The 40,912-nt window shown below is 40.8% G+C and carries 36 protein-coding genes and 2 pseudogenes; 15 read left to right on the top strand and 23 right to left on the bottom strand.

All coding sequences use genetic code 11. The annotated features are described in order from the left end of the window. Positions 1 to 1,113: AMP-binding protein (locus tag ACKTT2_RS12760; protein WP_407887305.1), on the top strand; the 1,113-nt coding region annotated here is incomplete at its 5' end. Between the two features lie 529 nt (positions 1,114 to 1,642). Here ACKTT2_RS12760 and ACKTT2_RS12755 read toward each other — a convergent pair. From ACKTT2_RS12755 to ACKTT2_RS12735, 5 genes are all read right to left on the bottom strand, one after another. After that, the gene (locus ACKTT2_RS12755) at positions 1,643 to 1,942 is read right to left on the bottom strand and encodes a DUF4359 domain-containing protein (protein WP_407887303.1); all 300 of its coding nucleotides are present in this window, start codon (positions 1,940 to 1,942) and stop codon (positions 1,643 to 1,645) included. Positions 1,943 to 2,007: 65 nt separating this feature from the next. Next, positions 2,008 to 3,243 (bottom strand): hypothetical protein, encoded by a 1,236-nt coding sequence (locus ACKTT2_RS12750; RefSeq protein ID WP_407887301.1) that lies wholly within the window; start codon positions 3,241 to 3,243, stop codon positions 2,008 to 2,010. Continuing rightward, the gene (locus tag ACKTT2_RS12745; RefSeq protein WP_407887299.1) at positions 3,240 to 3,965 is read right to left on the bottom strand and encodes a hypothetical protein; all 726 of its coding nucleotides are present in this window, start codon (positions 3,963 to 3,965) and stop codon (positions 3,240 to 3,242) included. The genes ACKTT2_RS12750 and ACKTT2_RS12745 overlap by 4 nt, the downstream gene beginning before the upstream one ends. A gap of 216 nt (positions 3,966 to 4,181) precedes the next feature. Beyond that, entirely contained in the window at positions 4,182 to 4,487 is a 306-nt protein-coding gene (locus ACKTT2_RS12740) for a hypothetical protein (RefSeq protein WP_407887297.1), read from the bottom strand. A 516-nt stretch (positions 4,488 to 5,003) separates the two neighbouring features. Further along, positions 5,004 to 5,204 carry a hypothetical protein gene (locus tag ACKTT2_RS12735; RefSeq protein WP_407887295.1) on the bottom strand — a complete coding sequence of 67 codons (201 nt, stop codon included), beginning with the start codon at positions 5,202 to 5,204 and terminating at the stop codon, positions 5,004 to 5,006. 624 nt (positions 5,205 to 5,828) lie between these two features. On the opposite strand from ACKTT2_RS12735, the gene ACKTT2_RS12730 reads away from it, so the two are divergent. Both ACKTT2_RS12730 and ACKTT2_RS12725 read left to right on the top strand, forming a co-directional pair. Beyond that, on the top strand, positions 5,829 to 6,872 hold the full coding sequence (locus tag ACKTT2_RS12730; protein ID WP_407887293.1) for a substrate-binding periplasmic protein: 1,044 nt from the start codon (positions 5,829 to 5,831) through the stop codon (positions 6,870 to 6,872). A 383-nt stretch (positions 6,873 to 7,255) separates the two neighbouring features. Next, the gene (locus tag ACKTT2_RS12725; RefSeq protein WP_407887291.1) at positions 7,256 to 8,011 is read left to right on the top strand and encodes an iron-containing redox enzyme family protein; all 756 of its coding nucleotides are present in this window, start codon (positions 7,256 to 7,258) and stop codon (positions 8,009 to 8,011) included. A gap of 128 nt (positions 8,012 to 8,139) precedes the next feature. On the opposite strand, the gene ACKTT2_RS12720 is transcribed toward ACKTT2_RS12725, so the two are convergent. Continuing rightward, positions 8,140 to 8,322 (bottom strand): hypothetical protein, encoded by a 183-nt coding sequence (locus ACKTT2_RS12720; RefSeq protein ID WP_407887289.1) that lies wholly within the window; start codon positions 8,320 to 8,322, stop codon positions 8,140 to 8,142. A gap of 594 nt (positions 8,323 to 8,916) precedes the next feature. Between ACKTT2_RS12720 and ACKTT2_RS12715 the strand changes: the two genes are divergently transcribed. From ACKTT2_RS12715 to ACKTT2_RS12695, 5 genes and pseudogenes are all read left to right on the top strand, one after another. Continuing rightward, positions 8,917 to 9,780, top strand: a complete 864-nt coding sequence (locus ACKTT2_RS12715) for a substrate-binding periplasmic protein (RefSeq protein ID WP_407887287.1) — start codon at positions 8,917 to 8,919, stop codon at positions 9,778 to 9,780. 7 nt (positions 9,781 to 9,787) lie between these two features. Then, a complete protein-coding gene (locus ACKTT2_RS12710) occupies positions 9,788 to 10,462 on the top strand; it encodes an amino acid ABC transporter permease (RefSeq protein WP_407887284.1) in 675 nt (224 codons plus the stop codon). 106 nt (positions 10,463 to 10,568) lie between these two features. Then, on the top strand, positions 10,569 to 11,246 hold the full coding sequence (locus tag ACKTT2_RS12705) for an ATP-binding cassette domain-containing protein (RefSeq protein WP_407887282.1): 678 nt from the start codon (positions 10,569 to 10,571) through the stop codon (positions 11,244 to 11,246). A gap of 305 nt (positions 11,247 to 11,551) precedes the next feature. After that, positions 11,552 to 11,932: pseudogene (locus ACKTT2_RS12700) on the top strand (Uma2 family endonuclease); the annotation flags it as partial. 59 nt (positions 11,933 to 11,991) lie between these two features. Then, positions 11,992 to 12,693 (top strand): tetratricopeptide repeat protein, encoded by a 702-nt coding sequence (locus ACKTT2_RS12695; RefSeq protein ID WP_407887280.1) that lies wholly within the window; start codon positions 11,992 to 11,994, stop codon positions 12,691 to 12,693. Between the two features lie 83 nt (positions 12,694 to 12,776). Here the strand turns inward: ACKTT2_RS12695 and ACKTT2_RS12690 are convergent, their stop codons facing one another. The 6 genes from ACKTT2_RS12690 to ACKTT2_RS12665 all read right to left on the bottom strand — a co-directional run bounded on the left by ACKTT2_RS12690 (position 12,777) and on the right by ACKTT2_RS12665 (position 19,551). Then, positions 12,777 to 13,355, bottom strand: coding sequence for a Uma2 family endonuclease (locus ACKTT2_RS12690; protein ID WP_407887278.1), 579 nt, complete (start codon positions 13,353 to 13,355; stop codon positions 12,777 to 12,779). A gap of 71 nt (positions 13,356 to 13,426) precedes the next feature. Next, the gene (locus ACKTT2_RS12685; RefSeq protein ID WP_407887276.1) at positions 13,427 to 15,031 is read right to left on the bottom strand and encodes a DHA2 family efflux MFS transporter permease subunit; all 1,605 of its coding nucleotides are present in this window, start codon (positions 15,029 to 15,031) and stop codon (positions 13,427 to 13,429) included. Positions 15,032 to 15,064: 33 nt separating this feature from the next. After that, positions 15,065 to 16,342, bottom strand: a complete 1,278-nt coding sequence (locus tag ACKTT2_RS12680) for an MFS transporter (RefSeq protein WP_407887273.1) — start codon at positions 16,340 to 16,342, stop codon at positions 15,065 to 15,067. Between the two features lie 141 nt (positions 16,343 to 16,483). Continuing rightward, entirely contained in the window at positions 16,484 to 17,980 is a 1,497-nt protein-coding gene (locus ACKTT2_RS12675; protein ID WP_407887271.1) for an HlyD family secretion protein, read from the bottom strand. A 132-nt stretch (positions 17,981 to 18,112) separates the two neighbouring features. Next, positions 18,113 to 18,580 carry a MarR family winged helix-turn-helix transcriptional regulator gene (locus tag ACKTT2_RS12670; RefSeq protein WP_407887269.1) on the bottom strand — a complete coding sequence of 156 codons (468 nt, stop codon included), beginning with the start codon at positions 18,578 to 18,580 and terminating at the stop codon, positions 18,113 to 18,115. Between the two features lie 56 nt (positions 18,581 to 18,636). Continuing rightward, positions 18,637 to 19,551, bottom strand: coding sequence for a glycosyltransferase family 2 protein (locus ACKTT2_RS12665; RefSeq protein WP_407887267.1), 915 nt, complete (start codon positions 19,549 to 19,551; stop codon positions 18,637 to 18,639). A gap of 127 nt (positions 19,552 to 19,678) precedes the next feature. On the opposite strand from ACKTT2_RS12665, the gene ACKTT2_RS12660 reads away from it, so the two are divergent. The 4 genes from ACKTT2_RS12660 (at position 19,679) to ACKTT2_RS12645 (ending at position 26,737) form a co-directional block, all read left to right on the top strand. Continuing rightward, positions 19,679 to 21,430: a hypothetical protein gene (locus ACKTT2_RS12660; protein WP_407887265.1), complete on the top strand. Its 1,752-nt coding sequence runs from the start codon at positions 19,679 to 19,681 to the stop codon at positions 21,428 to 21,430. A 492-nt stretch (positions 21,431 to 21,922) separates the two neighbouring features. After that, on the top strand, positions 21,923 to 23,053 hold the full coding sequence (locus ACKTT2_RS12655) for a TPM domain-containing protein (RefSeq protein WP_407887263.1): 1,131 nt from the start codon (positions 21,923 to 21,925) through the stop codon (positions 23,051 to 23,053). 85 nt (positions 23,054 to 23,138) lie between these two features. Further along, on the top strand, positions 23,139 to 25,628 hold the full coding sequence (locus tag ACKTT2_RS12650; RefSeq protein ID WP_407887260.1) for a PAS domain-containing protein: 2,490 nt from the start codon (positions 23,139 to 23,141) through the stop codon (positions 25,626 to 25,628). 293 nt (positions 25,629 to 25,921) lie between these two features. Then, complete coding sequence (locus ACKTT2_RS12645; RefSeq protein WP_407887258.1) at positions 25,922 to 26,737, top strand: SDR family NAD(P)-dependent oxidoreductase; 816 nt, start codon at positions 25,922 to 25,924, stop codon at positions 26,735 to 26,737. Between the two features lie 562 nt (positions 26,738 to 27,299). Here the strand turns inward: ACKTT2_RS12645 and ACKTT2_RS12640 are convergent. From ACKTT2_RS12640 to ACKTT2_RS12630, 3 genes are all read right to left on the bottom strand, one after another. Then, positions 27,300 to 28,085: a TspO-related membrane protein gene (locus ACKTT2_RS12640; RefSeq protein WP_407887256.1), complete on the bottom strand. Its 786-nt coding sequence runs from the start codon at positions 28,083 to 28,085 to the stop codon at positions 27,300 to 27,302. A gap of 109 nt (positions 28,086 to 28,194) precedes the next feature. Further along, positions 28,195 to 28,746 (bottom strand): hypothetical protein, encoded by a 552-nt coding sequence (locus tag ACKTT2_RS12635; protein ID WP_407887254.1) that lies wholly within the window; start codon positions 28,744 to 28,746, stop codon positions 28,195 to 28,197. After that, positions 28,743 to 30,455, bottom strand: coding sequence for an ArnT family glycosyltransferase (locus ACKTT2_RS12630; RefSeq protein ID WP_407887252.1), 1,713 nt, complete (start codon positions 30,453 to 30,455; stop codon positions 28,743 to 28,745). Before ACKTT2_RS12630 ends, ACKTT2_RS12635 begins: the two co-directional genes overlap by 4 nt. 86 nt (positions 30,456 to 30,541) lie before the next feature. Here ACKTT2_RS12630 and ACKTT2_RS12625 point away from each other — a divergent pair, with 86 nt between their 5' ends. The 3 genes from ACKTT2_RS12625 to ACKTT2_RS12615 all read left to right on the top strand — a co-directional run bounded on the left by ACKTT2_RS12625 (position 30,542) and on the right by ACKTT2_RS12615 (position 33,096). Next, on the top strand, positions 30,542 to 31,186 hold the full coding sequence (locus ACKTT2_RS12625) for a methyltransferase domain-containing protein (protein ID WP_407887250.1): 645 nt from the start codon (positions 30,542 to 30,544) through the stop codon (positions 31,184 to 31,186). Positions 31,187 to 31,473: 287 nt separating this feature from the next. After that, a complete protein-coding gene (locus ACKTT2_RS12620; RefSeq protein WP_407887249.1) occupies positions 31,474 to 31,986 on the top strand; it encodes a hypothetical protein in 513 nt (170 codons plus the stop codon). Between the two features lie 222 nt (positions 31,987 to 32,208). Continuing rightward, positions 32,209 to 33,096, top strand: a complete 888-nt coding sequence (locus ACKTT2_RS12615) for a hypothetical protein (protein ID WP_407887247.1) — start codon at positions 32,209 to 32,211, stop codon at positions 33,094 to 33,096. A gap of 122 nt (positions 33,097 to 33,218) precedes the next feature. Here ACKTT2_RS12615 and ACKTT2_RS12610 read toward each other — a convergent pair whose 3' ends face one another. From ACKTT2_RS12610 to ACKTT2_RS12575, 8 genes and pseudogenes are all read right to left on the bottom strand, one after another. Beyond that, a complete protein-coding gene (locus ACKTT2_RS12610; RefSeq protein ID WP_407887245.1) occupies positions 33,219 to 33,956 on the bottom strand; it encodes a hypothetical protein in 738 nt (245 codons plus the stop codon). 303 nt (positions 33,957 to 34,259) lie between these two features. Next, positions 34,260 to 34,427, bottom strand: a pseudogene (locus tag ACKTT2_RS12605) (DUF4079 domain-containing protein); the annotation flags it as partial. A 458-nt stretch (positions 34,428 to 34,885) separates the two neighbouring features. Continuing rightward, positions 34,886 to 36,514, bottom strand: a complete 1,629-nt coding sequence (locus ACKTT2_RS12600; protein WP_407887243.1) for an ATP-binding response regulator — start codon at positions 36,512 to 36,514, stop codon at positions 34,886 to 34,888. Between the two features lie 49 nt (positions 36,515 to 36,563). Beyond that, entirely contained in the window at positions 36,564 to 37,166 is a 603-nt protein-coding gene (locus tag ACKTT2_RS12595) for a chemotaxis protein CheX (protein WP_407887241.1), read from the bottom strand. Positions 37,167 to 37,173: 7 nt separating this feature from the next. Continuing rightward, positions 37,174 to 37,539: a response regulator gene (locus ACKTT2_RS12590; protein WP_407887239.1), complete on the bottom strand. Its 366-nt coding sequence runs from the start codon at positions 37,537 to 37,539 to the stop codon at positions 37,174 to 37,176. 38 nt (positions 37,540 to 37,577) lie between these two features. Next, entirely contained in the window at positions 37,578 to 38,423 is an 846-nt protein-coding gene (locus ACKTT2_RS12585) for a CheR family methyltransferase (RefSeq protein ID WP_407887237.1), read from the bottom strand. Between the two features lie 11 nt (positions 38,424 to 38,434). After that, a complete protein-coding gene (locus tag ACKTT2_RS12580; protein WP_407887235.1) occupies positions 38,435 to 39,508 on the bottom strand; it encodes a protein-glutamate methylesterase/protein-glutamine glutaminase in 1,074 nt (357 codons plus the stop codon). A gap of 7 nt (positions 39,509 to 39,515) precedes the next feature. Next, positions 39,516 to 40,820 carry a methyl-accepting chemotaxis protein gene (locus tag ACKTT2_RS12575; RefSeq protein WP_407887233.1) on the bottom strand — a complete coding sequence of 435 codons (1,305 nt, stop codon included), beginning with the start codon at positions 40,818 to 40,820 and terminating at the stop codon, positions 39,516 to 39,518. Between the last annotated feature and the right edge of the window lie 92 nt (positions 40,821 to 40,912).

Raw genomic sequence — 40,912 nt, 5'->3', positions numbered from 1 at the left:
TATAACTTATACACCCACATGACCACAAAATGGATTTTTGACTTGCAAGATACGGATGTATATTGGTGTACTGCAGATGTAGGTTGGATTACAGGACACAGTTACATTGTCTACGGTCCTTTGTCTAACGGCGCAACATCACTCATGTATGAAGGTGCTCCTCGTGCTTCCAATCCGGGCTGTACTTGGGACGTTATTGAAAAGTATGGGGTGAATATCTTTTATACCGCACCTACTGCTATTCGTGCCTTTATCAAAATGGGCGAACAGCTCCCATTAGCAAGAAATCTTTCTTCTCTGCGCTTATTGGGAACTGTAGGCGAACCAATTAACCCAGAAGCTTGGATGTGGTATCACAAAGTGATTGGTGGGGAACGCTGTCCGATTGTCGATACCTGGTGGCAAACGGAAACGGGTGGTGTTATGATTACTCCGTTACCTGGTGCTATTCCCACAAAACCTGGTTCTGCAACTCGTCCTTTCCCCGGAATCTTAGCTGATGTTGTGGATTTGGATGGCAAACCTGTGGGTGATAATGAAGGCGGTTACTTGATTGTCCGGCATCCTTGGCCCGGTATGATGCGAACAGTCTATGGCGATCCAGATCGTTTTCGCCGCACTTACTGGGAACACGTTCGCCCTCAAGATGGGCAATCTGTCTACTTTGCTGGCGATGGTGCAAGACGCGATGAAGATGGATATTTCTGGGTGATGGGACGTGTTGATGATGTGATTAATGTAGCAGGTCACCGTCTCGGTACGATGGAAATTGAATCGGCTCTTGTTTCCCATCCTGCAGTTGCTGAAGCGGCTGTCGTGGGTAAGCCGGATGAAGTTAAAGGAGAAGAGATTGTTGCTTTTGTGACTCTAGAAGGAGCAAGTACAGCAACAGACGATTTGAGCAAGGAACTCAAGCAACACGTTGTTCGGGAAATTGGTGCGATCGCACGTCCGGGAGAAATTCGCTTTACCGATGCTCTGCCTAAAACTCGTTCTGGTAAGATTATGCGGCGATTGCTGCGGAATCTGGCTGCAGGACAGGAAGTTTCTGGGGATACTTCTACTTTGGAGGATAGGGGTGTATTGGATAAGTTGCGGGGGGAAGGTGCTTAGGGATTTTGAACCGCACCCTCGACGCAGATGAACGCGGATAAAGAGCTGTTCAAGTCAGTAAACTACAATATTTTGTTGTGGAATGGACTAATGGACTGTCCTCTTGAGCTTATGTTTTACCCCACCCTAACCCAGACCTTATACCATTTCACCAAATGATTGCTACACACGATCCCCCCTAGCCCCCCTTAAAAAGGGGGGAAAAATCCTTAAAATCCCCTTTTTTAAGGGGGGAAAAATCCTTAAAGTCCCCCTTTTTAAGGGGGGAAAAATCCTTAAAGTCCCCCTTTTTAAGGTAGGAAAAATCCTTAAAGTCCCCCTTTTTAAGGGGGGAAAAATCCTTAAAGTCCCCCTTTTTAAGGTGGGAAAAATCCTTAAAGTCCCCCTTTTTAAGGTGGGAAAATCCTTAAAGTCCCCCTTTTTAAGGGGGCTTTAGGGGGATCTCTAAAGATGTGTGTACACTGTGGTCTTTCTAAAGGAGGACGCCTACCTCAATCATGTGGTCTAATCATCTGAAACTGCTGTCACTTTAGAAAAAATAGCCGTATATGCCAATATTGCGACTCTTTAAATCGAAGAAGTTTGTTTCATAAAAGCTGAAAAAGATGAAATTCTGACGGTAAATGTAGCCTTTGAGCATAGGTTTGCTAATGCTACGTGGTAAGGTTTTAATGGTATGGCAAGCAGCAAGCTGTTGTTGCGAGCAGGTTGTATTTTGAAATTTCCACACAATATACTTTGCATAAGCGTCTTCAGTAGGATTAGTAACAACCATTAAAGTTACAATCAATCCTGTAGCAATTGCACTATTTCTGATTCCTTTTAACATTGTTTTTCTCCAAGCAATTTAGTTTTTCTATGAACTTTTTTCTTGAGCGCATCAGTACAGTCATCTCAAGAACCTGCTTTTAAACAGTTCCGATCGCTTTTCCAGTTTAAGTAAGCTGCTTGAGATGTCTGTTGAGCATTGAGAATTTCTTCTTCACAATGGTTAATTTTTTGGCTGTATTTCTGACGAATCATCTCAATTTCTCTTATCAGCACAGCTTCTAGCTTGCGAGTTTGTTGCTCAACCCATTTTGTTTGTTCCCAGGTGTATTCTTCTCTTGATAGTCCAGTTTGTTTTGGGAATAAGTTAGGTAGTTGGGTTATTGCCTCATGATGTTGATTTTGTAGTTCTTCAAGAATTTGAAGTCGTTCTTGTTCAAACTGCTGCTTTCTTTTTCGGTAATAGCATATATCAAATTCCGCTCTCGCCATACCCAAGTTCTTAATTTGACCTGTGGAATCACCTTGCAGTACAAATTGAAGACAGCGATCGAGGCAATAAATTTCCTTAACTTCTTCCTCTGATAAACTTTCTGATTGAAAGACATAAGGTTGATATTTTTTGATTAGCTCTAAATGCCGTTCTGGAAGTTCAAATGTTTCGCTTTGAAATGCAGCACCTATCCAGAGAATGGCGATCGGGATACTAGCTGCAATGCCTTCAATCAAAAGTCCTCCTGGTAATCCTAACTGAGCGACGATCCAGAAAGCTACAACGTACTCTGCAAGAGTTAATCCTCCCGCTAAAGTACTGTCTACAGGAAAATGCTTGGTGAAGTTTCCAGATTCTATAGTTTGAAGCAAGCTGAATTCCGAACGAATAAATTTGTCCTCTAGTTCATTCGATGGCGGATTTTCTTGTATGTAACGTTCTAGCGCTTGTCTTGTTTCTAAAGTGCTTTGCCGTTGTCGCAATCGTGTAATGGTTTTAGTGCCTCGATCCTCAACTAAGTAACCTGCGATCGCTGCAGCAAATAGAGCTGATGGCAAACTAATTTTCCCTAAACGAGCAGTCAGTACTTGCGTTCCGGCGCTGAAAGTGATTGCACTAAAGATCGTGGCAATGACTTTGACAACTAATTTTGTTGTAGGTGATGTTGGTCGTTGAGCAATTTGAGCTAGATCCGCAATCCGTAAACTGGCAAATTCTGACTGTCCCTGCTTTTCGATCAGTTGTTTTATACTTGCTAAGTCTTTCACAGGCAATTTTTCAAGTTGTTCTTGGTGCAGGTTCTTCCAGTTCTTTGTATGCTTCTCAAGCTTGTATTTAGTGAGTCCAGAGAATGAATCGTTTAGTTTCATAGTTTCCGTCCCGTTTCAAATGCCCACTCAACACACGTCATAACGCTATTTGCCGGACAAATTCTTTGATTTGGTAGTCCTTTGAGAACAACTTCCAAATTGTTTTGCAGTTGTCCCATAGGTCCTGCGATCGCAATAACACTTTTGTCTCTAGTTATGGACTCAACGAGGCTTTTGATGTACTGAAAATCATTAGGATTCGGCTGATGTTTACCAGGCTCGGTTGCTTGTAGTGTAATAGTCACAACAAAAGGCTGACGACTACCTAATGCACGTTTATTGGCAATGATGGTCTGAATTTTTGCTAGTGCCAAAATGAGTGACGTTCCTGGTTCTTGACCGATACTGGTAGGTAAAATTTCATCTTTTTGACATTGACTTAACAAGGACAAACTATTGGATAATGTTGTTTCAGAAGTCTTTTCTGGTTGGTTTGCAAAAGGCAGAGCGATCGCAGTATCACCCGATTGATAAAATTGAGTACTAATTTGACAATGCTGCTTGCGCTGTAAACTCAAAACCTTAGCAGAGGTAGAAACATCATCTCCACGAATATGAGTGATATTTCGAGGAGTTATTGACGTTGCAAGTGTCATGCTAAGAATAGCAAGACCGACAGAACTAGATACCAATACAATAGGGGATTGCCATACAGGCTTGTTAGACGCTCCTCTAAAGGTGGAATTTTTTTCAGTAGAAGAACGTGGTTTCAATTGACTCATGGTGTTTAGTTGTTGTAATGCGAGTTTAGGTTGCACCAAAAAAATGTGGAAAAATCAAAAGGCTAGTGAAGTAGAGTGTCCACTTGCACTAGCCTTGGTAGAAGTCACGACTATCCTAGCTAGAAGGATTTTTCGATATGGTATTTAGTTGTGGTCTGACCCCAGAACCCAGTTTTTTTTTACCGTGTAGTGTTTCTTGATAAGAACTGAGTGAGTCTAATTGGTATTGTTTTGATTTCCTCCTGATTTTAAAAACTCAATCAAATCTTGCATTTGCTCCTTGCTAAGAACATAACGTTGGCTGGGAACGCCTTCGTGAATGAGTGCATACTTTTTTGTGCTACCGTTATTTCTAACAGTCTCGATAACAAGGCTGGAACGACTAAACCCCGTACCTTGAATAGTTTTCTCAAAAAACTCAGCTAGGTTGGACAAGAAGGCTTGACGTTGATCTGGATTGTTTTGCTGACTAGGGCTGGGTTTCATGCCAATCTTTATAATGTCCTTATCGTAATGATTCATAGATCATTGTTATTGCTAATAAGGACAGCAAAATAGCCCCTACACGGACAATCAAACCTCCTAGGAACGGTAGCAGTGGGTACATAAGGTGAATTGCACCAAAAGTTATTGACACCGCAAAGACGATTCCAAAACCTACTAGTGCTAGAAAAAAATATTTGAGCGACTTAGAAACCACTCTGTATAGAAGATGAGGCTCATTTTCTATCACAATCTTACACCTACAATAATTCAATTGGGTTCTCTCTAACTCCTCACGACCCAAAACCTGGGTCTTTCACCACAATTTCAAATTGTATTTCTCAATACTCAGCTAGAACACTGTGTGGATGCTGGTTGACAACTATCCATCACTCTATTTAGTTGTCTCAATAATTCAGGTAATATTTTCCTTGTTATACTAATTCTTTGCGAACTGGCACAGAATCTTGAAGTCTAAAATCCTTGCACGGAAAGGGTTTTGCATCTATTTGCCTATGCATCTTCACATGAAGTATGACAAAGATTTTTCCAGCGTCAGATACCGAAAATACGCGATCGCGATACGGCTTTAGCCATTAAGCTTCGCCGATCGCGAAGCGCAAGCTGTACCCAGCTTATCGCAATTTTCCAGAGTATCCTACTTTTGAAATCGATCCGCAAGCAGATTGTTAAAGTCTCAGTTCTTGCTTTCAGATAAACTTGTCTTTTAAAGACAGCTTCTAGCGATCGCTGCAACTTTGCACTACCTACAAAAGGCTATTTAGTTTAAACAAACCGATCGACAAGATACCCATCGGACATCTTTACCCGAATTGTTACTAAGCATTTGCCTGCTGTTGCTTTGTATGCTGTCTTTCTTGGACAGTCTATACTTTTTTCTATTAATGAGTATATTATCCATTTCTGCATCAACTGTCAAGCTTTTAACGTCAGTCACGATTGGCAGATTTTTGATTGTGAAGTTAGCTATAAGATGGAGGAATATCAGTTTTTAACGTAATTTGGTTTATTTTAGCTAATTATAGGAGAATTGGAGAATCCTTCTCTCGGTAAACTTATTATGACGAATTATAAACTTAATCTACTTTTCTTGAGATTTTGGTTAACAGTACAAAGTATGTTGATAGTATAATACTGTCATTTTATGTTTGTCATGACAAGCGTGAAAGATGTCATGACAACTATACTCTTGATATACTGACTTCTGATACAAAAAAACTGAGTCATCTAGTCGTTAGTACAAATGCACTTATGCTCTAGGGAAAGCAAAGTTATTTCTGGGTAGGCACTCCTACCTTTTGCGATCGCTTACAGGTGAAGATCTGAAAAATTCTATAAATGAGGAGGTGAGCGATTTTTGTGACAAGTTCAACTCGCAATCCATCTAAAAGCACTCCATCTAAGTCTGAGTTCGTTCAAGTTGTTGAGAAATACTTACAGGAAGTGGGATGGACTAACCAAGAATTGATGAATGAAATTCAGATAGGAGAAACGCAATTCTATCGGTGGGCACGGGGCGAAAGTGTTCCGAGAAAAGCTATAGTTAATCGTATAGCAGTCTCTTTAGCACGTCGGCTGGATCGAACTCGCCAAAAGTTACCTCACGATCCCTTTCCAGCCTCTGATGAAATTGATGGAATTGTGAACGAGCTTCTAGAAGCTGCAGGATATAGAGCAGCTGTCAAAGGTAAAGGAGCAGATTGTAGCTGGCATGAAATAGCCAAGAACCGCTCATGGACATTAGGATATACTGAAGTTCCAACATTATCGCAGATTCCAGATAAACCGGGTTCTTCCCCAACTGGTTTAGCTATTCAATATGCAGAGCAAATTGGTCGATTATTGGGAGTCAATACAATTTGGGAATATTTGACTTGGCAGGAAATGCCTTTGGCAATCCGAGAACGAAGAGTTCATGGTATTGCGCCTTTCTTTCTTGCACTACCAGAGCGCTTTTTTGACTATCGTTTCTCAGAAGCTTGTACTGAGGAATCTTACAGTCTTTCTGCTGTCATTGTTTCCCAACAGGGCAATAACTTTGCCGTGCTTGAAGACTTGCCTAATAAACGTGTTGAGTTGGTTCATGTAAGAGGTGAGATAGGAAGTTGGGCAGCCGCCGTGCTTAGTGATTCCTATCAACATCAGGAATTCGAGGACAGAAAGAAAGCTATTAGTCATTTATTAGCAACCGCAGGAAGAGCGAACGACGTTATTCCTATATTTTTGTCTGATAGTTTGACATGTCAGTGCATCTCTAAAGAGAACAACTTACAGGTCATCAAGATTGAAAGACTGAAAAATGTTAAGACGGCTCCAGCTTTTGCTTTTCATCCAGATGAAGAGAAATTGACCACAGCCATTAATTCTGCTATAGGAATTCTTCCAAAAATTCATATTAAATGACACAGTAATATGGCGATCTACTTTGTCAAAGAATTACAAAGATACTCCTATATCCGGAGTATCTTTGAAAGCAAAAATAGGTGTAGACAAATCTTGATGGTAAAGAAATTATATAGAACATTCGATCGTAAGGAGGGTAATACGCAGTATATGAGGCTTTTGTGCAACATAGCGGTATCTATAGTACTATAAAGATTTCATAGAGCATCCATCGCAAGATGATTTATGAAATCTTTATTTTATTTGCTGTAATGCTGCACAAATACTTATAGATTTTACATATAAAATGTTTATTAATGCCTCTAAAATGTTTGTACAGTAGACCTAACTTTCTTTCTATAAACAGTTAGTCTACTGTACAAATATTGAACGGTGGCATTTAAATGAACAGTAAAGTTTTAGAAAAAAGTAAATCATCTAGTTTAGTAGAGTCAATCATCACTCAAGAGGAAAACATCTTAAGGGAATTAGAAGTAGAGCATTGTCTATACAAATTGATAATACAAAAAGAAGGCTTAAAACAATTTGCAGAAGCTTTCTACTTCGTGCGATATAACTTTTGCCGTTTGAACTTTATATTAGGAGAAAGATGTGGTGTTGATGATTTTTTGTGGAGAGGTCTAGTAAGGAATTTAATAGAAGAATTGGGTGGTCAAAAAGGTATAAGTCATAATCAATTATATAGAGATTTTTTATCCTGTGTAGGTATTAATTCAGAAAAGTTTTTACAAGACTCTATATTCTCGTATCAATTCAATGCTTCATGGGAGAAATTTTGTAGAGATGCACCTCTTTTGGAAGCGATCGCCGCGATTTCAGTCTATGAAGTTCTTGACAAACCAGATTATGCACTCTTGCTGCGTGTTCTTGAAAAAGCTGGTGTTGCCAAACAAGGTCTTCACTTTTTTCAAGTTCATGCCAATGCAGAACATTTCGAGATGTTTGAGGATGTCATTTCTTGGATAAGCAAACAGGAAAGAGGTGAGGAAATTATTAATAATGGTAGAAATTTTGTCTTTCGTACACAACGGATGATGTGGGCGGGGCTACTAAACACGTTGGAAGAGATTTCCGAGAAGCAAGGGTTTTCATATACAGGTAGTAACAGTGATGTGATTATTGTCCAAACAGATAAATAGACAACAGTTGGTAGGGGTGCAAGGTTTTGCACCCTTACAAAGGGTATAGTTCATTTAGATGAAAACTCCTGTAATTGACATCCTTACTGATTCCAGAAAGTGTTGTCTTGTCGAGCATAATCTTTACCTTATGGTATTATTTCAATCAATTGCGCGGTCATTGCTAACTTATGGATAACAGAAAGCTGACCTTGGATTTTAACTTGTAGACCAGAACTCAAAAGACTAGCGTCTGCTATTTGTCCCCACCGAGTCACCTTTGTTTCTGAAAGAAGTCCAACAGCATAACAGCCATTTTGGGTTTCCACCATCAATTGTAGAGGTCAACTTTCCATCACCCGGATAATCTTGCCTTCGATAAGAATAGTTTCGTCAGTTTCCCTTCTTATAGGCTCCTGATTCAAACGATCTGGAAAGGAGATAGATTGATTTAGCTTGTAATTTGTCATACATTCACAAGTATTCCCTAGTATACTACTTAAATACTGTCATTAAAAGACAGTATTTACGGTGAGTTGATACAATACAATATTGACACACATCCCATTCGAGTTGCGAAAATTAACTTAATCTTAAAAAAGACCTGAGGGGGTGACAACCGTTCTGAAAACCTTGCTCGGTAACGAATAGAGTACACTATGACACATATACTAACAATTCACAATTGTTACATAGTATACTATGTACTGAGAAACTTTAGTTAAAAACTGTCATTGCAAGACAGTAGAATTTTACAATAAGTTGATACAATATTGGCACGTATTGGTTTAGGCTCTCAATTATTCGCACGCTCGCGAAATACGCTATCCTTCGGATTCCATATTTCTGGAGTTTAGTATTTTCTCTCAAATCAAACAGAATTGCTATATGAGTTTATCTCATAGTTTTTCTAAAACAAATTAAATATGAGTAATAGACACAGTGGACTTAGTTTACTAGCGTTAGGTATTGCACTCGTTATTACTATTTTGTGTTTTCTGAACTCGTGTACTAGCAATTCTCCACGAGTCAATGATAAGTCCACTTTGGCTGAGATATCCTCTACTGGGAGGTTAAAAGTTGGATATCTAATTTTTCCTCCAACAACTACAAAAAACCCTTCTACTGGTGAGTTAGGAGGTCATCATGTTGAAACTATTAAAGAAATTGCTCGATTGAATAAATGGAAGCTTGAGTTTATTGAAACGGATTGGGCAAACTTTTCAGCTGGGCTTAACTCTCATCGCTTTGATGTTTCAATAGTTCCTACATTTGTAACTGTTCCAAGAGCGTTGTCTGTCTATTTTACCAGACCTCTTTTTTTTGCAGGTAACAGTGCAGTTGTGCGGATTAACGATCGCCGTTTCACAAATATTCAGAGTGTAGACCAGTCTGAAGTTGTAGTTGCAGTGACTCAAGGCGAAGCGGGAGATGAATATGCAAGAGCAAATTTTAAACAGGCAAAGATTACTAGATATTCTGGCGGGGATCAATCACTTGCCTTTCAAGCAGTGATAAGTGGTCGAGCAGATATTGCACTTGGTGACGCTTATGTCACATCTCAGTTTGTAAAAGCTAACTCAACGCAAGTAAAAGACTTATTTGCTGAATCTCCATATAATTTGACTCCTGTTTCATGGGCTGTTCGCCGAGGAGATGATGAACTTCTTAATTTTTTGAATAGCAGTTTAGATGCATTCGACTATCAAGGAAAGCTTCTTGAATGGGAACGAAAAGCCGGTGCTAACTGGCTTCATTTGAAGAAAGTTTGGGAATTTAGTAAGAATTAATCTGCACATGGACTGGAATTTGTCTGTATTTTGGAACAATCTTTTACCACTTTACTTAGCTTTTCTAACAACAGCCTGGATTAGTGTTGCAAGTATTGCGTTGGGAACTGTTTTAGGTGTAATTTTAGGAGTTTTATCAATTATTTCCTTTAATTTAATTTCATGGTTGGCTAGACTCTTAATCGAGCTTTTTCTTGCGATCCCAACTCTTGTACTCCTTGTATGGCTATATTACAGTTTACCATTGATAATTCCTGGCTTAGTTATTGAGGGACAAAGTTGTGCTATTCTTGGTCTCAGTCTAAGTCTTTCAGCATTTGTGGCTGAAATAATTAGAGGAGGAATTAACTCAATATCTGTTGGTGAAATCGAAGTAGCTTATTGTACGGGAATGACTCGCCTTGAAGCAATTCGCTATATTCTCATACCTCAGGTTGTCCGTAAATCTTGGCCACCTCTTATGGGACAGTACATAACGACTTATAAGTTTTCGACATTGGCATCAGTCATTGCTGTTCCAGAAATTCTACACACGGCAAACTCGATTATTGCTCAAACATATCGACCACTAGAAATTTATTCTGCTGTAGCGATCGTGTTTACGATTACTATAATTCCTCTTAATATTCTTCTGAGGCAAGTACAACGTGTTAAGCAGCTAGGCGGAATTGAGAAAATATAACTTCTTAAGTTGCTTTGAGTTAACTGAGTCAAACTAGAAAAAATTAAAGCGATAAAAAATAACTGGAAACATTCTATTCTAAATATTACAAATCTATAGTATTACAATGGAATATTCATTTCTGAATGTAGAAGACATAGGAAAAGAATTTCATCGCACTCAGGTTATAAGTAATGTCTCTTTTTCTCTAAAAAGAGGTGAAAGTATGGTGATTCAAGGACCAAGTGGGTGTGGGAAAACAACTTTATTACGATGTATTGCATTGTTAGAAGAAGTCAATCAAGGAAAAATCATTTTTAATGGAGAAACGGTTTCTAAGCCTGGGTTTGTAAAACGCGATTTTGGTAAGCATCGCTTACAAATTGGCATGGTGTTTCAACAGCTATATCTGTGGTCTCATATGACCATACTTGAAAATGTGTCACTTCCTCTCTGGCTTCGTAATGGAAAAAAAAACAAGAAGATTGCAGATGAAGTTGCAAAAGAAAAGTTAGCCCTACTAGGTATTAAGCACAAAGCAAATGATTATCCAAACCAACTGTCAGGAGGTCAACGGCAAAGGGCTGCTCTTGCACGCGCACTTGTACATTCTCCTCAACTTCTTTTATTAGATGAAATCACGGCAAATTTGGATTCAGAAACAACTGACAAGGTTATAGCAATTGTTGAAGAAATTTCAAGAAACACATCAGTGATATTAATCACTCATTCTAATCTGTCTTTAGCAAATTGGTCATATGTTTTGTTCTTTGACGGTATACAATGGAAATTTCAAAAAACTTAATGAATTACCGAGGTCTTTGAATATCGAGGAGATACTTCTGGAAACAGCGATCGCTTATGCCACTTCCCACTTTCGTGAGTTACAGAATGTGAATTAACCGCTGATGAACGCAGATGGACGCCGATAAATTTGTACCTCAGCAGACTATGAAACGCTTTATAACAATCTTCTTTGATTTGTGAAAATTCACCTGCTCGGCTTCCCAATTCCCAGTCCCCATTGCCCCTCAACAAGGAGGGGGCCCCGAGTTCCCCAGTCCCCAGTCGCATTACAATAAAGATCGGATAGATGCGGGCGTGAATCCTATGACCTCTGTCACTACACCAACTGACTCAGTATTGAGTTTACCCGACCACACGCAATTGCCTGATTCTGACGGGACATTTGTGAAAAACTTACAAGAACATCCTCAAAGCATTTTACTGACAGATTCGATTAAACCTGTTTTAGAAACCTTGCATTCTGATGGTCAGTATTGTATCCGTCAAGATTCTGGTATCTACTGGGGATTAACAGATCCCCCAGAGAGAGGCGCTGAAGCACCGGACTGGTTCTATGTACCAAATGTACCGCCAACTCTCAAGGGCAAAATACGCCGTTCCTACGTTTTGTGGGAGGAGTATATTGCGCCGTTAATTGTCATTGAATTTGTCTCAGGTGATGGGAGTGAAGAACGGGATAAAACTTCGCCATCACATAATCCAGAATTATTGGATTAGCTGAAACTTCAGAAAGGAACCTCGCAATGAAGATGTTGAAACTAGCAAAGGCAAAGTTAACAAGTGGAATTTGTACGAGTATATTTTTGACTTTTGCTTTGATTCCATCTTCTCTGGCTGCAAAGTCTGGTGGTGAGTACCGACAGTTAGGGCTGTTGTATCGCCAACAAGGACGGTTTCCTGAAGCCATTGCAGCGATGCAAAAATCTGTGGAACTCGAACCGAAAAACATTATGGGGCGAGTGAATTTGGGTTGGACGCAGCATTTAGTAGGTAAGGAAAAAGATGCGGCTGTCTCTTTATGGCAAGCTATCTATCAAGAACCTTTGTTTGTTCCTGCTTACAATGCTTTGGGAATTGTCTATTTAGTTGATGGAAATGTACCAGTCGCGACATTAGTTCATGCTTGGGCGGCTATTCTCAAACCGAATAATGAAATTGCTTACTTTAATTTGAGTTTGTCTTGGCATCGATTACAAGTTTATAACTTTGCTATTATTTGTGCCGAACGTGCGGCTACATTAGAGCCTAATAATCCTCATCCTTTGGTTGCTGCAGCGATCGCTTATTGGGATAATGGCGATAAAGATGCAGCTAAACAGGTCTATACAAAAGCTATACAGTTAGATTCTCGGTATCGCGATCGTTCTTTTTTAAGTCATCTCAAGCAAGCAGCTTTCAGTCAAGAACAAATTGAAAGAACTGAGCAAATACTGACGACGATGTAAATTTTTAAGATTATTTCACGCAAAGGTGTGTAAACAAGACTTCAACCCTTACAAATAACTAATGACAAATGACCAATGACTTTTCATGATACTTCTTCAGCTAAAGTAACATCTTCATAGATTGCTGCTATTGGACAACGAAAATCAACACTTGCTAAATTCACTTCTTCGTCTTTTTCAAACAAAAAAAGTTCCCAACGCCCTTCCTGATTGCGACGGTAACACTCTACCATCATAGTGTCTTGGGAAATGAGGACATATTCTTGAAGTGTTTCTAAATGTCGGTAGTTAGCAAACTTTTTACCTCTGTCTAATGCTTCTGTTGAATCTGAAAGCACTTCTACAATTAAGCGAGGAAATTTTTTAAAGTATTCAAACTCTCTATCTCTTGCATCACAGGTAACCATGACATCAGGATAGTAGTAGCAATTTAAGGCTTCTATTTGTACTTTCATTTCAGTCATATAAATGCGACAACCAGTAGCCCGAACATGATTTCGCAATATTGTACACAAATTTCCTACAACGGTAACGTGAGCATCGCTCGCTCCTGCCATTGTAAAGACTTGCCCATTAATATACTCGTGTTTAATTTGACTAGATTTCTCTGCTTCTAAATATTCTTCTGGTGAAAGGTAATATTCATGCCTGCTAGTAACCATCTTAGTACTTCATTTATGTCTACTTTAGTAACCATTGTAAACTGATTACACTAAAAATGTAGTAATAGCCTTCAATGCGCTACAGCACCACCTGTTGGCTTAACTTTTTTGATAAATAAAATCGCAATACCGCTCAGTAATAAGGCAATGCCAATAAAATAGAAACAATCGTTAAAAGCCATCACAAAAGCTTCGCGACGCACAATCTTGTCAATGGCAGCTATTGCTTGGTTTTTTGCTGTCTCTAAATCCACGCCGCCTCGATTGGCAAAATACTGAGTTAACTGATTAATTCGCTCTTGCGTTGCAGAACTATATATAGATACTGATTCTCCTAATCTATTAGAATGAAATTGCTCTCTATTAGTTAATAAAGTCGCTAATGCTGCAATTCCCACAGAACCACCTAAATTCCGCATCATATTAAATAAACCACTTGCGGAACCAGCTTCTTTAGGGTTTAATCCGGCAGTAGCGATTGAAGTTAACGGTACCATAATCAGTGGCTGTCCCATTGCACGCACGAGTTGCGACCATCGCAATTGATCTAGCCCTGTCTGATAGCTCATCTTAGAGTTCATAAAGACACTGATGGAAAACAAAGCTACACCCACAGCCACCATTAACCGCACATCAATGCGTTGCATGAGTTTGGGAATAAAGGGAATAATAAATAACTGAGGAATCCCAGCCCAAATCAGAACTTCACCGATTTGTAGGGCATTGTATCCTTGAATTTGGGCTAGATAGAGTGGCAAAATATAAATTGAACCGTACAATCCCACTCCTAAGGAAACATTTATGATACTTGCTAAACCAAAGTTGCGATATCTTACAAGTCTCAAATTAATAAATGGTTGTTTGCGAGTTAATTCAATCCAAAAAAATAACGCCAGAAAAATCGCCGCTATGATACTTAAGCGCACAATCAAGGCTGAACCAAACCAATCTTTCCGGCTACCTTCTTCTAGTACGACTTGCAGGGAACCCAAACCAATTGCCATGGAAAGAATTCCCAACCAATCACCTTGTTTGAGTAATTGTAGCTGAGGTCGTTCTTGTTTAATTCCATACCATACCCCAGCTAGCATTAACAAACCAGGAAAAGCATTTATATAAAAGCTATATTGCCAACTAAAATTTTCTGTTAACCAACCACCTAATGTTGGACCAATAGATGGTGCAAAAACTGCTGTAATCGCAAATACAGCTAGACCAATTGGTTGTTTGGAGGGAGGCAAATAAGTCAGTACAACTGTCATCGCAGTGGGAATTAAAACTCCTCCAGTAAAACCTTGTAGGGCACGGAAAATAATCATGGAATTGAGATTCCACGCCCAAGCACAAGTTATAGAAAACAAGAGAAATAGGGCTGTGTTAACTAACAAATACCGTCGTAGGGAAAAGACACGAGACAGCCATCCCGTGAGGGGTATCACTACAATTTCTGCCACAAGATATGCTGTGGAAATCCAAGAACCTTCTTCTAAAGTCGCTCCTAAAGCTCCCTGGATTTCTTGTAAAGAAGCATTGGTAATCTGAATATCCAGTACCGCCATAAAAGCACCAAGCATACTGGCTAAAACACCTATCCAGGTTCTTAGGGAAACTTGTTCGGAGGGAGACTTGGTAGAACCCCGATTTCCTCCATTGCCAACTGTATTTGTATTAGTCACAACAGGACTCCAAAGATTTTTTTGATAGTTTAATTATCGTTGGGCACTAACGACAATACCTTTTTCAGCTAAAATCGGATGAACCAATTTTCTTAAAGCGGGTAACTGTCTAGCAAAGTATATGGAACCTAAAATACAAACTATACCATCAATAATCAAAGTTGTAGGAGCACCAATTTGACGAGCTAATGCACCTCCTACTAAATTCCCAAAGGGGATTGTACCTAAAAAGGACATCGTATATAGGCTCATAACTCGTCCGCGCATATTTTCCTTAATGATAGTTTGTAAAACTGTGTTGCTACTGGCAATTTGGATAATTGTTCCTAAACCAACAAATAGCATTGTTAGCAACGAAATTGGCAGTATGCGCGATAAGGCAAAGGCTATTAAACCAATTCCTAAAACAGTGGGACCGAGAACAATCAGTTTCCCAAGCCCTACGACGGTTTTTCTGGTTGCTAGATAAATACCACCAGCTAACGCTCCAACTCCCGAACCTGCCATTAAGAAACCCAGAGTGTCTGCACTGCCTTTTAGAATTTCTTCTGCAAAAACTGGAGCTAGAACAGTATACTGCATTCCAAAAAAGCTAACTAACGCTGATAATAATAAGATGGCTCGAATGGGTGGAAAACCAAAAGCATAGGCAAATCCTTCTTTGATTTCTACTAGAGGGTTACCACGAGTTGCTGTCATTCGTAAAGGCTTAATTTTCATTGCCAGTAAAGCTAGAATGACTGCAATATAACTTAACCCATCGATGAGAAAACAATATGCAGTACCAACTCTAGCAATCAGTAATCCTCCAATAGCTGGACCAATTAACCTCGCTCCATTAAACATGGTTGAGTTAATGGCAATGGCATTGGCTAAATCGTCTCTTCGTTCCACTAACTCTGGCACGAAAGCCTGTCTAGCTGGTGCATCAAAGGCATTAATAAATCCTTGAAACAAACTCAGAGCAATGATATGCCAAATTTGGATAGTACCGGTAAATGCTAGCAGTGCTAATGCCAAAGATTGTATCATTGCTAGTATTTGCGTACCGATAAGGGTATGGTGACGGGAAAAGCGATCGACAAATACCCCACCAAAAGGAGTTAGAAAAAAGCTCGGAATTTGACTGGTAAAGCCGATAACACCTAACATAAAGGCGGAGTTTGTTAAATCGTAAACCAGCCAAACTGTAGCAAGTTGAGTCATCCAAGACCCAATCAACGAAATGCCTTGTCCGATAAAAAATAATTGATAGTTTTTTGACTTTAAGGCAGGTGGCAGTAATTTGCCTATGGGCGATCGCGCGTTCATACAAGAATTGTTTTATACCTGTAATATCTCTTCATAAATATCATCAGACTCTAACGCTAACCCCTCTCTACAGGAAGATATGAATGGTGAATGATGAATGCTGAATGCATCAATTCATAATTCATAATTCATAATTCATAATTATTTGACGGTTACGCTAACGTCTGCGGACATTCCAGGAGTAATTCGTGCCTCATAGCCTTTTATACTCTCTTTATCAAAAACAATTTTTACAGGAACGCGCTGCACAATTTTGGTAAAGTTACCTGTGGCGTTATCTGGTGGTAAAAGGGCAAATTGAGCGCCTGAAGCCGGAGAAATACTGTCAACACGACCCACAAAAGTATGATGGGGAAATGCATCTAGTTTAATTTCTACCTCTTGTCCCGGCTTCATGTCTTCTAATTGGGTTTCTTTAAAGTTGGCAACGAGCCAATATTCGTTACTCACAATCGCCATAACTGGTGTCCCTGCTTGTATCCGGTTACCAACTTCTACCGTTTTGCGCCCTATGTGTCCGCTCGTTGGAGCAGTTATGTTGGTGTAAGATAGCTGCAACTGTGCATCTTTTAAAGATGCTTCTGTTTGGGCGATCGCTGCTTTTGCAGCTTCGTACTGATTGCGGTTCACTGTTGTTTGTTGTCCGCTTGCAGTTGCTTGTTGCAAACCTCCCTTTGATGCTGCTAATTTTGCTTGGGCGCTGACGACTCCTTCTTGTGCTTGTGCTAGCTGAGATTGCGCTTTGGCTACACCAACTCTTGAGAAAGCAAGTCGCGCTTGTGCTTGTTGCACTGCTTGAAGAGCAGCACTTTTCTGTGCTGAAGCTACATCATAGGCTGCTTTGGCTGTATCTAATTGCTGGCGGGCGATCGCGCCTTGTTGATATAGGGTATTGTAACGGTTGTAATCGGCTTGGGCTTTTTGTAAATTGGCATCTACTTGTGCTACTTGTGCTTGGGCTGTAGGAACTCCTGCTTGGGCGACTTTGACTTCTGCTTGCGCCGCCGGAATCCCTGCTTGGGCTTCTTGCACGGCTGCTTGAGCTGTGGAAATTGCTGCCACTGCACCACTCACATCTCCTTTTGCTTGAGTGGTTTTAGCTGTGGTTGTTTCTGAAGCCAGAGCAATGTTTGCTTGTGCGGCTTCTGCTTGACGGCGAGCATTTTGTAATGCGGCTTCTGCTTGCTGTACCTTGCTTTGATAATCTCGCGGATCGAGTTTGATGAGTAACTGTCCCGGTTGCACCAACTGGTTGTCATCTACTAAGACTTGGCTGACTGTTCCGGGAATGCGACTGCTGATTTGGTGAACGTGTCCTGCTACTTGGGCGTTGTCTGTTTCTTGGTGGCTGGACGCATACTGCCACCAACGATAACCAAAACCACTCGCTGCGATCGCACCTACACCCAATGCTGCTAATATCAATCCCGTTGGCTTCTTCTGCTTCGGGGTTTCTGGTGGTTGTGGTACGGTTTCTTGATTTTCCACCTCAGATGGAGTCAGTACTGCAGTCTCTCCGTTTGCAGTTCTATTTGCTGTTACTGCTTCGAGTGTCTCCATATCCTTGATGAGTTCTGGTTCTAAAACTGCAGTTCTTTGTCCGTTACGTCCGTTTTTGTCAGTGTTTGTGAGTTTCATGATGACTTACTTCCCTGGTAGATTTTGAAAAATTGCTTAGAGTACGTAATATTTAGTTAGAATATATTTATTTCGTATGCGTAATATCATAAAAAGAAAAATTTGAGTTAACATCACCCGCTCGGGTGAATTCTATGACAGATTGTCAATTGCCTTACTCAGAAATTGGGAAAACTGTTCGCGTTCGGCGTAGGAAATGCCGCTCATTGCTTGCTCGCGAATCTCAACTGCTATAGGCGGTAACACGTTTTCGAGTTCTTTGCCAGCGTCGGTTAACCAGATGCGCCAGATTCTGCGATCGCGAGAATCGCGTTCTCGACGAATCAATTTTCGTTCTTCCATTCTATCAAGGACACCAGTTAAAGTACCGCCTACTTGTTGTAGTTTTTCCCCTATACTAGAAGTCGGTAAACCGTCTTCTTCCCACAAACAGCAGAGAACAACCCAGTGAAAGGGTGTCAAGCCGAAGGGTTCCAAACGTTCTGTAAACTTGCGAGCTAGGAGTTGTGAAAGAAGTTTGATGCGGTAGCCAGTCCCATAGGGAGCGCGAACTTGCTGCCAAGACGCCAAATCTTGAGAATTCTGTGGCTTGGAAACCATATCTAATTATTTAGTATGCGTACTATTTATTATGGCACATTATAACCAATTAGCAACTACCTTTTCCCACTCCGCTTGTCAATCATATCAGCGAGTAAAGCAAACATACTCAATTGAGTAGCAGCAACAAAAAGAATCAAAGTACGCTCGGTTAAATCGCGTCTGATGAAGATATCTTGGCAGAGTGTCATCAGAAAACCAGCGAAAAATAATCCTGCTACAGGTAAAAAGACTCGTAAAGGGGCAAAATACACTCCTACTCGCAGAATCAGTTGCACAAAACGTAAAGTGTCTTGAATGGGTTTAATCTTGCTTTTACCTACCCGATGATGGTAGTCAATGGGGACATAGTGAACGATGTAGTGATTGGTGAGCATTGCTAATGTAATAGTGGTAGTAAAGCTGAAGGTATCGGGTAGGATATTCAAAAATTCCTCAACTATGCTTTTACGGAACACCCTTAACCCACTATTCAAGTCTGGAATGCTCGTAGTGGAAATCCATTCAGCAAAACGAACTAAAAACCACTTAGGGATTTTACGGAGATTTGAGTATGTAACATTGTTGCCTATTCTAGCTCCAACAACCATGTCAGCGCGATCGCTAAGAGTTACTAATTCTGGAATCCGTTCGTTAGGATAAGTCCCATCAGCATCAGTAATAACAATCAGGGGATACTTGGCTTGGCGAATTCCTGATTTTAGAGCTGCACCATATCCCCGATTTCTGATATGTTCTATTATACGAATGTCACTGTGGGAGCTTAAAATATTACTAGTCTCATCTGTAGATCCATCGTTAACTACAATAATCTCGTACTGACAGTTAGCTAAGTTAAGGGTACTGCGCAAATTATTTAATGTAGCTGCAATGCTTTTTTCTTCGTTATATACAGGCAGAACAAGCGAAAAAGCTGGACATACAGATTGTGTAAATTGAGAATCTTTACCTGTTCGCGTGTCTGGCTGCATGATGATTTCTTAAAAGTTATGTTATATAGCAATACTAAATCATTTGAGAAAAGTTAGAACCTCGACTTTTTTAAGAAGTCGGGGTTCTGAACTCACTTTTTATTGAAATATAAATTATTCCCAGAAAATGGCAGCAACTGACATCTATAACTCATTTACATCTTTAACTAAAAAAAATAAAAGCTCTACCATCTTTTGGTTGACTTTAAGTATCGCTGTGGTAATTGTTTATAGTGCGATCGCTATATTACCCGCCTTTCAACATCAATACATCATTCAAGACGACGCCCGACAGCATATTTTTTGGATGCAACGATTTGTAGATCATCAATTGTTTCCAAAAGATTTGATAACAGATTACTTTGAATCTATTTCGCCACCAGGGTACAAAGCTTTTTATCAAATCCTAGCAATTATAGGAATCAACCCAATTTTAGCCAGTAAGATTCTACCAGTTTTACTGGGTATAATGACAACAGTTTATTGCTTTGGGATTTGTGTAGAAATCTTGCCAATACCACTAACTGGTTTTATCGGTACGCTGTTGCTGAATCAGGGTTTATGGCTGGGAGACGATCTTCTTTCAGCAACATCTAGAGCTTTTCTCTATCCTTTTTTCTTTGCGTTTACTTATTATCTCCTGAAGCGAGCGTTATTTCCATGCCTTATATTCCTAGCCCTACTGGGATTATTCTATCCTGGATTTGTGCTAATATCTGTTGGCATTTTAATTTTGCCAATTTTTAAGTTTCATAATGGTTTACTACGATTATCTAGAGAACGTAGCGATTATTTGTTTTGTGGATTGGGAATATTAGTTGCATTCGGAAGTCTGCTCCCTTATTTTTTAGATGCTTCGCAATTTAGTCCCTTAATGACTGTAAAAGAGGCTAGAACATTACCAGAGTTTCTCTCATCTGGAAGGATGAGTTTTTTTCATGATGAAAATCCATGGCGATTTTGGTTTTCTGCAAGTCGTGCTGGGCTGAGAATATCGTTTAATCCACCGATAGTTTTTCTGGGACTCTTTTTACCTCTGTTACTGCAATTGAAAGCTCGTTTTCCTCTCGTTCAACAGGTACGAGAGAATATTTCTACACTAACCCATCTAATTATTACTTCCTTATTTTTGTTTTTTGCCGCGCATATTTTGCTGTTCAAGCTGTATCTTCCAAGCCGATTTACAGTGCATAGTTCTAAAATTATTCTAGCTTTAGCTACTGCGATCGCACTAACGTTAATATTAGATGCTATTCTTAATACGAGTCGCAAACGTAGAATTTTAGGAATTTTTACTACAGTCATCGTTGGGACATTCATTGTTTTCTATCCCAATATAATTTGGAAAAATAATTTTCCCAGTAATAGTTATGTAGTTGGTCAAACAACAGGTTTATATCAATTTCTTCAAAAATACCCTAAAGATACCCTCATAGCATCTTTGCTAGGAGAGGCTAACAACATACCAAGTTTTGCTCAACGCCCTATTTTAGTTGGGAGTGAATATGCGATCGCATATCATATTGGATATTACCGCCAACTTCGCCAACGACTAGCGGATTTAATTCGCGCTCATTACAGCCCCGATTTAGCAGATACTCAGAATTTGATTCAAAAATACGGGGTAGATTTCTTATTGGTAGAAAAAGGAGTATTTACCCCAGAATATATCACAAAAAATAAATGGTTGCGTCAATATTTGTCACCAAAATTACCAGATGATATGCTAGCAAAATTAATGAGAGAAACTTTAGAGAGTTTGCAAAAAGGAACACTTCCCGCTTTATCTAAGCTTGTTCAAGAGTGTACCACATTCAATGCTGGAGAATCAATGTTGTTGGACGCTAAATGTATTGTTAAGAAAATAAATCTTAATTAATACCAAAATCTCCTCACATTGGAAATGCTACAGTGTACATATAAATTTGAATTAATTGTTTGATTTTACCCCACCCTAACCCTCCCCTTTCCAAGGGGAGGGAACTGAAAATCCGAGCTTTTATCTTTTCTAATAAAGGGAACTGAAAATTCGAGCTTTCATCTCTTCCAATAAAGGGAACTGAAAATTCGAGCTTTCATCTTTTCTAATAAAGGGAACTGAAAATTCGAGCTTTCATCTTTTCTAATAAAGGGAACTGAAAATTCGAGCTTTCATCTCTTCCAATAAAGGGAACTGAAAATCCGAGCTTTCATCTCTTCCAATAAAGGGAACTGAAAATCCGATTTCCCCCCTTTCCAAGGGGGGACTAAGGGGGGTAATTTCAACTTGTGTGTACCCCATATATATTAGAAATGTAGAGTTATACAAACAAAACATACCTACACTAGTTGATTAGATACAAAATGGTATGTAAATCCCTGAATTTTAAAAATGTTAAAAAAATCTTTATTGATAGCTTTAATTTGTTTCTTGCTTTTCTATGTTGCTGCACCCGCAAACGCTATTCCTATCCGAGAAGTTCCCAATCCTCATGTAAATAATCGAGATTGGGTGACAGATATGGCAGATTTACTCAGCCCTGAAACAGAAGCCCAGTTAAATCAAGTTCTTTCTAATTTGGAGAAGAAAACAGGAAATGAAATAGCTGTGGTGACAGTGACAGATACAGCACCTAGTTCTAGCCCAAAGCAGTTTGCAAGAGACCTTTTTTATTGCTGGGGACTTGGCAAAAGAGGAAAAAACTATGGTGTATTATTTTTAATTTCTAAAGACGAGCGTAGAGTAGAGATTAAAACTAGCGAAGGTACTCCATCAGTTTTACCGAATAGGCGTGTAGAGGAAATTATTGAGTTACAAATCATTCCTCAATTTAAATTAGGGGAATTTTCTTCAGGAATAGTTGCTGGAACACAAGCACTTGTTTCTTCTTTATCCGGTAATCAATCCCGTTATATGGAGGATAGAGCTAAATACCATCCCGAAGCAATTTTCTTCGGATTCATAGGAATTGCTTGCATAGGAAGTGCCATCGCAATTGCAAAAGCTTTAAGTCATCCTTTACTGGAACCCAATGGTCGTTCTCGGGTAAACAAAACTGAAAAAGATGAAGTGGCAAAATGCGCTCAATGCCGACAGCCAATGGAGAAACTGAACACATTATCGCTTATTTCTTACCTTAGTAAACCAGAGCAAGCCGCTCAAACATTAGGTAGCGTTAGTTTTGAGGGGTGGCGGTGTCAAAAATGTTATCCTAACCCTACCGATGCAGGAGTTCATATCCGTGCTTATGCACCCAAAAGTCGTAAATTTATTATGTGTCCTACCTGTAAGGAATTGACGGTGGAACGTACATCACAGATTGTGCAACAAGCCACTACAGCCAACCCCGGTCAAAAAATCGTGACTGAAAAGTGCTATTGTTGCGACTATTACATAGCGAATGTTACAACAATACCAGCAATAAGTGCGGACTATTCTAGTGGTTATTACGATGGAGGTGGTAGTTCTGGAGGTGGTAGTTCCGGGGGCGACTGTGGAGGAGGTGCTGGTGGGAGTTGGTAGATAAAGCGCACGATCGCGCGTCACGAGCGCCAAAAAATTGTGAAATCTGTTTCAGTGAAGCGTTTAAGGCAGAACAGGAGGATTTGTGACGTTAGTTGAGGATTTGACGAGCAGTGAGTTAAAATACCTTCGTCAAATAGCAGATATTATTGATGCAGTATTTTGGCTAGCAGATGCGAAGGAGTCGCGCATTCTCTATGTTAGTCCTGCCTACGATCGCATTTGGGGACGCGATCGCCAACGCTTGTATACTCACCAACATGAGTTTTTTGAGTCGATTCATCCCGATGACAGGGAACGAGTACGATCTACCTCATCGCGTTGTGTTTTGCAGGAACGATTTGAAGTCGAATATCGGGTAGTGCGTCCTGATGGAGAGGTGCGTTGGGTACGCGCTCGCTGCTTTCTGATGCGGGAGCGAGCCGGAGTGCCCTATCAAGTGGCTGGTTTTGCTGAAGACATTACCCAATACAAACAAACAGAACTTGCCTTTGTTGCGGCAGACTTACAAGATACGCAGCTACTACGCGAACTAGGGGCGCGATTGGTGAATGAAGGCGATGTTCAAACGCTGTATCAAGAGATTTTGTTTGCTGCGATCGCTTTAATGCGGGCTGATGCCGGAACAGTGCAAATTTTAGACGAAGCAACACAGGAGTTATTGTTGCTTGCTACGCATGGCTTTGAGCGGAACATGACCGAGCATTTCTACCGCGTGAATGCGAGTTCTAATACTTCCTGTGGTATCGCATTGAAGAATGGCTTACGCACTTTCGTTGATTTTGACGTGCCGGAGAGCGAAGACCCCGATGGTTCACTGAGAATGCATGTGGAAGCAGGTTATCTCTGTGCCCAATCCACTCCGCTAGTAACCCGTTCTGGCAAACCCATCGGTATGTTTTCGACGCATTGGTGCGAACACTGCCGCCCCACCGATCGCGAGTTGCGGTTTCTCGATTTGCTTGCTCGCCAAGCTGCCGATCTGATTGAGCAGCGACAGACACAAGCAGCTCTGCGAGAAAATGAAGATCGCTTCCGCATGGCGCTTGAATCTGCCCAATTAGGCACTTGGGACTGGAATCTAAGTACCCATCGATTGATTTGGGATGAGAATTGCAAAGCCATGTTTGGTTTACCTCCAGAAGCCGAGAGCAGCATTGAAGTCTTTTTTGCAGGATTACATCCCGACGATCGCGAACGATTAGAACAGGTGATACAAGTGGCTCTGAACCCAGCAAGCGGCGGCAAGTATAACACTGAATATCGCACGATCGGGATTCAAGATGGGATTGAACGGTGGATTACGGCAAGAGGACAGGTTTACTTTGATTCTGCCAACAATCCAAAACGCTTTGTTGGCACTGTACTCAATATTACTGAGCAAAAACGCATTGAAGTAGAACGAGAACAACTGCTTGCCCGCGAGCAAGCGGCACGAGAAGAAGCAGAAAACGTTAATCGCATCAAAGATGAGTTTTTGGCAGTACTGTCCCATGAGTTGCGATCGCCCCTCAATCCGATTTTAGGTTGGTCAAAACTGTTGCAAAACCACAAGCTAGACGAAGCGAAAACCCAGCAGGCATTAAAGACGATCGAACGTAATGCCCAACTGCAATCGGAACTTATTGAAGATCTGCTGGATGTTTCCCGGATTCTACAAGGCAAGCTCAACCTCAATGTCGAGCCGCTCAATCTACCAACTGTCATCCAAGGAGCGCTTGAAACCATAAAACTCGCGGCAGAAGCCAAATCAATTCAGGTAGAGGTAAATCTTGACCCAGAAGTCGGACAAGTTTTGGGTGATGCCACCCGTTTGCAGCAGGTTGTGTGGAACCTGCTCTCCAATGCGGTTAAGTTCACACCTGTAGGCGGTTGGGTTGAGATGCGCCTAGAGTCAGTGGAAAATCAAGCTCAGATCGCTGTCTGCGACAATGGCAAAGGCATTACCCCAGAATTCTTGCCCCATGTGTTTGACTACTTCCGCCAAGAGGATGGAGCAACCACTCGTAAGTTTGGCGGATTAGGGTTAGGGTTGGCAATTGTTCGTCAGATTGTGGAACTGCATGGCGGCACAATTCGAGCAAAGAGTCATGGCGTTGGATTGGGAGCCACTTTTACAGTTCGTCTTCCGCTCATGCCAATTCAGTCATCAGTTAATCCAAATCCCGATTCCCCGTCATTTTCTGGTAATTTGAATGGGATTCAAGTCTTAATTGTGGATGATGACGCCGACTCGCGAGACTTCATTGCCTTTGTGGTAGAGCAAGCTGGAGCAAGCGCGAGCACCACTGCTTCTGCTACAGAAGCCATTGCTACGTTAATGCAATCCCACTTTGATGTCCTCCTGAGTGATATTGGTATGCCAGAGATGGATGGGTATATGCTCATGCAACAAGTGAGATTACTATCACCAAAGCAAGGGGGACAGGTGAAGGCGATTGCCTTAACTGCTTATGCCGGAGATTTCAATCGGCAGCAGGCGTTACAAGCTGGATTTCAGCAGCATTTGAGTAAACCTGTAGACCCAGAGGTGTTGGTAAAGGCGATCGTCAATTTAACGAGCAGTGGCTTTTGAAATCACAAACGTTTCAGCAACTCATCATACTCATCATGTGCTCCAATCCAGAACCAGTAGATGTGGTTTGACTGCAGCAAATCGAGCACGCGGTAATTACTGTTCGTCGGGGAGTTTTTCAAGTTCTGCTATGACGACGAAGGAGTTCAGTCATATTTCGACAATAAAGGCATTCACTGCCGTGGAACGCTTCTAAAATAGCTCATAATTATTGCAATGAGCAGTTTCTGCAAATCTTATAACTTAAGGTAGGAAATATTCATAGTTCTGAGAATTTAAATTGGACATCGTGTATGAAAATTACATACCAAGGTCAGTACAAAAAAACTGCTTTAATTACAGGGGCAGCTAGTGGAATTGGTTACGAATTAGCACACATTTTTGCCCGTAATACTTATAATCTTGTCTTAGTGGATAAGAACGGACAAAAGCTTTCTAAAATAGCGGACAAATTCCAACATAAGTTCGGCATTTTTGTGAAAAATATTATTAAGGATTTATCTGTTTCAACAACTCCAGAAGAAATTTTCATAGACTTACAACAAGCATCCATAAAAGTCGATGTACTGGTGAATAATGCTGGATTTGGTAATCATGGCTTATTTAACGAAACCAACCTCACTGCTGAACTGGAAATGCTACAGGTCAATTTGGTGTCTCTCACCCATTTAACTAAATTATTCCTGAAGGATATGGTCAACCAAGGTAACGGAAAAATATTAAATGTTGCCTCAACAGCTGCATTTCAACCTGGACCTTTGATGGCGGTTTATTCTGCTACTAAATCCTATATCTTATTATTTTCGGAAGCACTCGCGAATGAGTTAGAGAATACAGGTGTTACTGTGACTGTTCTTTGTCCAGGACCTACTGAATCTGCTTTTCATGAAACAACGGGGATGGCTGACTCTGAACTGGTTAAAAATAAGAAGATGATGAGTGCAAAAACTGTAGCCAAGATTGGCTATAGTGGGCTAATGGCAAACACAACTCTTGTTATTCCGGGTGTGAAAAATAAGATATTGTCGGAATTAGTAAGATTTACGCCAAGAAAGCTAGTGACAAAAATAGTGAGAAGTATACATGAGGGAAAAACTAAAGTTATATAATTTACACACTTTCTCTGCAAAACATTACTTGTGGTGTTAGGCTAGGGTGTTGATTTTGTGGGCAATTGCCGAAACCCAATTGACCGTAACTCAGTGTATTACATGGAACCACCTAATTTCCCTTATTTCATGTAATACACTGGTTAGGTTTTAGCAGATCCACAATTCTTTTGTTTCCTTACCCAGTCAGACATTAATTCCTATCACCCTTTCAAGCAGGAGCGAACGTACAGTAATGATTTGTCTCGCAACAAGTAGAAAGCTCCATCTCTAAATTCAATGGTTGCTTTTGACTGTAAGATTCCCGACTTTTTAAAGAATACAGCTGGTCAATGAGAGATGCCTCCCCTCATCCCTTGACTCTCTTGACTCTCGTTCCTAGCCGGAGGCTAGGAATGCATTCCTAGAGGCTCCGCCTTGCCATGTATATTGAGCACTCTTAGGCTGAGCCTCTAAAGAAGGCATTCCCTGGCTCCGCCAGGGAACGAGGTGAGGAGTCTGACTTATTAAGAGCCTACAGCATCCGTAAAAATTGTTGGGGCTCTAAGCAAACTATGAATATTTACCCCAATCGTTTGCTACGAAAAACTCGAACAACGAGGAGAATAAGAAGAGCGATCGCTAAAACTATTGCCAAATTTCTGACAGTTGCTTTATCCCAATTTTTTACACCAACCGCAACTAATGCCCAAATTGTAACTCCTATATAAGCGCTATCTTGATACTGAATTGCAATCGCTGTAGCAACAACTGCTGCTACTATCAACAAAATCAACGTCCATATTTCTCCAGAAATTCCTCCTCCATCCCAATTCTGAGCATATAAAGCACAAGCCACATTCACAATTGTCGCCACACTAATCCATCCCAAGTAAATACTAATAGGAAAGTGTACGCACCACTTTTTGATACGAGAAACAGGATTTTTACCAATTTCCAATCGCAGGTAAGCAACAATGAGAGGTAGTAAAATGCCTAACATAGCGACGACTGAAAGAAAAAAGAGTCTACTTAGAAAAAAGTATACCCAGATACTTTGAGCTAGACTGGCGATGACCAGCAAATAACCTATATTGCGTAAATCTGAATCCTGCTTTTGATTGGGAAGAAACTGATAAACTGCAAAAGCAAACAAACCCAGGTAAATCAAACCCCAAATTGCAAAGGCATAGTTAGCAGGAATAATGAGAACATCTCGAAACAATGTATTAGAAATTTCACCAATACTTAGCCCATTCAATGGAAAGATATTAGAGATAACATTCACTACAAAAGCAGCAATAATAGTAGCTAGTGTAAGAAGTTGACGAAGAAAATCATTGTCTAATCGGAAGTTAGACTGCTGCATGGTTTTATTTCAACAAAATCTATTTTTCTTCTAGCTTATAATTATAATTGGGCTGGCGGAGACGCCTGTACCATAAGAGTGAGTTTATAGGCAAGTGTTTACGATACGGCTATAAAGCCGTAAGCTTTGCTATCGCAACTGATTTATCTTTAATATCTAAAATGGTATATTGACCAATAAACTCACCTCTGTTTAATCGTTCTATTTCCTCAAGCCAACAAAAACCTTTGTATTCTATACCCCAGTCCATAATTGTACGAGTTGCTTGAAATTTATCGTGTAGTTTTTGTGCTAATTCAGCATACTTATTCTTGATTTCGTCACCACCTCTTTCAAATGCTCTCTCCATTATTGAGATTTTAATAGCTTGTATAAAGTTCTTAGTAGGTACACCTTTGTAGGCAATAGTAATAACAAATTCTGGCATTGAGTATGCTATGGCTCCATATGTAGACCATTGTGCCAAAGTTGCTAGGGCTTCACTTGGTTCAGTAATGTATTCAGGCTCGGGTTCTTCATTCTGAGTTTCATTAAGTATAAGCATTGAATCTTCATCTAAAACTCCTCCCATTTTTTCAACGATTTCATGGGTATCATAGACAGCCTTCTCTGCCTGAATGCCATTTGGTATAAGTATAAATATTTGATAGGATTCACTCATGATTTTAGCTTATCTTTATTCAGTAGTTGAATTAAATTTACCTTTTGCACCGTACCCAAAACACGATAAGGCTGAGACACCAAAGTCATTTTTTTTGTAGGAATCCAAGCATAGCTAGCAGCCGGAAGTTCAGAAACTTGTTGTACCTTCTGTCCGTGATGAGGAGTGTAGAAATTGAGCAAAACTCCAGTTTTTCCCCCTGTCTGTACGAAGTTAATGGGTGAAGAAGACAAAATTCGAGCAATCTCAGGCTGATGAATAAAAGCTTTTATCTCCGGGTTATAGTCACATAAGATACCAGTACCACCAGCAACAGCTAAAGTTAACCAAGCAGGAATTAACCAACCTGCTATCCAATAGCGAACTGTTAAAAACTTTTGACTGTAATGGTAACGAGCAATCCAAATTATGGGTAAAATCAACCAACCGATTCCTGATACCAATCCCATCTCAGCATATTTGCGAACTTCTGCATCACCTACACTAAAAGCCACAACACTTGCTATGAGCAGTATAACGCCCAACCCACCAAAGGCATAAGTAAAATTGCGGGCTAAGGAGGAGGGGGGGAGGGAGGAAGGGAGTGAGGGAGTGAGGGAGTAAGGGATTCTTTGTGTATTTTGTCTCCTTGTTCCTTTGTTAGTCTCCATAACTAAACGAAAATTGGTATAACCCCTACCCAACCAATTCAAACCCACAGCAGCAAGTAAAGCAATGAACGGATAGAGGGCGAGACTGTAGTGAGGTAGGCGAGTCGGGAAAAGAGTCAGTTCGACAAATAATGTGAGAGGAAAACCAATAAGGATGAGATGGTAGCGAGGAAGGGGACGACGCAGAACTACTCCCAAGCCTAAAAGACTAACAAAGAACCAGGGAAATGCTCGAACTGGTAAATTCCAGAAATAAAACTCTAAACCATTATTATTTCGTTCGCCAGAACTTAAATTAAGTACAAAGTTGATTAATTCTGCAAAGCTGTTTTTGCCATAGTACTGGAAGTTTAACCAAAGCCAGATACAAGTTGGAATTAAACCTACGACAAAACCCAAGTACAACATTGGGTTGGTAAGATGACGATGGCGGCGATGTTCCCAAATAAGGTAAGGTAGCAAAGCGACGATGGGTAAGACAATCATGAAGCTTCTGACTAAGAAGCCCAAACCAAAACTTAAACCAGCAAGAAAACTCCAGACAAAGCGGGATTGGGGATGTAGTTCCGCTTTTAAGAAAGACCAAATAGCCAAAAGCACCAAGAAAATCATAGGTACATCGGGTGTACCCAAGCGACTGTATTGCAACCAAAGGAATTCCACACTTAAAATGGCAGCAGCTAACCAAGCCACTTTTTTTCCTAAAAGAATTCTGCCGATTTCGTATAAAAGTAATACGCACAGTATACCCGCGATCGCACTTGGCAGTCGCACGCTGGTTTCATTAATTCCGAACAACGTATAAGCACTAGCTATTAACCAGTAGGGACCTGGTGTTTTATGATGAGGCGTTGACCACGGATGTATCCAGTCTCCTGACTCTACCATGAAACGCGATCGCCAAGCATAAAGACCTTCATCGTGTGCCATCAAGCTGTCTTGTCCCGAGTTAAACAGTAGTAGCGTCAGTGTCCAAAATAACAAGCTTATATAGGGAAGACCGGGCAAAATCTCAGTAAAAACCCTATTCCGATAAATAAATTGTACTTTATATAACATTTAAGAATTCAGCCAAATATTTGTTTGGCTCCTTTAGTTTTTGTATCTATTACTAGAATACGTATTGTGGTATCAAAATTGTTCCAATGCCATTAAAACCAGAGCAACGCGACAAGCTAGACGTTACAGATGACACGCTGTTTTACGAAAATCCCCGCTTCGTCACTCATGTGGATGAAGGCTTTATTCAACAGTTGACTGACTTATACCGCGAGCGACTCAAACCCAATACTCGCATCTTTGATATGATGAGCAGTTGGGTGTCCCATTTACCAGAGGAGATGGAATTTGACCATGTAGAAGGACATGGGTTAAATGCTGAGGAGCTAGAACGCAATCCACAATTGAATCATTACTTCGTACAGAATCTCAACGAAAATCCCCGACTTCCTTTACCAGACCAAGATTTTGATGCTGTACTTAACTGTGTTTCCGTTCAGTACTTACAATATCCAGAAGCAATTTTTTCAGAAATTCACCGCATTCTTAAACCGGGTGGTGTAGCAATTGTCAGCTTTTCCAATCGAATGTTTTTCCAAAAAGCAATTCAAGCGTGGCGCGAGGGTAGTGAAGCGAGCCGCGTTACACTCGTAAAAAGCTACTTCTCTTCTGTACCAGGTTTTTCTTCACCAGAAGTTATTGCACGTCAGTCAACAACTCCCAATGTATTACAGTGGTTGGGGATCGGCGGAGGAGATCCATTCTATGCTGTCATAGCGTATCGTAATTGAGAATGGCGATTGGCGATTGGTTATTAAGACTCTCTAAGGGATGTCCAACAAACAAATCTCCCCAATCTTGTGGTACGGGCTTCTGGCCCGTCATTAATAAAGTACGGGCCAGAAGCCCGTACCACAAGAGAAAGTTGATTATTTTTTTATTTGAAAGTCCCTAACCCCTAGCCCCTACCTTACGGTAGTTGCGCTCAAAACTTATCAGAAAGTAAATTTTTCAGGTAAACGCTACAGAAAAGCTGATAATTAGTTGCCTGTAGATTAAGCACATGGAGGAGGCAAAGATGATTTTCCCTCGTGTCCGTAGAGTATTGGTTGCTTTATTGTTATGTTTGTTACTAGTCACAACCGGGTGTGCAACGAAAGCACCCGGACGATTCGACCAAGTACAGCAAGAAAGTAGCAAGCAAAGAAGCGGTCAAGCTGTTGCTAAAGAAGCAACTCAAGGTAGTGAATTTAACAAGTTCTTCCCTTCTGCTGGTGCTGGTTATCAACGAGTTTTTACCCAAGAGAAAAAAGGTTTTGCTGAAGCTAAGTTGAAGCAAGACGGTAAAGATATAGCCATGTTAGCTATTTCTGATACAAAAAGTGTTCCTGGAGCGGCTGCTAGCTACTCAAATAGCACGACAAAAATAGCTGGTTATCCCGCACGGCAATTAGGTAATACTCAAACATCAGTACTAGTTAACAATCGCTACCAAGTCAAAGTGATTTCCCGCGATCCGTCATTTACAGCAAGCGATCGCGAAGCATGGATACAAAAATTTAACCTTAGTGGTTTGGCAAAACTAGATTAAGTGGGGACTGGGGAACTCGGGGTCCCCTCTGGGGATAAGGGGCAATGGGGACTGGGAAATTCTTACTCCCACTACCCAATCCCCAATCTCTAATCCCCAATCTCTAATCCCCAATCTCTAATCCCCAATCTCTAATCTCTAATCCCCAATCCCCAATCCCTAATCCCTAATCCCTAATCCCCAATCCCCAATCCCCAATCCCCAAATAATAAGGAGTATTTCGTGGCTAAACCTATTTTTGAACTGGTTGATGAATTACCAACCGGCGGCTTAACAGTGTCAATGTTGAATTCGCTGGATTTCGTAGCTCCGGGTGAATGGCATAATGTGGTTGGATTTGTCAATACCATCAAAACTGTAACTGGCGAAACTGATGACAGCCTAATTCAAGCAATTGGTGAAAGAGCAATTTATCTCTACAACGATCGCTCTCAGGGATACCAACGCGCAATGTGGCTCTATCAAACTGTTGACAGCACAGATAGAGCGCTTGGTGCAGCCGCATTGGCAAATAAAGTTGGTGAAAAAATTCCTCTTTTTGGCTTTCTTAACAAAGTAACCCCCAAATCTGATAAAGCCCAAACGATTGATTTATGTCTAAAGTTAGTTGCTGAATTGGTAGCTTTCTGTCAAATCAACGGTATTCCCGGAGACAGTATTGGAGATTTTGTTGCTTCTTTAGGTGAGTACAGTGGTGAGTCGCTGATCCGCATGGTTGCCTTAGTTTGTGTAGATGGCTTACTACCTCTCGGTCCGGACTTTATCAACCATGCTTTATCCAGAATTAGTCAGACAAACCCTCAAGAATTGGAACAGAATGCCACTTACAAAAATATTCAAGATGCGATTCCTGGTGGTGATTCTCGCGGAAAGCTTAACTTTATTGGAGAAAGCTTTGACTCAGTTAAGGGTTGGATGAGCGGTATAGTTGCTTCTAATGGTTTAACACCTCAAAAGGTTGCCCACAACTTGCAAAGCTTCCTTGATGTTGCTGATAATAATCTCGACTATTTAGCTGCATTCCTGGATGTTTCAACCAACTACTACGAGCATACAGGGACGCAGACTTTGGCACGCCGTCTCATTGAACGGGCATTTGCTGAAATTTAATTCTTCCAAGTATTTACCTGAAATCAACCTAATGGCTGGTTTTTAAACCCCCATTAGTTACGTATATTGATACAGGTGATGTGCTTGTTCTTTTTCCGTGAAGGCACGGCAGTGCCGTGCCCTTACTTTGGTAATTTCACTTGCCGTACAATTACAGGCAAGTGAGGTTCAAAATTCCGGAGATTTTCCAAATTCTCAAACTTCCCTGTTGTTGAAGCTTTGTCAAAAGCAGTTGTAATAACGTAAAGGGCTTTGCCGTCAAAAGCAACATAGCCGCGATGTTCTTCATGGGAGCCACCTTGTTTTTTCAGCCCTGCAAATCCGTAAGAGACTCCTTTCAATTGACCGACTTGCACTGTTTGTGGTGGTTGGGATGAGAAGGTAATTTTGTTACCATACTCTTTCTTACGATCTTTTGCCAAAACGTTGTAATGTTCGGAAGTCCAACGTTCTAGTGCTGAAGTGACCTGGTTTTGGTTCTTCGGGTCTTGGTAATTGATTTTGGAATTTGCTGAAATACCAGCCTGTACTAGCATTTTTTGAAAATTCGGTAGTTTGTCTAGAGGGTAGACTCCTATCTCAACCGTACCCAAAACTTTTTCTTGAGAAGAGACGCAAAGTAAAGGTGCAGTTCCTTCACAAGGTGAAACACTCCAGCCTGATGGGGCGCTTGTTTTTCCTAAGATGGTCTTCCAGATATTGCCTTGAATTGTTTGTGAGTTAGAAGCACTTGCTTGGACAACCGCTGGTTGCTGCGATTTGTGCTCGGCAGAAAATTTAGAGAAGGCTTGTATTAAGCTAAGTGGTGTTAATACTGAAACGACAAGAGCACCAAAGAGAACGTGATAGAGTCTCAACATAAGTTTTATAAATAGAATTTGTCTTACTATTTGGGATTTTAGATTTTGAATTGAAAAAGCCTTAACTGGGCTTAATTTCAACTAACTATCTGTTGCATTCTTGTTTCATAGTGGTATAAGGTGACAGATACTATTATCTGCAAGCTTTGTGGATATCTTATGAAGATTCAGCTATCTTTTCCCATATTCCGGATTGGAGATTGGGGATTAGACATAGTTATTAGTACTTTCTCCCTTATCCTCCTTGTCCTCCTTGTCTCCCTAGTCCCCAGTCCCCAGCCCCCAGTCCCCAGCCCCCAATCGCTATTTAGGACAGGTTTTATCCGTAAAATTACACTGATAAATATAAGGTTCCTGCCAACTTAAAGGAATTTCTAGCAAGTCTCTCGTACCTGTCATTCCTTGCCCAATAAATAGTAACAAGGCAACGCAATTTAAAATTGTGTGAATTGTACGCCAACGATTCGATCTATGCCAAACAGTGGAAATACGAAAAAGACTGCGATCGCTGGATGGACAAGACCAAGAAAATCTGCTAACTCCATAGAACACCTTTTTACAAAAACCTGTTTACATAAAACGTTACAATTTTGTTTTTTGCGATTCTAAAACACTACTTCATGGTGTATTTCGCTACTTTAAGGCAACCATTGGAGCAACACTCCTCCTCAAATTCAATGCTAAGGTTACTTTAAAGCGTATTTTTAGCAGTTAAATGAATACAAGCTGAGAATTTGAAAAAAATACCTTAGTAGTCAGTCCACCAAATTGATATTGAAAATTTTGTTGAAGCCGCGCATTCTGTTTCATAGAAAAGGCGATCGCACTCCCCTTGCTGTTACTAAGTTTTGAAAAAATTTATGGAACCGCAGCCTGTAGCAGCCCGTAGCGGATGAATCTGTACGTCATTCTGGTGAGAACTGCTGTGTTTATGTCGGAGAGTTAGTCAAAAGTGCTGCAATTGCAGTGACTAATTTGGTGGGATCGGCTGGTTTAGAAATATATAGTTGAAATCCGGCTGCAAAAACTTGTTGCTGTGTCGCCTCTCCAGCGTATGCGGTTAGGGCGATCGCGGGGATTTTTCCTCCTCGCTCGACGCTGAGCGATCGCAATTTCTGGATCAAAGCGTAACCATCAACTTCTGGCATACCCAAATCGCTCAACAGCACATCTGGCTTTGACTGTGCGATTGCAGCGAGTGCTTCATTGGCTGATGCTACAGTTGTAACAATTGCTCCTTGCTGTTCCAATAGAAAGGCTAGAAAATCGCGTGTATCAGCCTCATCATCTACAACTAACACCTGTATACCTTCTAGTGGAGCGCAAACCATAGAAAATGGATAGGAATTGTTAAGTACCTTGGAATCTTCCCTTGCTAACTTCTGACTTTGTTGCGACGGTGGCAAACAAACTGTAAATGTTGCGCCTTTTCCTTCACCAAAGCTCTCTGCCCAAACTCTACCACCATGAAGCTCGACAAGCTGGCGTACAATCGCTAAACCAAGTCCTAGTCCACCCGTTCTGCGGGTGATGCTACTATCTGCTTGGCGAAAAGACTCAAATACATATGGCAAAAAGTCAGCACTAATACCCTGACCTGTATCCTTAACTTGGATTTGTGCCTCAGAACCAATTTGTTCTAAGTAGACTTCCACCTTTCCACCAAGTGGTGTGAATTTGACCGCGTTAGAAAGCAGATTCCAAATAACTTGTTGAAGACGGTTGCTATCGCCCTTTACCCGTCCAATTTTTTTGTCCAGGTGTAGGTGAATTTGAATTGATTTTGCTTCTGCTGCTAATCGTACTGTCTCTAAAGCAGCTTCAATAACAGAAGCAAGATTAACGGTTTCTAAATTAAGTGCGAGTTTGCCCCTAAGAATGCGGGAAATATCTAACAGATCGTCAATTAATTGTACTTGTAGTTCGGCATTGCGTTCGATGGTTTCAATGGCACGAACGCTAGTGGCTTCGTTTAACGAACGTTTTTTTAAGAGCTTTGCCCAACCTAATATTGGATTTAGAGGAGAACGAAGTTCGTGAGACACTATTGCAAGGAATTCATCTTTAATGCGGTTTGCTGTTTCAGCTGCTTCTTTTGCTTTCTGGCGTTCTTCTGCTATAGCCAATGCCCGATCGCGCAAATTCCTATATTCTTGAACTCGGAACGTTAAATCGGTGACATCCTGAATTGAGAAAAGGGCATAGAAACCATCTCCAGTTAATGCAGGTACAGATGTAACTGTTGTGTGCTGAATGCGGTATCTATCCGGTGCTACAGGTACGGGGATGACATATTTATGCAATTGAGAAGAAAAGATTGTGGGGGGTCCACCTTCAAAAATTTGGTGCAAACGGCTCCCATAACGAGATTGATTTAGATGAGGAAAATATTCATAAATCGAACTTCCTAAAATCTGACTTCTCAGAATTTTTGTCCATTCCTCCAAACAGGAGTTCCAGAATAAAACAGTGTAATCTGAATGCAAAACAAAACTTCCCAAAGGAATTCGATCTAGAAGGCTAAATTTTTCTTGAGCTTGCTCAATTTCGTTTCTCATTTCATCAGGATATCTTTGATTTTTTGCTCCATTTAATCACTTTTCTGATTCAGGTAACTCCAATCTCTTTAATTACATTAATTAATGTCTCGAATGTAGATACCTCAAAAACTAAAATAATATCTCCAATAATTTCTAATTCTTCAATTGTAAAACTTGCTTTTGCAAGTAAAATTTTAGAGTTATTCAAATTTGTAGATAATAATAAATTATCAACTGTATCTTCTAAGTATACGGGCAATGTGTAGTTCATGTGCTGCTCGAGCACATTAGCGATCGAACCCATCACCCCATTAATCACAATATTACCAATTTCACTGAGCGTGCCAATTTTAACGGCATCTAAGTCAGCCGATCCTGGTTCTTCACCTGTAAGAACTGTAACTAATGTGGATGCGCTTTCTGTCGGAAAAATCAAACCAGCCGTTCCAGAAAACGAACCAGTAAAGCCTAGTTTTACAGCCGCCAAACTATCGCGTTCAAATCGTGTTACTAATTCTTGATAAGCTTCTGAAGCAGTCAAAACTTTCACAAACGGAATTTCCAAACGAATGTGCGAGTCTAGCATCTCATTGAGTAGACTGGCTGCTCGACCAACTCCGATATTAATCAATTCTTGTAAGGCATCTAGTTGATCTGCTGTCACATTCATAGGAGCTTCATTCCTTAATATTAAGAACTTGCTGAACTGCCGATCGCAATTCATTTTCTTTTGGCGGTTTATTAATAAAGTTGACTGCTCCCAAATTATAACTCCGAGCACGCGATCCTTCTTGAATATCGGCTGAGATGATAATTGTGGGAATTTTTAATCCTTCATCTTGTAAAGCTTTAAGAAATTCAAATCCGTTCATGTCTGGCATTAAAAGATCGGCTAAGACACAATTAGGCTTGCGATCGTGAACTATTTCTAATCCTTCACGTCCATTAGTTGCTTCTACGATCTCATAGCCGTTTCCTTGCAGAAACTTACGGATCATTCGGCGAGAAAATGCTGCATCATCGATAATTAGAACTAATGCCATCAGCTTTGCCTTTGGATTTGTTAAACCATAATTATTGATTATACGTTAATTGTTCTGCTCTCAGCATCATGTAACCGATAACAAATTCCCTTGTCAAATTGCACTCGCTTGAATGATTTATCTAGGTTAATGGTCGTTTCACCACTACCAAGAAAGAGAAAGCCATCTGGTCTTAAGTGCTGCTTCACCTTTTTCAGTAAAGCTTTCTTAGTTGCTATATCAAAGTAAATTAAAATATTGCGTAAAAATATAATGTCTATTTCGGGCAGGGATGACCAAGATTGCAATAGATTAATCTGACGAAACTCTACCCTTTGGGAGATGACTTCTTTAATTTTCCAATCACTACTTAGTTTTTGAAAATACTTTTCGCGAAGTGGTTTCGCAAGTCCGCGCTTAATTTCTAGCTGATTGTAACACCCTTTACTAGCTCGTGCTAATACCTTACTGGAAAAATCACTGGCAATCAGCCGTACAGACCAATTGGCAAGTACGGGAAAATGTTCGTTAATGAGCATGGCGATGCTGTAAGGTTCCTGTCCGTTGGAACAAGCAGCACACCAAATATTTAGCGATCGCTCAATAGCTCGTTTTTCGATCAACTCTGGCAACACAAAGTCTTTCAGTGCTTCAAAGGGGTAAACGTCGCGGAAAAATGACGTTTCGTTGGTAACTAGCGCCTCAATCGCTTGAGTGTGAAGGCTTCCGAACGGCTGAGCCTGTAGGTAAGTTACCAATTCAGCAATTGAAGAAAATCCTGCTGATTCTGCAATTGGCTGCAAATATAGCTCTGCCAAATAAGTTTTATCAGCATGCAAGACAACTCCAGAATGATTATGTACTAATTGACGAAGATAGTCAAAGTCAGCGGTACTTACAGCCATAACATACTTTACTACGTACCTAAAATCGGATCTCGATAATAACGAATTCTGTACAGGATTTCGGCTGCCATTTGCTCGAGGGGAACAACTCGATCGGCAAGCCCTGCATTTACAACGAATCCGGGCATTCCCCACACCACACTACTAGCTTTGTCTTGTGCAAGCACCTGTCCTCCTACTTCGCGGATACATTGGCAACCATTTAACCCATCTTGTCCCATCCCTGTTAGTATAACCGCCATCGCCCCAGCACCATAAACCCGTGCAACCGAACGTAAGAGGACATCAACTGAAGGGCGACAGGAATTTTCGCTTGGTGTTTGATGTGTAGCCAGTCGAACTACAGTTTCTTCTCGTTCCACAACCATGTGATAATCTCCTGGTGCAATCCAAACTTGTCCGGGTTCTAGGACTTTTCCAGGAATCGCTTCATCAACTCGAATTTGACACTGAGAGGATAATCGTTCGGCTAATAGTTTTGTAAACATTGGAGGCATATGTTGCACGATTAGGATGGGAACCGGTAAATCGGCGGGAAGTTTCCCGAGCAGGGTAGCGAGGGCGTTGGGTCCTCCGGTAGAAACCCCAATTGCGACAACATTTACTTGTTTTACCTTATTGCGTACAGGAGGAACAGCTCGATCGGTTATTGTCGTTGGCGTTGGTGAGGGAGTTGTTCTGACACCAAGTACCTTGATTTTGGGGATTAAATCTTCACAGATATGTTGGTTTGCTGCCTCCACACTTCCAAGATTACTAGGTTTTGTGACGTAATCTGATGCACCTAAAGAGAGCGCTTCAAGTGTAGCGATCGCCCCAGTGCGCGTGGAGGTGCTGAACATAATGACTGCTAAGTTTGGATAAATTTGTCGAATTGCCGCAAGAGTTTCTAAACCATTCATCTCTGGCATCTCGACATCCAAAAGCACGACATCAGGATTAACAAGAGGAATCTTGGCTAGGGCAATTCGACCATTGGCAGCAACTCCTACAACTTCTAGTTCTGGATCGCTAGACAAAATCTTACTGACTCGAGAGCGAACTACAACTGCGTCATCTACAACAAGCACCCGGATCTTGGGCATAACTATACTAATATTTAAATTTGTTAACAGCTTTCTGTAAATCTGCTGCCATACGAGCTAGCTCTGCGGCGGCTTGTGACATATTACTAGCTCCAGCCGTTGTGCTTTGAGCATTGAGCGCTACAACCCCAATATTTTTGGTAATATCTGATGTTCCTTTGGCGGCTTCAGCGATATTCCGAGCAATTTCATTCGTGGTGACTGTTTGCTCCTCAATAGCACTCGCAATGGTGCTTTGCAGGTCGTTCATTTGGTTGATAATATCAGTAATCTGAGCGATCGCATCAACTGCACTTTTGGTATCGATTTGAATTGCTTCAATTCGCTGGCTAATATCTTCGGTAGCATTTGCCGTTTGTTTGGCTAGTTCCTTCACCTCGTTGGCGACTACAGCAAATCCCCTACCTGCATCCCCAGCTCTTGCAGCCTCAATCGTAGCATTAAGTGCTAGTAACTTTGTTTGTTGAGCGATGGAGGTAATGTCCCTAATGACTTTACCAATTTCAACGCTACTTTGACCGAGTTTGTCAATTGTTTGGTTTGTGCGATCGGCGGTTTTCACTGCCTCAGTCGAGACTTTTGCTCCTTGAGCAACAGTTTTGGCAATTTCTCGAATACTGGCATTCATCTCTTCTACCGCAATTACAACTGTACTAGTATTCTGATTTACCTGTTCTGCTGAGGTAGAGGCGGAAGTCGCCTGTTCTGCTGTTTGTTTGGCGTTGTTAGTCATTTCTTGACTAACTGCGGTTAGTTCTTCTGCAGAAGATGCAACTGCAGTTGCAACCTCTGCCATTTGTCTAATAGAAGATTTCAAGCTGGTAATCATTTGATTGGCATTATTGGTGAGTTGCTCAAACTCTCCGGTATTGTGTTCCTCAATATGCTGAGACAAATTTCCTTGAGCAACGGCAAGCGTGACTTCACTTATACTTTTGAGCTGCTCTGTTAGATTTAATGACATCCGGTTCAAGTTGTCGAGCAATTCTTTCCAAGAACCTTTCGCTCCTTTGACAACGGCTTGAGCACCGAACTTTCCTTCTGTCGCAATTTCGGATGTTAAGTGATTAACCTGGTTGACAAAGCTTTGATTCCAACTCACCCATTCATTAAAAACTAAAGCAATTTCACCCAAGCCATTATTCTCGATTGGTAAACGGACGCTCAAATCGCCGTTTCGGGCTGCTTTCATTGCTTCTAGTAACGGTTGCAGTTTCACATCTGTAGCACTGCGATCGGTCTCTGCCGAATCTGTACTATTTACCGAAGAAGATTTAGAATTGGCTGTTTTGCCAGCCCGATTTGTAGTCATTACTTAGCAATCCTTAGAGAATATTTATAAATATTTGAAAATTCATGATTGATGTATTAAATATTTTTTACCCCACCCTAACCCTCCCCGAT

The organism is Scytonema hankhaensis NUACC26, from assembly GCF_045865695.1.
Taxonomy (GTDB): Bacteria; Cyanobacteriota; Cyanobacteriia; order Cyanobacteriales; family Nostocaceae; genus Scytonema.
The sequence above is the reverse complement of the archived record's forward strand: the minus strand, read 5'-3'. Positions and strand labels throughout refer to the sequence as shown.

Bases quoted from the DNA above. Each gene is read 5' to 3' on its own strand.
- ACKTT2_RS12620 (WP_407887249.1), top strand. From the start codon at position 31,474: ATGATTTTCCCTCGTGTCCGTAGAGTATTGGTTGCTTTATTGTTATGT.
- ACKTT2_RS12645 (WP_407887258.1), top strand. From the start codon at position 25,922: ATGAAAATTACATACCAAGGTCAGTACAAAAAAACTGCTTTAATTACA.
- ACKTT2_RS12665 (WP_407887267.1), bottom strand. From the start codon at position 19,551: ATGCAGCCAGACACGCGAACAGGTAAAGATTCTCAATTTACACAATCT.
- ACKTT2_RS12635 (WP_407887254.1), bottom strand. From the start codon at position 28,746: ATGAGTGAATCCTATCAAATATTTATACTTATACCAAATGGCATTCAG.
- ACKTT2_RS12660 (WP_407887265.1), top strand. From the start codon at position 19,679: ATGGCAGCAACTGACATCTATAACTCATTTACATCTTTAACTAAAAAA.
- ACKTT2_RS12755 (WP_407887303.1), bottom strand. From the start codon at position 1,942: ATGTTAAAAGGAATCAGAAATAGTGCAATTGCTACAGGATTGATTGTA.
- ACKTT2_RS12600 (WP_407887243.1), bottom strand. From the start codon at position 36,514: ATGAGAAACGAAATTGAGCAAGCTCAAGAAAAATTTAGCCTTCTAGAT.
- ACKTT2_RS12630 (WP_407887252.1), bottom strand. From the start codon at position 30,455: ATGTTATATAAAGTACAATTTATTTATCGGAATAGGGTTTTTACTGAG.
- ACKTT2_RS12675 (WP_407887271.1), bottom strand. From the start codon at position 17,980: ATGAAACTCACAAACACTGACAAAAACGGACGTAACGGACAAAGAACT.
- ACKTT2_RS12750 (WP_407887301.1), bottom strand. From the start codon at position 3,243: ATGAAACTAAACGATTCATTCTCTGGACTCACTAAATACAAGCTTGAG.
- ACKTT2_RS12590 (WP_407887239.1), bottom strand. From the start codon at position 37,539: ATGGCATTAGTTCTAATTATCGATGATGCAGCATTTTCTCGCCGAATG.
- ACKTT2_RS12585 (WP_407887237.1), bottom strand. From the start codon at position 38,423: ATGGCTGTAAGTACCGCTGACTTTGACTATCTTCGTCAATTAGTACAT.
- ACKTT2_RS12740 (WP_407887297.1), bottom strand. From the start codon at position 4,487: ATGAATCATTACGATAAGGACATTATAAAGATTGGCATGAAACCCAGC.
- ACKTT2_RS12680 (WP_407887273.1), bottom strand. From the start codon at position 16,342: ATGAACGCGCGATCGCCCATAGGCAAATTACTGCCACCTGCCTTAAAG.
- ACKTT2_RS12690 (WP_407887278.1), bottom strand. From the start codon at position 13,355: ATGGTTACTAGCAGGCATGAATATTACCTTTCACCAGAAGAATATTTA.
- ACKTT2_RS12710 (WP_407887284.1), top strand. From the start codon at position 9,788: ATGGACTGGAATTTGTCTGTATTTTGGAACAATCTTTTACCACTTTAC.
- ACKTT2_RS12610 (WP_407887245.1), bottom strand. From the start codon at position 33,956: ATGTTGAGACTCTATCACGTTCTCTTTGGTGCTCTTGTCGTTTCAGTA.
- ACKTT2_RS12625 (WP_407887250.1), top strand. From the start codon at position 30,542: ATGCCATTAAAACCAGAGCAACGCGACAAGCTAGACGTTACAGATGAC.
- ACKTT2_RS12705 (WP_407887282.1), top strand. From the start codon at position 10,569: ATGGAATATTCATTTCTGAATGTAGAAGACATAGGAAAAGAATTTCAT.
- ACKTT2_RS12695 (WP_407887280.1), top strand. From the start codon at position 11,992: ATGAAGATGTTGAAACTAGCAAAGGCAAAGTTAACAAGTGGAATTTGT.
- ACKTT2_RS12655 (WP_407887263.1), top strand. From the start codon at position 21,923: ATGTTAAAAAAATCTTTATTGATAGCTTTAATTTGTTTCTTGCTTTTC.
- ACKTT2_RS12725 (WP_407887291.1), top strand. From the start codon at position 7,256: ATGAACAGTAAAGTTTTAGAAAAAAGTAAATCATCTAGTTTAGTAGAG.
- ACKTT2_RS12715 (WP_407887287.1), top strand. From the start codon at position 8,917: ATGAGTAATAGACACAGTGGACTTAGTTTACTAGCGTTAGGTATTGCA.
- ACKTT2_RS12640 (WP_407887256.1), bottom strand. From the start codon at position 28,085: ATGCAGCAGTCTAACTTCCGATTAGACAATGATTTTCTTCGTCAACTT.
- ACKTT2_RS12595 (WP_407887241.1), bottom strand. From the start codon at position 37,166: ATGAATGTGACAGCAGATCAACTAGATGCCTTACAAGAATTGATTAAT.
- ACKTT2_RS12575 (WP_407887233.1), bottom strand. From the start codon at position 40,820: ATGACTACAAATCGGGCTGGCAAAACAGCCAATTCTAAATCTTCTTCG.
- ACKTT2_RS12580 (WP_407887235.1), bottom strand. From the start codon at position 39,508: ATGCCCAAGATCCGGGTGCTTGTTGTAGATGACGCAGTTGTAGTTCGC.
- ACKTT2_RS12745 (WP_407887299.1), bottom strand. From the start codon at position 3,965: ATGAGTCAATTGAAACCACGTTCTTCTACTGAAAAAAATTCCACCTTT.
- ACKTT2_RS12670 (WP_407887269.1), bottom strand. From the start codon at position 18,580: ATGGTTTCCAAGCCACAGAATTCTCAAGATTTGGCGTCTTGGCAGCAA.
- ACKTT2_RS12720 (WP_407887289.1), bottom strand. From the start codon at position 8,322: ATGGTGGAAACCCAAAATGGCTGTTATGCTGTTGGACTTCTTTCAGAA.